Origin of the sequence: Psychroflexus sp. S27 (assembly GCF_002810405.1) — a bacterium.
GTDB lineage: Bacteria > Bacteroidota > Bacteroidia > Flavobacteriales > Flavobacteriaceae > Psychroflexus > Psychroflexus halocasei_A.
On sequence record NZ_NEXQ01000023.1, the window covers coordinates 1 to 57,671 of the forward strand.

Here is a 57,671-nt window from a genome sequence, read left to right on the forward strand (position 1 = left end):
CATATACTGTAAGTGCTGAAGAAGGGAGCTGTTCGGCTTCAGAAACGCTTATTGTAAATGTGTATGATGCCGATGTTTGTCCGCCAACTATGGAGCGTGTTTATGCTAACAGTCAAAGTTGGGGCTCTATTATAACTGGTGGGGTAAGTAATAGACCTAACGCGACAGATGGCAATCCAAAGACTTATTCTACGATAACAACAGGCCTTGGGCTTTTAGGGATTGGTACGACCTGGCAAAACCTGTTTTTTGAGGAAACAGTACCTGCGGGGACGCCAGTGACCATAAAACTTGGTAAAGAATATAGTGGTCTAGTTCTGGCAGGAGGATTATCTGTAGTGGGTATTGGAGAGAATGGTTTAGATATTGGTGTTATACAACCTGTTGATGGAGGTTTATTGGATTTATTAGTGGCAGATAATGTGGTGGAATATACCTTCGTGCCTTCTAATTTATCAGGAGCTCAAAATTACACAGGAATACGTATATCACAGGGCTCTTTAGTAGGAGTGGCACAAAACGCCAAAGTTTATGGAGCTTATTACGAGAAACCTGGAGTAGCAAATTGTGACCCTATTGATAATGAGACCAATCCAGATGTGTTAGATGTACTACATGGAGTTAAAGATTTAGGACTGGGAGTTGCTAGTGCAACAGCTTCTGTTTCCAATCCTTGGAATGCGGTAGATAACGACCTTGATACTTACGCTATGATGTCTAGAGGTGTTGCAGTGGCGAACCGTGCGTTTTTGAATGTAGTTTTCAAACAACAAGCCATGCCTGGAGATGAATTACATATCGTTACCGAAGTGCCAGGGAATCCAATATTGAGTTTAGAGCTAATTAAAGGATATAAAATTCAGCGATTTTTAGGAGATCAGCCTGTAGGACCTGAACTAGACAATAATTCTGGAGTATTGAGATTAAAGCTTTTGGGTCTCGGCTATGCCAATAAATATAAAATTATTGTGACACCTTATGACGAACCATACGATAGGGTAAAAATATCTTACGGAAGTGTAGTGGGTGTTTTGGGAGATTTCACAAAAATATATGATGTGAGCATAGTTCCAGAGATTGATATCCCAGAGTCGCCTACGGAACTTTGTTTGGGCGATAATCTAGTGTTGAATCCAACAGACATATGTACTATTTACGATGTTTATACAACCGAAACAGGTATGGATAAATGGCAGGTGGTGAACGAATTTGAATTCGAAATGCCAGAAGATTTGACCGCAGGCTTGCATACACTATACGTACAAGCCATCCGTAATGGTTGTCCTATAGGTGAAAGACAGGAGATTAAGGTGGAAATTAACGATATCCCTATTCTTGATGACATTAAAATAGATAACCAAACATTTGCTTTTGATACAACTATCGAAGTTTCCCCAGGTGATGTGGTAGAGGTAATCCCAACGATAGATTGGGGCGACTCAAATAAACAGGAGATAGTGTGGGAAATGGAAAATCCAGAAACACCTAGCGAATGGATAGCCATACCTTTCGCAGAAACGGAAGTAGATGGCACGATAAAGTTTACGATTCCAGATTTTGGAGAAGTAACGCTACCAGATAACACAGTTATAGATATTAGAAGCAAGGATATACCAATTCGATTGATTCTAGAATCCGATAAAGGATGTCAGACAATAGAAGAAGGAATGTTGCTTAGGATAGATGGCAAAAGCCAACTAATAGTTAACCCTAATATCACCAATAAACTAAAAAACTAAAACCCCGTCATTAATAAGATACTAAGACAAAAATATACCGCTATGAGAAATATAATTTTAACCATAACACTCGGATTATTTGGACTAAGTGCAATAGCACAAACTGGAATCGGAACTCCAGAGCCTAATGCTTCAGCACAATTACATATTGAAGCTACAGATAAAGGCGTCTTAATTCCAAATGTACGCCTAACTGCATTAGATGATGCTACAACTATAGCCGAGGGGAATGTAAATAGCTTATTAGTGTATAATACATCCAATTCAGGCGACCTTAATCCTGGTTACTATTATTGGCAAGACACCAAATGGCAACGTCTAATGCCACAAGGAGATATTTACTCGAATGTTAAGTACGATGGAACAAACTTCTTTTATATAAACGATTCAGGAAATGAGGTCCAAATAGATCTAGAAGAATTAGTACAAGACATAGAAACCAATACCTTTATTCGTAAAGTAGAAGCTGTGGTAGATGCTGATGGTAAAGTGACTTCCCCAACAGTTTATTATTACTTCTCAGAAGAAGCAATTAGAAATTGGTTAGCAGCAGATGCTGCTAATACCGATCCATCTACTATGCCTAACACCGATCCTGGAGTTGTAGAAATAGAGATAGCAAGCGATATAGCTGAGAATTTTGAGTTCATTCTAAACAAAACAATTACTTATGAAGGAGAGCAAAAAACGGTAGAAGAAATTATAAAAATGATTTCATCTGAAGTTGAAGGAAATGTGATTTATACCGAAGTTGGTGGAGAAATGGTTTTTCAATACTACAATGGAACAGAATATATAACAATTGATTTAGGCGATTTTGTAGTAAAAAATCAACTTACCTATGAAGTAAAAGGAGGCGACGATGTGAATGTAGCGAATGTAATAGATGAAAATCATACAACTTATACCGTAGAGGTAAAAGCAGCGATGCCAAAATTCTTTTATATGCCAACCATCTTGTTTGATACTTCGACGATACAAAATGGATTGACTGTTAACCTGCATCAAGAATATATCGATCAGTTTACTGCTGCAAATATTAAAAAGAATCCAAATGCGCCAGCTACAATACCACATTTGCCATCAGAAAATGACTTGCACTACTATGTAACCGATTTTGATGATAATGTTATAGATATTGTAGAGATAACAGATACAGGAATGTTAACATATAACGTTATAAATAACTCAGGACCATACTCATATGTTACTGTTGTGTTTGTTGTTAAATAAAGCATTGAGTTAGTATTAATTTTAAACACCTTTATATGCGCTATTTATATATTTTCATTTTACTTAGTAGTTATGCGATGGCCCAGAATGGCGATTTACATAATAAGGGCGAAATGTTTGTTTTTCCTAACACTATTATTAGTTTTAAATCTAATTTTATAAATACTAATCTAGGAGAGTTTTATAATGAAGGAGATGCATTTTTCTATGCAGACTTCATAAATAATGGTATTTACGATTTTACTAATAATTCTAGCTTAAATAGGTTTGTTGGAGATACAACACAAAATATTTTAGGGCAAAGCACAAGTTATTTTAATGATGTTTTATTCCAAAATACAAGTTCACAAAGCCCATTTAATTTATTAAGTGATATAAATGTTTATGGTCTTGTTGATTTTTATGACGGTATTGTAAATAACAATAACGGTGCCTTATTTTTATTTAGAGAGCAAGCAGAGCATACTAATACTTCTGACTATAGTCATGTTGAAGGTCCAGTTGATAAAATAGGAGATGCTGACTTTATTTTTCCAGTAGGAGATTTAGGATACTATCGCTATGCAGGTCTCTCATCCTTTGAATCATTAAACAGTTATCAAGTCGAATACTTCGCTGAAAATTCAGATGCTCTTTATTCACATGAATTTCGTTCTGAAAACTTAACTTTGATAAATAATACAGAATATTGGCGGATAGAGTCGACAGTCTCAGAAGATGTTATGCTGACTTTATCATGGAGAGAATCAGTTACTCAAGATGAAATTATAGAATCTCCCGAACAAAACGATATTCACATTGTTAGATGGGATACCGAGGAAAAAAAGTGGATAGATGAAGGAGGTGTTGTTTCTCTTGCTAATCAAACTGTTACAACAGCGATTAATAAACTTGGCGTATTTACTTTGGGGAAAATAGAAACAGAAGAAGAATTGCCTTGCGAAGTCATTGTTTACAATGCAGTTACACCTAATAATGATGGTGTTAATGATTTTTTTCGAATTGATAAAGTAAATAATAATTGTATAAAAGAATTAAATGTAAAAATATTTAATAGATGGGGTGTTAAAGTGTTTGAATCAAGTAACTATGGGGAAGGTGGTAATGTTTTTAGAGGGTTCTCCGAAGGTAGAGTAACACTAAATCAAGACAAACAATTACCTACAGGGACATACTTTTATGTTTTAGAGCATGATTACGATACTGATGATGGGGTCAAACATCATAAAGAAGCAGGCTATCTTTATCTTAATGGAAACTAAACTAATATTATGAAAAAAAATATATTATATATTTTAGGTTTTGTGATCATGTTGATGAGTTCAGCTTCGATTAAAGCACAACAAGACTCCCAATATACACAATACATGTATAACACTGTAAGCTTTAATCCAGCATATGCAGGAAATAGAGGCGCATTGTCAGCAACAGCGGCCTATCGAAATCAATGGCTTGGTGTGGAGGGAGCTCCTGAAACTTTAAATTTCTCAATCCATACGCCTATAAATCTAGAGCGATTGGGGGTAGGCTTAGGTTTTACTAATGACAAAATAGGGCCATCATCAGAAAGTACAGCAACAGCTGATATATCATACACGATTCCAATTAATAGGTATGATTTGAAATTGTCTTTTGGAGTTAAAGCAGGTCTAAATATACTTGATATCAATATGAACAAATTAAATATTTATGACCCTAGTGATGTGAATTTGGTTAATAAAACTCTCACTTCGCCAGTAGTTGGTGTAGGCCTATATCTACACACAACTAAATGGTATGTAGGTCTGTCAACTCCAAATATGCTTAATTCTGAACATTATGATGATATCAAAGTTTCAACAGCATCAGAAAAAATGCACATGTTTTTTACAGCGGGTTATGTTTTTGATTTAAATTCATCGTTTAAGTTTAAACCTGCAATACAAACTAAGGCAGTAATCGGAGCTCCTTTAAGCGTCGATGTTTCTGCTAACTTTCTGTATAATAACAGACTAACCTTGGGGGCAGCATATCGATGGGATGCTGCAGTTAGCTTTTTAACAGGTTTCCAAGTTAATGAAAATATAATGATAGGCTATTCTTATGATTATGATTTATCAGATTTTAGTAATTATAATGATGGTTCACATGAGATATTTATACGGTTTGAACTCGGAAATGGATTAAAAAATAAAGTTAATCCACGCTTCTTTTAATTTCACAATTTGATAAAATGGACAAAAATTTTTTTTACATAATCATTTTAGTAATATTCGCTAATTTAACAGCATTCTCACAAGAGCGTCAATTAGAAAAAGCTCAAGAAGCTTATGATAATTTTGGGTACCTTAATGCAAGAAACATTTATTTAAAAGTGGCTGAACGTGGCTATCAATCTCAAGAATTATTTACGAAAATTGCTAACTCTTATTATTTTAATGCTAAATATGATGAAGCCCTTTTTTGGTATGATAAAGTTCTCAAATTAGATGATTATGAGCTAAATTCTCAATTTCTATTATATTATGCTCAAAGCTTAAAAGCAACAGGAAATATAGAAAAAGCAGAAAAATATTATGATAAATTTGTTGATGTCTCAGGGAAATCTTTAAAGAATATTAAGCTTACTTCAGAAAGATACTTAGAACTAATAGAAAATAATTCTGGTCGCTATGATATAAAAAGTATTGAAGGTGTAAATACAGAAAATATTGAGTATGGAAAAACATATAGTGGCGGAAAATTGTTTTTTACATCTAACCGTTCTAATGGCTTATTTGATATACGTAAAAACACTTGGGATGGAATGCCTTTTTTAGACATATACCAAGTTGAGTTAAATGATGATAAAGAAGCGACTAGTAAACCAAAGAAATTACCTGGTGACGTCAATGGTAAATATCATGCATCTTCTCCTATTATTACTAAGGATGGTAAAACCATGTATTTTACTAAAAGCAACTTCAATCCTGTAAAGAAAGAGAGAGATGAAAACTTAAAAATTTATCGAGCAAATTTAATAGAGGGTAAATGGACTGATGTTGAAGACCTAACAATTAATGATGACAGTTATTCTACAGCACATCCTGCGTTAAATTCACATGAGGACATCTTGTATTTTTCGTCAAATATGCCTGGTGGCTATGGTCAATCTGATATATATAAAGTTAGCATTGATGAAAATGGAGTTTTGGGTGAGCCTGAAAATTTGGGGCCTAAAGTTAACACTCTAGGAAAAGAAACATTTCCTTTTATTTCTGATTCGAATGAACTTTATTTTTCGTCTGATGGTCATTTTGGTTTAGGTGGAATGGATATTTTTTATATAAATATTACAGAAAATGGATTAGAAAATTTGTTAAATGTCGGAAAGCCTATAAATTCTTATGCAGATGACTTTGCTTTTGGTATTCAAGATAGTTCTAAAAATGGTTTTTTTAGTAGTAATAGAAAATTAACTCTATATAATAACCAGAGCGAGACTCAACTCAATCAAACAAATGAATTTGTAAACGATAATATTTACAGTATAAAAGAGATAGACCCTATTAAGGATGTTTATAATGCAATTATTGAAGGTCATGTTACTGATGCTGAGACTGAAAAACCTATCTCAAACGCACTGATACAATTATATGAAGCAAATAATAGCTTGTATGATACGATATATACAGATAAAGAAGGTTATTACAAAGTAGAGATAAATTATTTTAAGGCTTATAGATTAAGAGCTTCTAAAGAGGATTATGACTCAGAAGAAGATGTTAGTGATGCAGAAAAAGAAAAACAAAAAATAGATTTTGAGCTGCACAAAAATAGATTGAAATTATCACCAGGGGTTGATATAGCTCATAGCTTAAATATTCAAAATATTCTTTTTGATTTTGATAAATATAAAATTAAAGATTCCGAAAAATTAAAATTAGAAAAGCTTCTAGTTGTTTTAGAGGAATATCCTGAAATGAAAATCAAAATACACTCGCACACAGATAGTAGAGGAAGTCATGCTTATAATCAAAAACTATCTCTAAAACGAGCTCAATCAACAAAAGAATATCTCATTGGTAAAGGTGTGAATCCTAGTCGTTTAAGTGTTAAGGGATATGGTGAAAATCAACTTGTGAATAAATGCTCTGACAATGTAATTTGTAGTGAAGAAGAGCATAAACAAAATAGAAGGTCAGAATTTATCATTGCAAAATAAAAACGTTATTAATGTTTTTGTGTAGTTTGAAAATCTAATTTGATGATACCACTCACAATATTCAAAAAAACGGTCAACTAGACCTGCAAATAAAATCCGCACTATAAGTTAAGCTGCATTTTTAATATTTGATTTTTGTTTCCAAAACTCTTGTATTGTAAGGTTTCCTATGGCAGAATGTCTCCGTTCTCTGTTATACCATATCTCGATATATTTGAACAGATCCATCTTCATTTGTGCCTTAGACACCTGGAATTGAAATATACTTGAATAAGTGTCGCTTCCACAACTGACTCAACTTTTAATCGCAGCTTATTGAAATTTTTAAAAAAGAAGGTTCAGAAGTTTATAGTCTTGACTTCAAAACCAATCCAACAAGAAACTAGGATTGAAACTTCAATAAGACAAACCATATTAGGGATTGAATTTATGTTAATTTTATATTCCCACAAGTGGAGATATGATGCTATTGGCTTTAATTAACTAAAAGATTTAATTGAAAACAAAGTTCGTTTAAATTTTTCGAGAGAATTAAGCTCAGAATATGTAAAGTCACGTTATATAGTGTTTTAAGAGTATTATCATGACACTCCAAAACTATCAAAAACCTATTTCTTAGAACCAAAAACCTTCTGCCAAACCACAATGAGTTTATGTTTAATTTTATTTGGATGAGATGCAGCCATGGCCAAACCCATCGTGCTAAGTAAAGCAATAAACGCAAGTGCGCCAAGTGCACCTCCATAACCATCAAAGGCATGATTTTTGGCGATGTAAATTGCGGTAAATAGACTTCCTGAAATGGCTAATAGTGTATAGTTTTCTAGTATTTTAGAAGATACCATCCCAATAAAAGTTGTTCCCACAAACACAATAGGTATGTGTTCTGTTAAATAGCTGTTCAGTAAATCCGGAAAGGTATAAAAAAATAAACCAATAACTAACGAGAGAAGAGCAGAAGCTTTAACGGCTCCAAGACGTAATTGCTCACTAACATAGTAGGTCAATGTGGCACCAAGAATTCCGGTGATGATGAGAATAACATAATTCATACCACTAACCAATAAATTAAAGATGCTATAATCACTCCGGCAAAAGCCATAGTGCCCAATTTTCCGCCAACGCCTATAAATAAATTTTTAGACATCATAAAAAACAAACCTGCTAATATTCCTGCAGCTAATACAAAACCTATAGAAGGAGAGGTTTCTACACTAGACATGCCAACAAAAGCACCACAATAAATACTAGCGGGTAGTTGTTTTAGGTAATTGGATTTTTTATTTAAATGTGGTGCAAATGCTGCTAATGTCCCTACAATTCCCATCGCTAAAATAGCACCTAAACCTAATGTTATATTTAGGAAATAACACAGTAAAGATCCAATTGGTACCCAAATAACTACTGATATTTTTTCGTATGCGTAATCTTCGTGATGTAAATCGAGATACCAATATCCAAAGACTATGGTGGCTAAAATGAATAATGCTACAATGACGATTACAGCATTGGTTTCATAATGTGAATTTACAATCATGGTGAGAAAGGTAATCTGCGTAAATAAAACAGTAGCGACCATTAAAAATCGAATGGCTTTATGTTTTCTCATTTTATAACGGATTGTGTTACAACGTTGGCTCTTTTTAGTATGTGCAAAGTTCTAAGAATAATCAGAAGCGACAAACCCTAATTCTTAAATTTAAAAGCTTTGTCGTTTGATTTTAAGATAGAATTCAATTATTGCACAAGTCAAAGAGGATACACATTAACCAATGATGATAAAAATAGAATTCAATCTTTCATCTAGTACGTCGAGCTAGTGCATGTCGGTGAATTATTTAAGCAAGGTTTAAATGATTTTGATGTTTTAAGACAAACAATCGCTCTAGAAGACAGCTCAAAATTTAAAGGTATTCATTTGATAAAACCAATCCAACAAGAAACTAGGATTGAAACATATTCAAGGGTTGTTTTGTGAGGATTTTTATAATCTTTAAAACCAATCCAATAAGAAACTAGGATTGAAAGAAAAGCAGCGACAAAGTTTAGTAAACAATTATTGAATGATGTTTTTGGAATGTTTCAGTTTTCTATTTATCGCAGTTCATACTCTTTAGATCAAAAAAATATTGCTAAAGAAAAGTCGCAGCCACGCAAATTACAGATAAATAATTACGGATGATTGAGCACTTTGATGAAAAAATATAGAACCAGAAACACTAGCTTGTCAATAAGAACTTTTATGAATCAAAATTCTTTAATCGGTTTAGGCTTGTCAGAAGCTTTATTAGCTCATTTTTAATTTCTGAAAGTTTAGTTAATTTTCAGATTATCAGTTTTTTTATGAAATTTATAGCGTGAAAAAATTTATAAGAAACTTTAATCTACAAGATAAATTTTTAAAAATATCGAGACTTAAAAGCCTCGATATTTTAAACTTCACACTCTTACAGAGATTATATCTTTTTCAGGAAGTTCTTTTCTAAAGCTTTCTTTGTTAAAACAATCCTTCTACAGATAAGTAACGCTCACCTGTATCATAATTAAAGCTAAGTACCTTCGCGTTTTTAGGAATCTCTGGAAGTAATTTTGCTACTGCAGCTAGAGAAGCTCCTGTAGAAACTCCGCCTAGCAAACCTTCTTTTAATGCTGCTTTTTTAGTATAATTAAAAGCCTCTTCCTTCTCTACGGTTAGCACCCCATCTATCAAAGAAGATTCATAAATGCTTGGTTCAAATCCTGCTCCTATTCCCTGTAATGGATGTGGTCCTGGTTCTCCACCAGACAAAACAGGAGATTGTGCTGGCTCTACAGCATAAACTTTTAGCGCAGGAAATTTTTCTTTCAAAACTTTTGCAACACCTGTAATATGTCCACCTGTTCCTACACCTGTAACAAGATAGTCTATTCCTTCTGGAAAATCTTCGATAAGCTCCATGGCAGTTGTTTGCATATGCGCTTTAACATTTATGCTGTTATCAAACTGTTTAGGAGACCATGCCTTAGGGTTTTCAGCGACCATCTCCATAGCTTTTTCTATAGCTCCTTTCATTCCTTTTTCTTTTGGAGTGAGCACAAATTCAGCGCCATAAACTTCCATTAATTGACGGCGTTCGACACTCATAGATTCTGGCATTACCAAAATGACTCTATAGCCTTTTACTGCACCTACCATTGCTAAGCCTATACCTGTGTTTCCTGATGTTGGTTCTATTATTAGGCCGTCTTTTTGTAAAGCTCCGCTTCTTTCTGCATCTTCAATCATAGCCAAAGCGATACGGTCTTTAATACTTCCGCCTGGATTGCTCTTTTCTGTTTTTATCCACACATTAGGGTGGGTTTTATAGATTCTTCTTAAGTTAACAACTGGGGTGTTCCCAATAAGTTCTAAAATGCTATTTGCTTTCATAATTATTTAGATTTAAATGTATTTATATGATAAAATTGATAGGTGGAGGAAATGCTTCATTATCTTTTACAATGACCTCGCTTTTATGATAGACGACAGTATAACTCGGTAACGAATTTGTAAGCCATACGTTTCCTCCTACAATGCTATGATCTCCTATTTCGGTTTCTCCGCCAAGAATGGTTGCATTGGCGTATATAGTGACATGCTTGCCGATGCTAGGATGTCGTTTTTGTTTTGCTAGGTTTTTGGCAACACTTAAAGCACCCAAGGTTACCCCTTGATATAATTTTACATCGTCTCCGATAATAGTGGTCTCACCTACAACAATACCTGTCCCATGGTCTATAAAAAACCTTTTTCCTATTTGTGCTCCTGGGTGAATGTCAATGCCTGTTTTTGAGTGTACGTACTCTGAAATTAACCGCGGTATCACAGGAATCTCTTGTTTCCAGAGCCAATGCGCTATCCTATGAAATGTAATGGCAAAAAAACCAGGATAAGAGAGTAGTATTTCACTACGGCTTTGCGCTGCTGGGTCAAAATTATAGATAACCTCCAAATCTTCCTCCAAAATATCATGAAGGCTTGGAAGCTTCTCAAAAAAACGATACGCCTCTTGTTTTGCTTGTTCCTTTTCTGTTACACTTGCTAAAATTTCAAACAGCTGTTTTTTTAGCTCTTCTTCTTCCTTTTTAAAGTTGGTATATGTGATATGGGTTTCATCTATGCCATAAAACCAATAGAAAAATTCTTCTATCCATTTTTCTGTATTCTGTTTTGCGGGTAAGCAGCACGACCACTTTTTATTTTTTTCGAAAATAGTTTTACTCATTTTTTCAGTATAAAAAAAGCCCTTCAATACTATAATTGAAGGGCTTTAATGATTTGATATTTTTAGAATTATGATCATAACAGTATTGCCCTATAAATAGGGAAGCAACAAGTCTGTTTTAACGATAATGTTTTCATTATGAAGTGATTTTACAATGCAAATATAGAATTTGTTTTATACGGGAATACTAAAAATTAGAATTTTAAAACAATTATAACAAATAAATCATGTAGCTTGTTAACTACTGAGTTTTTTACTCCTTGTGTCAAAGGTAATTCTGTTGCATAGTTGACCTTCAAAATCAATCCAACAAAAACGAAAGTAGATACTAGACCCAAGACCACTGATATTTTTACTTTTCTTAAGAATATTAATGTTTTAGTTCACTAACTTCAAGAAATTATTTTTTTAAAAAAACATTATGCCTGATTCTAACCAATCTAAAGAGAAGAGTTTTGTCAGAAAAGTCTGGATTACCGGATTTATTTTAGCCTTAATTGCAACAATCTTATTACTCATTGAAGCCACTTTCAACATTTTTGTACTTGTGTTAGCAGGCGCACTCTTGTCTTCATTCTTCAGAGGAATCAGTCATTTGATCAAGAAGAAAACAGCCTGGCGAACAAGTGTCACTTTGAGTATTTCCGTATTTGGTTCTTTATTAATTATGGGAGGAATCATTTACTTTGCAGGCTCAACAGTTGTTTCTCAAACTTCTAAAATGGAAGAAAAACTTCCTGAAGTGATTGAGAAAGTCAAAGACGAAATTGATGATACTGATCTAGGTCAACAAGTAATTGCACAAGCAAAACGCATAAAATCCTCAGATGAGTTGATGACTTTTATATCTAAATTTTTTAAAACAACATTTGGTGGCTTAGGTGATATTTATATCATTTTGATGATAGGTGCATTCTTCACAGTTGCACCTAGTCCATATATCAACGGTATCATACAGATTGTTCCTCCCAAACATAGAGAAAATACAAAAGATTTGATGAAGCGCCTTGGCAGCGGATTAAGAAAGTGGCTTGCAGGGAAACTTTTCGCAATGCTTGCGGTTTTTGTTTTAACTGCGATTGGTTTGATCATTTTGGACATTCCGTTGTGGTTAACTTTAGCGATTATTGCGGGTTTACTCAACTTTATACCAAACTTTGGGCCTTTAGCCGCGATGATTCCAGCAGTTCTTATCGCGTTGTCTGAAAGTCCAAGCATGGCGCTCATCGTTGCTGGCTTGTATATGGCTATCCAGCTTTTTGAAAGCAGTATTATTACGCCAAAAACACAACAAAAACTGATCAGTATTCCGCCTGCATTAATTATTATTGCTCAAATTTTTATAGGATCTTTAACTGGTATTTGGGGTGTCATTTTTGCAACACCATTGGTTTTAATCATCATTATCCTTGTGCAAGAACTTTATGTAAAACCAATGAATGAAAGAGCGAAAAGCACATCAACAACCTAATGGAATTCACTTCATATTGGTTTTAAGCTGAGTTTGATAATGCATTTCATAAATGCAATTTTAAATTGTCAGATGCTTTAATAAAATCTCAATATCTTTGTGTTATGGATAAACTTTCTTTAACTGAAGGGCTTGATTTTCGGAAGCACATACGTAAAATCATCCACGTTGATATGGATGCATTTTATGCTTCAGTTGAAGCTTTAGATCATCCTGAATTGCGTTATTTACCCATTGCCGTTGGTGGAAGCTCAAAGCGTGGCGTCGTGGCTGCCGCAAGTTATGAAGCCAGAAAGTTTGGTGTAAAAAGTGCAATGAGCGGCCGATTAGCTGCAAGGCTCTGTCCTGATCTTATTTTTGTTAAACCGCGCTTTGAACGCTATAGAGAAATATCTCAGCAAATACGTCAGATTTTCTTTGAATATACAGATTTGGTTGAGCCACTTTCACTTGATGAGGCATACCTTGATGTAACTTCCAATAAAAAGGAATTGGATAGCGGAACTATCTTAGCTAAAGGAATTAGACAGAAGATTAAAGAAAAAACAGGTTTAAATGCTTCTGCAGGCATTTCAATTAATAAATTTTTAGCCAAAATTGCCAGTGATATCAATAAACCTAATGGCCAAAAAACAATTCCACCTGATGAGGTTTTAGATTTTATTAAAAAATTAGATGTCAAGAAGTTTCATGGCGTTGGTAAGGTAACACAAGAAAAAATGTACCAAGTAGGTATCTTTACTGGTGAAGATTTGCACCAAAGAAGTTTAGAAGAATTGACTTCTCTTTTCGGAAAATCTGGCTTGCATTATTATCGTGTTGTCCGAGGGGTGCACCTCAGTGCTGTAACGACTGATCGCATGCGAAAATCTCTAGGAGCTGAACGTACTTTTAATGAAAATATTTCTTCAGAAATATACATGATTGAACGCCTTGAGCATATCGCAGAAGAAATACATAAAAGATTAAAGCGTCATCAATTAGCCGGAAAAACAATTACCTTAAAAATAAAATACAGTGATTTTAAAGTGCAAACGAGAAGCAAAACACTGCATTATTTCATCTCTTCAAAAGATCTGATTTTAGAAGAAGCTAAGCAATTACTCTATCAAGAGCCTATGAAAGATTCTGTGAGATTGCTTGGTATTAGCCTTACTAATTTTAATATTAATTCGCCTCAAAAGAAAATAAAAGCCTCTCAATTGCGACTTCCTTTTTAGTGATTTTAGCGTTTTAAATTGGGTTTTTAGCTTATTTTTATCGTTTTATCAGCTTTAGCGAAATTTTTATTTCTTTTACCTTTGCGCTCATGAGTCAAAATCCTATTTTTTCGAGTTTTTCTAAGTCTACCGATGTTACTGAGTTTCTAAATGTTTTTCAAAAAGAGACATCTCAAAATTCAAAATTTAAAGTAGAGTCGCTTGTTGGCTCAGCGGTTTCTCTTTTTATTGCTTCAGTTTTTCAAGAGAGCGATGCACCTTTTTTATTGATTTTTAATGATAAAGAGGAAGCAGCTTATCACCTTAACGATCTTGAAGCGCTTTTGGGTGGAAAAGATGTTTTGTTTTACCCAAGTAGTTATCGACGACCTTATCAAATTGAAGAGACGGATAATGCAAATGTTTTACTCAGAGCTGAGGTGCTAAATCGCATTAATTCACGCCAGAAACCATCGATCATTGTGACTTATCCTGAAGCGCTTTTTGAAAAAGTGGTCACAAAGTCTGAACTCAATAAAAGCATTTTAAAAATAAAAATTGATGATGAACTTTCGATTGATTTTGTGAATGAAGTTTTGTTTGAATATAAATTTAAACGTGTTGACTTTGTCACTGAACCCGGCGAATTTTCTGTGAGAGGTGGTATTATTGATGTCTTTTCCTTCAGTCACGATGAACCTTATAGAATTGAGTTTTTTGGTGACGATGTTGAGAGTATTCGTAGTTTCGATGTTGAAACACAGTTGTCAACAGCTCAGCATAAGAAGATCTCCATCATGCCAAATGTTGAGATTAAAGGTTTGGATGAAAAAAGACAGAGTTTCCTTAATTATATTTCGAACCATTCTAAAGTTTTCATCAAAAATACAGACTTGCTTTACGCAAAACTCGATGATCTTTTTAAGAAATCAGAAAAAGCTTTTTCGGCTTTAACTTCAGAAGTTAAACATGCTGAACCAGCTGAATTATTTTGTAATGCTTCAATTTTTAAGGAGCAATTATTAGATTATGCTGTTGTTGAATTAGCAGGGCAAGCGAGTTTTAAAAACTCTGAAATCTTTCATTTTAATACAAAACCACAGCCTTCATTTAATAAAAAATTTGATTTATTAGTTGAAGATTTAAATGCGCATGCTAAAGCTGGTTTTACCAATTATATCTGTTGCTCAACACAGCAACAAAGCAAAAGGTTTAAAGATATTTTATCAGAAATAGATGCTGACTTAAAGTATCAAACCAAAGTGATTCCTCTACATGATGGTTTTATTGATGAAAGCAGCAAGATTTTGTGTTATACAGATCATCAGGTTTTTGATAGGTATCATAAGTTTCATTTAAAGAATGGCTATGCTAAAAAGCAGGCTTTAACTTTAAAAGAGTTAACCAGTCTTGAAGTTGGTGATTATGTCACACATATCGATCATGGAATAGGGCAGTTTGGAGGTTTGCAGAAAATTGATGTTGAAGGAAAAACCCAAGAAGCAATTAAACTGGTTTATGGCGATAGAGATATTTTATATTTAAGTATTCATTCGCTTCATAAAATTTCAAAATACAACGGGAAGGACGGCAAAATGCCGAAAATCTATAAGCTAGGAAGTAAAGCTTGGAAAAGTCTGAAAAAGAAAACCAAAACAAAAGTCAAGAAAATTGCTTTTGATTTGATTCAGCTTTATGCGAAACGTAGAGTGCAAGAAGGTTTTCAATACGGGCCAGATTCATATTTACAACATGAGTTAGAAGCTTCATTTATTTATGAAGATACACCAGATCAGGAATCAGCAACGGCTGATGTCAAGAAAGATATGGAAGGTTTACAACCGATGGATAGATTGGTTTGTGGTGATGTTGGTTTTGGAAAAACAGAAGTTGCTATCCGTGCTGCTTTTAAGGCTGTTGATAATGGAAAACAAGTGGCTATTCTGGTGCCAACAACAATACTAGCATTCCAGCACCACAAAACTTTTGCTGAGCGTTTACAAGATTTGCCTGTCACTGTTGACTATCTCAACCGTTTCCGAACTGCAAAAGAGCGAACTCGCGTATTAGAAGAATTGAGTAACGGCCAAATTGATATTGTTATCGGAACACATCAATTGGTGAATAAATCAGTTCAGTTTAAAGATTTAGGTTTGCTTATTATTGATGAGGAACAAAAATTTGGTGTTTCTGTCAAAGATAAATTAAAAACCATTAAAGAAAATGTTGATACATTAACCTTAACAGCGACGCCAATTCCAAGGACTTTGCAATTTAGTTTGATGGCTGCGCGAGATTTGTCAACAATTAAAACACCGCCTCCAAACCGTTACCCAATTGAAACACAAGTGGTGCGTTTTAGTGAAGAAACCATTCGTGATGCGGTTGCTTATGAAATACAACGTGGCGGGCAAGTTTTCTTTATCAATAATCGTATTGAAAATATTAAAGAAGTGGCTGGCTTAATTCAGCGTTTAGTGCCTGATGCAAAAATTGGGATAGGTCACGGTCAAATGGAAGGTAAGAAGTTAGAAAAACTCATGTTATCATTTATGAATAATGAGTTTGACGTCTTGGTGGCGACAACCATTATAGAGAGCGGATTGGATGTCACCAACGCCAACACAATTTTGATTAATGATGCTAATAATTTTGGACTTTCTGATTTACACCAGATGCGCGGACGTGTGGGGCGAAGCAACAAAAAAGCGTTTTGTTATTTAATCACACCGCCACCTTCAGTGATGACGCCAGATGCACGAAAACGTATCACAGCTTTAGAGCAGTTTTCTGAATTAGGAAGTGGATTTAATATCGCCATGAAAGATTTAGAAATACGTGGCGCAGGAGATTTATTAGGTGGTGAACAAAGTGGTTTTATTTCTGATATTGGTTTTGATACTTATCAGAAAATCCTCAACGAAGCCATTGAGGAGCTCAAAGAAAATGAGTTTAAAGATCTTTATGAAGATGAAATTAAGGATGAGAATCGCGTTTTTGTTAAAGATGCACAGATCGACACCGACTTTGAAATTCTTTTCCCTGATGATTATATCAATTCAGTGAAAGAGCGGTTAAGCCTTTATACTAAACTGAATGAGTTAAGCAGTGAAGACGATCTCAAATCTTTTGAAGATGAATTGATAGATCGTTTTGGAGATTTACCTGTACAAACCCAAGATTTATTAGATTCTGTGCGATTAAAATGGATTGCTGCAAGTATGGGCTTAGAGAAATTGGTCCTGAAGAAAGAGCAAATGATAGGTTATTTTATCGCAGATCAGCAGTCAGATTTTTATCAAACAAAGAGATTCAGAGAAGTTTTACAATATGTGCAATCTCAGCCAAATCATTTTGCCTTAAAGGAAAAGGAAACACGACAAGGTTTACGCTTATTGCTTAAAAGCATGAATGTGAAAGATGTCAAAAGAGCTTATGCACTTCTGAAGCCTCTTAAAAAAGAAGCCGTTGAAGCGCAATAATTAATATTTATTTTTTGAATTTAGCAGATCTTAAGATGGCTTCAATTTCAATCATTTGATTTCGTTTTGAAGCAGAAGGTTTAAAAACAAAACCTTCTAAAATTAAGAATTTGTCTTCAAGTTCGACAGCGTAAGTGAGAAATGGTCCACCCATAAAAAAGCCTTTCACTTCCCATGTGCCTTTGATTTCATAAGCGAAGTGACCATCGATTTTTGTTTCAAATAAATAAGGCGCATAAGCTTTTTCTGTTGACATATGGCTAGATTCTGTTGGACCAGGAATATATTTTTGACCGATTGAATCTCGCATTTTGATTATATTTTCAAGAATAGAATCATTTGCTTTGATTGTTTCTTTAGGAACTTCATAAGCGAGAACTTCCATGCCGCCATGTTTGATATCTTTTCGCAGCCAAATAAAGTTGTCCTCTGTTTTAGCATAACGATAGGCAGTCGGTAAATCCATTGTGATACCAAATTCTTTTTGAATAGTTGAGGCATCTAAACTTGATTTCTTGATTCGTCTTTGGCGTTCTTTGATTTCAGTTTGCTGGAATTCTTTAATAATTTTCGGGCTATTTTCTTCAAGTAATTTTTTAAAATCACTTTTCTTTTGCGCACTGATCACATAACCGATTTGTGGCTTAGCAAAACTATCAACCACTTTCGTAAGCATTGGTTTTTCTGTTTGTTCTACTTTGATAAACAATCTGTTTTTACGTGCAAAACCTGTGAAAATACTTGGTGGAATTTGCTTTAATGTAAAATGTGGTTCTTGTTGAGGTAAGCCTTTGTAGTCTGCAGCAAAGTAATCACGAATCAATTCACCTAATTCGCCATTCCAGTTGTCATTATCAATAATCACTGAAAGCTGATTGATGTTTCCTGAGGAGTCTGAAACATAGCGTTTACTTGGTTTATCATCACCGCATGAACTTAGCGTCAATCCTAAAAAAAGGATACTTAGTATAAAAAATCGAGGCATTATTGTTGTTTTTGTTGAATCATCCAAAATCGTTCCAAAGTGTCGATAAATAAAGGAAAGTTTAGCTTTTAACGTCAAAAGCATCACGCAAAGCATTTCCGATCAGCATAAAAGCCATCACGAGGCTCATAATACCCAATCCAGGGATAATAGCAAGGTAAGCTTTGCCAACAATAATATAGCTGTAATGGTTTTTAATCATCGCTCCCCAACTTGGGATAGGAGGTTGAGCGCCAATTCCTAAGAAACTCAAGCCACTTTCTATAAGGATAGCTGCTGCAAAATTTGCTGCTGAAATAACAATAACGGGTGCAATAGCATTGGGTAATATATGCTTCATCATAATACTTCGATCAGGAATGCCAAGCGTTTTGGCTGCGGTGACATATTGCTCGTTTTTAATACTGATAAACTGACCGCGCACAACACGTGCAACTTCAATCCACATGGTTAAACCAACGGCGATAAAAACTTGCCAAAAGCCTTTGCCTAAAACCAACGTAATAGCGATAACCAGAAGCAGAGTAGGGATGGACCAAGTCACGTTGATAAGCCACATGATGGCCTGATCTATTTTTCCACCAAAATAGCCAGCGATTGCTCCTAATGCAATTCCGATGACTAATGAAATGAAAACGGCCACAAACCCGATGGAAAGTGAGATACGAATTCCGATAATCATTCGACTGAGCAGATCTCGCCCATATTTATCCGTTCCTAAGGTAAATGTTTTAGAACTGATGTATTTTTCATCTTTCGACTTTAAATCTTTAAGCGCAACGTGTTTATCAAAGTCAGTTTGCTCAACAGCATAATCATTATAATACAATGTATCATTTTTGACTTCTGAATGCTGAACTGGTGTGAATTGATTCACTTTAGTTTTTCCAGATAAAAACCATAATGTGCTTTCTTCAGTTAAGGATTTTTTATAAAAACCATCAACTTTAAAACCTGGTGGTTTTGAATGAATACTCAAAGCCATTTGGTTTGCATTTTTAGAATTATCAGGCGAGATCACATAAGCAAATAAAGCCACCAAAATGCAAAAGATCACATAGAAAAAACTGAAAACGCCCCAGGTGTTTTTTTTAAACTTCTGGAGCGCTAAATATGTTTGTGAGTTTTTTGAAAACAAGGTTAAAGCTTTAGTTTTTGCGTGCTTTTAAACTGTAGCCTGCTTTGTCTTTTGTTTTTAATTGACTTAAGACTGTGACAGCTTCCTCGATGTAAACATCGTGGGTTAAATTTTCAAACCAACGTTCGCGTTTTTCAGCTAGAGTTGTATCTGTTTTGAAGGTTTTAGCTTCACTTGCAATTGCATTAAATGTCAAGTTGTTTTGATAATCAGAAATCGCTTCAAACTTTTTAGACATTTCTTCTAAAGCTTTTTCATCTTCCTGATACTTCATGTAATTTAGGCTGTAAGCCTTTTCATCACGCTGTGTTCTGATCCACTGCGCGTTTTCGTCAATCAATTTGATTGTTTCCTGCTCTAATAAACGTTTTGAAGATTCTTTAATCACTTCTTGTAAGTTAGAATAACCATTCCATTTTTTATAATCAGCAGGTTCTATTTTGTCCCAAGGCATTGGATTGTCATAATCTCTTTCGCCTAAATCAACATAAGAATAGCGATCAGGAACGGCAACATCACTTGCAACACCTTTCAATTGAGTTGAGCCACCATTAATTCTGTAGAATTTCTGCGTTGTAATTTTAAGTGCACCCATATCGCCTAAAGAACTACTTCTCATCCATCTGTTGAGGTCAACAACGTTTTGTACAGTTCCTTTTCCATAAGTTTGCTTACTTCCGATAATCACAGCTCTTTCATAATCTTGCATAGCAGCTGCTAAAATTTCTGAAGCTGAAGCCGAAAGTTCATTAACGAGAATCACTAAAGGTTTTTCCCAAATAATTTTTTTGTCTTTATCTTTTAAAACATCAACATCATTTTGTTTGTCGCGCACTTGAACAACTGGTCCGTTTTCTATAAAAAATCCTGCGATATCAACAACTGTAGAAAGAGATCCGCCACCATTATTTCTTAAGTCAATAATGAGACCTTCAGTATTTTCTTTCTGTAAAAATTCAATTTGCTTTTTAATATCAGATGCTGCATTTCTTTGTTTGTAATCATTAACATCAAAATAGAATTTCGGCAAGTTGATGATACCGTATTTACGTCCATCTTTATTAGTCGTTGCCGACTTTGCGTAAGTTTCTTCAATTTCAACAACATCTCTGATGATTTGGATGTTTTGTAAACTTCCATCAACCTTTTTAACGGTTAAAGTGACCACAGTTTCCTTTGGGCCTTTGATTAAATCAACAGCATCTTCGAGTCGCATTCCTGTAATAGTCACAGCTTGATCTTCATCTTCTTGTTTAACTTTCTGGATAACATCACCGACCTCAAGTTGTCCGTTTTTCCATGCAGGACCACCAGAAATCACTTCTAAAATTTTTACTTCATCACGTTGCTTTTGCAAACGTGCTCCAATACCTTCTAATTTACCAGACATCGAGATGTCGAAACGTTCTTTATCTTGTGGTGCAAGGTAATTTGTGTGAGGATCAAACTGACTAACAATTGAGTTGACATAAATTGAAAACCAATCTTTACGTTCAAGCTCAGACATTGTTGAAAAGTAATTTTCCATAGATTTACGCGTGATATCACGCGCTTCAATCTCAAGGGAATCTTTGCTTTTCATTGTGTAGCCTTCCTCGTTTTCAACTTTGTTTTCTTCATCTTTAATCAAATCTGCATAAGTTGCAAGTGTTGAAAACTTCAGTTGATCTCTCCAGCGTTCTTTCAATTCTTTATTTGAAGATTGATAATCGATATTGTCATAATCAGTTGAAATCGTTTCTGTTTTAGTAAAATCAAAAGGCTGACTCAAGATGTCTTTATAAAAAGTTTCAGCAGTTTGCATTTGTTCTGTTAAGGACTGATGCGCATGATTGAAAAAATCTATATTTTTTTCATTGATGGCATCATCGATTTCTGTTTCATATTCCTGTAATTCAGAAATTTGTCCTTTAGTAAAATATCTCTTCATCGGGTCTATAGATTTAATAAAATCTTTATAAACAGCCGCTGAAAATTCATCATCGATATCTTTCATATCATAGTGCCCTTGGGAAACTACGAATGAAATGAGTTCAATTAGAACTTGATCTTTATCAGAATCAGCATCGAATTTCTTAGTCGTAAAACTGCATGATGTGACCGATAGTATAGTGATAACAAAAAGTACGATTAAATTTTTTTTCATAATAATTTTTTGAAATTGACTCTGGTAATAAAAACAAATGTATGTTTTTAAAATAAAATACGCCTCAATTTTAATATTTAGCTTTCATAATGTTAACAACCTCTTTTGAAGATACTAAAATTTGCGCTTATGTGAATGAGAAAGTTTAAATTTGGGCTTCTAATAAAATTTTATGAGCAGAAAACCTTTAATTTTGGTAACGAACGATGACGGAATTACTGCGCCAGGAATTCGTCATTTGATTCAAATAATGAATACAATTGGTGATGTGGTTGTTGTTGCGCCAGATCGTCCACAAAGCGGAATGGGACACGCCATTACCTTAAGTGAAAATTTATATTGTGATCCTGTTGTGATTGATCAATATTCTGATATTGAGGAATATAGTTGTTCAGGAACACCTGTTGATTGTGTGAAGATTGGTACGCAACAAATCCTTGTTCGTCAACCAGATCTGCTTGTCAGTGGTATTAACCATGGCTCAAACGCTTCTATAAATGTGATTTATTCAGGGACCATGAGTGCTGCTGTTGAAGCTGGGATAGAGGGCATACCTGCAATTGGCTTTTCTTTATTGGATTACAGTATGGAAGCCGATTTTAAACCGAGTACTAAGTTTGTGAAGCGTATAGCTATGGAGGTTCTTGAAAAAGGTTTACCGCCAAGAACAGTTTTAAATGTTAATATTCCGATTGCTAAAAAAAGTAGCGATATCAAAGGCATTAAAATTTGTCGTCAAGCACAGGCTAAATGGCAAGAACAATTTGATAAACGCTCCAACCCACAAGGTCGCGATTATTACTGGCTTTCAGGTGAATTTGTTAATCAAGATAATGGCGAAAACACCGATGTTGAGGCTTTAGAAAATAATTATGTTTCTGTTGTGCCTATTCAGTTTGATTTGACAGCGCATACTGCTTTAGAAGAACTTAAAAAATGGGATTTAGATGCGTAAGAAACACATGCTTATTGGTTTTTTAGTTGGCTTGCTCGCAAACTTGGCGGGTCTGTATTTATACGTTTTCTTTTTTACAAATTATGAAATTGAAGATGCTTTGGTAATTAGTTATGAAGACGGTTTTATAGGCAAACTCATCGCTTTAGGCGCTATACTTAATTTTTTACCTTTTTTTGTTTTTATAAAAAAGAAAGAAGATCACAAAGCACAAGGGGTTTTGATGGCCACCATTTTGAGTGCTTTCACCATATTAATAATTAAATTGATTTAAATGTATTTAAAAGATTTTGAAGTCAGATGGAGTGATATTGATGCGAACCGTCATTTGGCAAATTCTGCTTATCAGAATATGATGAGCCATGCAAGAATGGATTTCTTGACAGAAAATGGATTTACGCATCAATCATTAATTAAACATAACCTTGGACCTGTTGTTTTTTATGAACATGTTTATTACTTTAAAGAAGTGATGCCAGATGATTCATTAAAAGTGAGCACTGCCTTGAAAGGTTTATCTGATGATGGTCGCTTTTTTCAGTTTGAACATAACTTTTATAACCAAAATGGTAAAAATTGTGCTCGTGCAATCATGCTTGGTTCATGGATTAACATGAAGTCGAGAAGTATAACAACTTTGCCTGAAAACATGTTGAACATGATTTCCGAAATGGAAAAAACAGATGATTTTACGAAGTTAACTAAAGAAGATACAAGAAAGTATCAGCAACGGCCTGTTGATTTAGAAACTGCCTAAGCTTTCAGTCTTATAATATTAATAATCAGACGAGTTGAAATATTTTTTCAGCTCGTCTTTTGTTTTTTTAGCATTGCCAATAAAAATATGATCTCCGTCTATAAAAACTGGACGCTTCAGTAAAGTGTAATGCTCAGCAATCAGTTCTTTAAGTTCCTCTTCTGAAAGTGATTTATTTTTGAGGTTTAGTTCCTTATAAATTCTAGCTCTTTTGTTGAGAAGATCTTCATAAGATGCTGTGAAGTTTCTTAAATGTGAAAGATCATCTAAAGAAATAGGCTCTTTCTTTAAATCTTGAATAAGCATATCTTCAGGAAGATCGAGATCATTCATAATGCGTTTACACGTGTCACAAGTTGATAAATAAAATACTTTTTTCATGGGAAAGAGAGTTATTCAGCTTCTTGTTTTTTCTGACGACGACTTCTATAAACAGCATAAAAAACACCGCCAACAAGTAAATATGGGAAAGCCATTAAATAAACGATTCCGTTATTAATGCCTTTAGCAGCGCTTTGATCTGTGTCAGATTCTAAAACGGCACGACACATTGAGCATTGTGCGTCAGCTACATTAACAAAGAGTAATAGTAAAATGACGCTAAAGATTATTTTTAAAAAATTCGTTTTCATCATTTTTAAATTTTTAATAATATGGATACATAAAAAGATAAACCAAGACTCCAGTGATAGCAACATAAAGCCAAATAGGAAATGTCCAGCGAGCTATTTTTTTATGTTTTTCAAAGTTACCACTTATCGCACGATATATTGTAAACAAAACCAATGGAACAATAATCGCCGACAAGATGATATGTGTTATTAAGATAAAGAAATAAATTCCTTTTAGCAAACCTTCGCCACCATAAGGAACCGGATCATTACTGATTTTTGAAATAACATAGCTTACTAAGAAGACAACTGAAAGTGCAAATGCCGTCATCATAAAGAACTGATGTTGCTTTCTTTTTTGTTTTAAAATCATGCGATAGCCGATGATTAAAAGAAGCGCAGTCAATGCATTAATAATTGCATGGAAAAAAGGAAATGTACCAACATCGACGCCCAATAAATTTGAACGTTCAGGAAGGTACATCAACACAAGTACAATAATAGGAACTAAGATAGACAACGTGATAATTGTCGGAACCGCGTACTTGTCAAACTTTGAAATGTTTGTTTTCATTCTAAAAGTGATTTGATGTCTTTGATAAGAATATCAATTTGTGGTTCTTCACCTTCTAAAGGGTTTTGTTCGTCATGCGGAACTGATCCTCTGTAGAAAATAATTGGATTGCCAAATTGGTCATGTCTAGAGCGAATATATCCTTCTTGATCGACAAGTGCGAAGTATCCAGAATGTTCAAAACCGCCTGGCGCATTTTCATCTTCAGCAGCGTAAATATTAAAGCCTTTATTGGATAAATTGTAAATTTCATTTTGATCACCAGTGAGTAAATGCCAGTTGGCATGTTTGATTTTATACTCTTCCGCATATTCTTTGAGAATTTCCGGTGTGTCAAATTCAGGATTTATGGTGATTGAAGCAATCCCAAAATCCATGTTACCATAAAATTCGTTTTGAACTTCAACAAGATTAGATGTCATCACAGGGCAGATTGAAGGGCAGTTAACAAAGAAAAACTCGATGACATAAACTTTGTCTTTATAATCCGCATTCGTTATTGTCTCTTTGTCTTGATTGATAAGTTCAAAATTTGGAACTTTCTTTTTTTCTCCATTTACAATGATATAGCCCAACTCCTCACTTTCATTTCTTGAGTTGTATTCGTTAACAACCCAAATTCCGAAAATGAGTACAACGAGCGATATGCCAACGTAAGAATACTTTTTCATTTGATTAATCTTCTTTTTGTTCTTCTTTATATTTTTTTAATTCGAGTCTATATTCAGCTAAAAGCACTTTGACATCATCGTTAAGTTTGTCATTCACTTCTGCAATATTACTCATGTCATAGGCGTATTTTAAGCCTTCATCTTCATCTTTCAAGCGACCTCTTAGGTTGATGTTTTTATCAATGATAAAGCAATGATCTGAAGAAAGTTTATCGCTTAATTCAATTTCACTTCCAAGTTTTTCAAAAACTGATTTGATTTCTGTATCAGTCAGACTGACGAATTTCCAGAATTTTGCATCAGATGAAGTCGAATTGATTTCATACTTAAATTGATCGATGTATTTTTCTTGATCTGAGCTGATGACAGTGACAACCTGAAAATCTTTAAACTCATGATTTTTATCGTAGATTTTCTCCTTCATATTAAAGGCGTAAACCTTTGTTGTTTCAAAATCGTGGCCAAAGAAAGTTAATAAAGTTATTTTATCCTTTAAGTTGACAGAATCAGATTTGATTGTGTTTGAAATATCAAGATCTTTTTTAAGTATAGGAAGTCGTGCAAATTCATTAACAGCACTTGAGAAAAACATGTAAGCTGTAATAGGAAGCACAAAAAGTATGATCAGAACAATTTTCTTTTTGTCCATTATAAATTTTTTACAAAAATAGAAAAGACGGTTGATATCAACCGCCTTTTCTATGAGTTTTTAACCTTTATTTAGATTTAGAAGTCCCAAGTTACGAAACCATTCTCGAAGACATCATAAATATAATATCCTTCAATTAATAGAATCGCGATAAGGTATGAGATTAAAAATACGCCCGTCCAAACAACAGATCTTCTTAACCCTGACGTTTCATGCTCCATGTGCATAAATGCCCATGTAATATAGTATGCTTTAAAAACTGTGAGGATAATAAAAATCCAGTTAAGCAAGTGCATATTGATAATATCAGTATTTACTAAAAAGTCTGGTTTTATAATACCTAAAACAACCTCTACAATCGTTAAGACAGAAAGGATGACAAATACTTGCCAAATTCTCTTGATAGCTCCAGAGCTTTTCTTTTTATTTTCAGTAGTCGTAGTTTCTGCTGACATGATAATTAATTTATAATATTAAACGAGGTAGAAGAATGTAAAGACAAAGACCCAAACTAAGTCGACAAAGTGCCAGTAGAGTCCTACTTTTTCTACCATTTCATAAGAACCTCTTTTTTCGTAAGTTCCAACCAATACATTAAAGAATGTGACAATGAGTAGCATAATACCAATTGAAACGTGGAAACCGTGAAAGCCTGTAATGAAGAAAAAGAAATCTGCAAACAGAGGTGGTCCGTATTCATTGCGTGTCAGGTTTGCGCCTTCAACAACTCTTACGGCTCTTTCGCTTAGGTATTTTTCTGCCTCAGCACGGTCAAGTATTGTTTTTTCGCCGTTTTCGTTAATCTGCATTGTTCTGATAGAAATATCAGTATGATCAGTGAAACCAGCTTTGATTTCATCTAAAGTGTAACTTGGTTGGTCATTACCAGAAGCATACCAAATTCCGTTACTTCCTTCATGTACAGCCTCACTTCTCTCAGAAGCTTTTGCAAAATCTGCAATGGCTATTTGATGTCCATCACTGTTAACAAACTGTAATATTTGACCAGATTTTGTTTCAATAGCTCCGTAAGTTCCACTGATAAAGTTTTTCCATTCCCAAGCTTGTGAGCCTAAGAAAATTAAACCACCTAATATGGTTAATGCCATATAAGTCGTTACTTTTTTCTTGTTCATGTGGTGTCCAGCATCAACGGCTAAAACCATTGTAACAGAAGAGAAAATAAGTATAAACGTCATTAATGCGACATAATACATCGGCGCATCAACACCGTGTAAGAAAGGGAAGTGATTAAACACTTCATCGGCAATTGGCCATTCTTCAATAAATTTGAAACGAGACAAACCGTAACCAGATAAGAAGCCTGTAAAGGTTAATGCATCTGAGAGGATGAAAAACCACATCATCAACTTTCCATAGCTTGCTTTTAAAGGAGGTGTGCCGCCACCCCAAGCCTTACCTTCAGTTCCTGTTTGTGCAACAGTAGTAGATTCCATATAATAAGATGTTTGTTGTCTGCAAAAATAGACAAAAATCTATTTATTTAAAGAAATATAAAAACAAAAAGAGATATATCCACAAAATGTCCACAAAATGCCAAAAAGTTAAGCCTAGACTGAAGCCTAACATGTTTCCTTTTGAGTACTTCTTTCTAAAATGATTATAAATTACAACCAGCAGAACAATTAAGCCTGCAAAGAGGTGAACCAAGTGTGTGACAATAATGATATAAACAAATGAAACGCGAACATTACTAGCGCCACCTGTAAAACGGAAACCATCTTTGATGATTTCATCAAATCCCATAAATTGCATAATCACAAACAAGCTTCCCAATATGAAAGTTGCGATCATTAAGATGTTTGCTGCCTGTCTATTGCCGTTTAAAATTTGTTTTTTTGCAAAGTGAAATGTAAAACTACTGATGACAATTGCAATTGTACTGTATAAAAACACAGAAGGTAAATCATAATCTGTTAACCAATCTGGGCGAGTTTTACTAACCACATAAGAGCTTGTTAAGCCTGCAAACATCATCACCATACTGATGATGCCAAACCAAAGCATCATTTTTCTCGCACGAGCTTTACTTGTATTATCTATACCCATAGTCTAATATATTTATCTAAAACGTAAACAATTTGAATAAAAGAAATGTATGAAACACTCGCTAGCATCAATGCTTTTGCAGCTTTTGTTTCACGTGTTTTATAAAGTTGAATAGCTCTGTAAAGCATAAAAATGCCTAAAGCTAAAATTATTATTGCTGAAATAGGAGAAATCATAAAGTCTCCAGTAATTTGAAGAACAGGAATTAACGAAGCGATAATTGTCCAGATTGTGTAAAGAATAATCTGGATAGCCGTTCCTTTATCACGTTTCCCTGTTGGAAGCATAAAGAAGCCACCTTTTTTATAATCATCATATAGCCACCAGCCTAAAGCCCAGAAATGAGGGAATTGCCAAAAAAACTGAATCATAAATAAAATTCCTGGTTCTATGCCAAACTCTCCGCTTGCTGCAACCCAACCTAACATAAATGGTATTGCGCCTGGTAGGGCTCCTGCAAAAACTGATAATGGCGTTAAGGTCTTTAATGGTGTGTAAACACTTGTGTAAAGAAATATTGATATGGCACCAAACATCGCCGTAATCGGATTGATGATGAATAGGAGGTAAACACCTAAAATCGTCATAACTGAGGCGAGTATAAATGCATTTTGCTTTGAAACTCTCCCAGATGGAATAGGTCGATTTTGTGTTCGTTGCATTTTAGCATCTAAATCTTTTTCAATAATTTGATTGAAAGTATTAGACGCACCAACCATAGCGTAGCCTCCAATAGCTAGCAATAGGATGTGGAAATAATCAATATGTTCAACGCCAAGCAGATAACCTGCAATGGATGAAAAAACAACGCTTAATGCAAGTCTGACTTTTGTGAGCGATTTAAAATCATCAAAAATGCTTGGAGTCGTATAATTTTCAGCTGTGGATTTAGACAACTTTTTGTATTTTTGTGCAAAGATACAGCGAAAAAAACAGATTTTGAACTTTGACGAAAGTTAATATTATCTGATGTTCAAAGTAGAATGCTGATGATGTTGTTTAGTAATTATAATACCAATTGAACAAGTCTGTTCTAAACCCAAAATTAAACCAAGTTGTGTTGTCTTCAAACACCGTTGCGGTTGTTTCTTCTGGTTTAAAACTTCTATGAATAATGCGTGTGTAAAGCTTAAGGTTTGTTTTTGGATTGATTAAGTAGCCAACTTCAAGTTCACCAAACAATTGTTTGACTTTATTGCCGTACCCAATTTTAATGTTATTATCCTTAATTCTGTCACGCTCATTTCCATAAATATTACCTCCATAAAAAGGATCAAGATCATCGTTTTTTTCTAAACCTCTTGTCCCTGCAATGAATTTTGCATGACCAAACCAACGGTCTTTTCGATATCTTGCAATTGCAATAAACTCTCTAAAATTAGCGCCCCATTGATGGGCTAATGATTGACCATTATGGCCGTAGTTTAAAACGCCTGTGTAATGAGAATAAGTGTAAGGCCTAACTTCATTATACTCAAGTTGTAAATTTAAATCTTTGACTTTAAAGGCGTCAAAGTATTTAACTCCGAGTTGGAAACCTAGTTTATTTCTCCAGCTATTTTGTCCTCCAAAAATATCACTTGTCGCAAACTCGTCAATTATTAACTGACCATAAGAATTAATGTTATCAGTCCATTTATACTTATAACTTAGACCTATTAAAGCGTTTCCGCCTTTAGATCCTGTTGAAAATTCAATCATGTGATAAAATATGACAGGATTGATGTAGTTGAAATCAAAGCCTCTGTCATTATCATTTTGCCAAATAACAGATTCAAACAGTCCGATATTTAACCTTTTTGTAATGTTGTAACTGAGATGGTGTGTCGCCATGTATTTTGTTCGGTATGATCCATTATCAGTGACCTCATCTCTTGTATCTCTCAATGATCTCCAAGTATTTGTGTATTTAAGTTTCCAAATATTTGTTTCTATTTTAAAATATGGATGAATACTGGCATTATCACTTATGAAAAGTGATCTATGTCCGTCACCTATAAAATTTTGACCATGACCTAATTGAAGTTTGAAATACTTGCTAGGTTTATAACTGATATAGCCTTCAGCGATTGGATAATCGTAAGCGTTTTCATTAAATCTTTTAGCGATCCCTCTTGAAGGAATGGTTGCTGGGTTTCCGCCAACAGGTTTTATCGATTCGGCATAAGCATTGTAATAGTCAGCAAATCTTGCTTGACTTTCGTAAATTGCTGTAAAGAAATTAAATTTCTTGCCTAATTGTCCTTGTATGTATGCAGCTCTTGTGTTATTATAAGTATAGCTCTCATCAGATTCTGTGTCTTTTCCTAATTGAAGATCTGCGGCAATATTAAAAGTTAACCAATAATCTTCTCCTTTAATTGTGACTAAATCTTCGTTAAAAAACTTTTTACCGAGCCATGTTTTTTTGTCAAACCTTAAATCATTGACTTCTTTTTCAAAATTATAATAAGGTTCGATGTCTTTGTAAGAATAAGGTTTTGATGATGTATGCGTGTTTGTGCCAATTCGGTTTAATTCTTTATCAAAACGATTATAAACCTCATGAGATAAAGGGATATTGAGATAACTGTTGAATTGGTCGTCATTAAACTGTTGATTTTTCAGTTGATCATATTCTTCTTGAAGTGGATTTTTTTTCTTTTCCTCTAAAATTTTAGTCTCATTTATATTAATCTCCTCCGTATTATAAATTGGAATAGAAAGAGGAATCGTGAATCTAATAAAACGCGCTTCACCGTTATAAGTTGCAGGTTTTATTTTTGGTAATGAGTCAAAGCTTTTTTGTATTTCACTCTTGATTTTTTGATCTATCGCGTTGATGTAAATCACATTAAACTTTCCAATTGTATCAACTTCAAATAAAACTCTGGCAACACTTTCAGATTCATCCAAAGAATCTGGATGATTATAGCTTTCTGCAAGATGATTAATAAGTTGACTTTTAAAACAATTATTCTGTTGTTCTGAGTTTTTACATTCTTCAAAAACAGGGTAAGTTTCTAATTCAGATTGTGCCTTAACAGTAAAACTTAATAACAAAAATAAAATCAGGAAGGAGTGAGACTTCATAAAATTGAACGATTAGGTGGCAAAGATAGCAAAAAGCTAATTTTAGCAGTTATTTGCGAGTTGAATTTATGATGCATAAAAAAAGCTCGAATCAACTGATTCGAGCTTTAATATTTTTATAATATAAGAGTTTAATCTCTAATTTGGAAAGTAATAGGAAGCGAGTAAAGAACACCTACTTTTTGACCTCGTTGCTCACCAGGTTTCATTTTAGGTAATTTATTAATAACACGCTCACCTTCTCGTTGTAATCTTGGGTGAGGGTTACGCGCTCTTACATCAACAATTTCACCAGATTTACTGATTTTAAATTGTACGTAAACTCTATTAACTCCACTTAAACCTAAGTCTTCACCAAGGCCAGTGTCGAATTCTTTACCAACAAACTCAGAAATCTTTTTACTCATACATTTCTTGCGTTCTTCATTGGTCGTGTATTTCTCACAGCCAGGGAAAATCGGTACATTTTCAATAACAGCAAAAGATACATCTCCGATTTCTTCTTCAACCTCTTCAACTTCTTCAACCTCAACAATTTCGTCTTGGTCAGTATCTGTTGATTCAATCACGACCTCTTCAACATCTTCTTCGTTGTCAACAACCTCAATAACTTCGGGTGCTGGCGGCGGCGGTGGTGGTGGTGGCGGAGGTGGGGCTTTAATATCAGTAATAGGGACATCTTCTTCTTCAAGCATGTCCAAATTAACTTTACCTGTGTCGATTTGCTCTTTATCGTATGTTTTCCATTCGATAAGGAACAAAGTTAACCCAAGCATAAGCGCAAGACCAATTTGAAAAAAAAGAAAGCTCTTTTTATTCAAATCTTTTTTTGGATTCTTTTTAGGTTCCATAATTAATTTTTAAAGATTACTAAAGTATAAATTTTCAAAAGACTATCAATGACTTTACTTATTAATTTTTAAAAATTGTAACAAAGCACTTGTAATAACAAGACCGATAAATGATCCTAAAGTATTTGCTAGAATGTCAAAATAATCAAAAGTTCTATAGGTAGTCAAGCTCTCTTGAAGGACTTCAATAACAATGCCAAAAAGTATTGTTAAAAAAAATATACCGCTAAAATCTTTTAACGATATATTTTTTTCTTTGTAATTTCTATAATGCAGTGCCACACTAAAGCTCAATGAGGCATAGGCAATGAGATGATAAAGTTTATCTGCTGATTTGACTTTTAGCTTAGGTAAATCACTAATATTAATAAGTGATAGAGCAGGAATTGCACTTGCTATCAGAATCAACAAGCATAGACTTAGCCACTTATTCGATATGAGCTTTGTAAGCTGCTGCATCGATAAGGTCATTAAGTTGTTCAGTATCTTTTATTTTAGCCTTAATCATCCAACCTTTGCCATAAGGATCTTCGTTGACTAATTCTGGTTCATCTTCAAGCTCTTCATTGAATTCAATGATTTCGCCATCAAATGGTAAAAATAAGTCAGAAACAGTTTTAACAGCTTCTACAGTTCCAAATACTTCTTCTTTATCAAGCTCTTCGTCTACTGTTTCAACTTCTACATAGACAATGTCACCTAGTTCGCTTTGAGCGAAATCCGTTATGCCTATTGTTGCTACGTCACCTTCAATCTTGACCCATTCGTGGTCTTTTGTGTATTTTAAATCTTCAGGTAATTTCATCTTTATATTTGTTTAATTATTAGTTTCCAAAGTTGTATCTCAATGTAAATCCACTTCTAATCGTTGTTTGTGGATAAATTGTGGAGATCGCATTTTTCGAAAAGATATGATCATAAAAGAAAATCGCAGTTAAGTTTTTGGTGAAAGCATATTCTGCTTCAAAATCTATTGACCAAATGTCTTGTCCTGCAGTCGTTCTGTTATTTACAACATCTAATGATCTGATGATTGTTTCATTTTTTCTTAAAGATAGATTTGCGTTTAATTTTAAATCACTGCTTAAAACGCGTCTGTTACCTTCAAATTGAGTTACAATCTTCAAATCTTTGATGCGATAACCAACCCCAAAGATATACTCTTCCCCTAACATTTCTGTTAAAAGGCTGTTATTAAAACTCAATGATAAAGCTCTGTCTTTTCGATATTCAGCTAAAATACTAACTGAGTTTTTCATTTCAAAATCGACCTTTAATAAAGGTGTAAATTCTTCTATTAAGTTGATGTTTGAAATGATGTATTCACTGTTGAAATTTCCTTTTTGATTTTTATTAAATTGCCCGTAAGGATCAATTCTGTTAAAGTTCAAGTTACTTTGAAATTGATTGATCGTGTAAGATGATGAGTAAGCATGTTGTAATGAAAACCTAGTAAACCTTTCTTTGAACCAGTTCAGACGCATTAAGCCTGAGTATTTCAAATTCCAATTTGGTAGAGGCGTATCTCTAAAAGCTCCAAGTTTTACACTTCCTGCGTCTTTTCCAGTATATGCAGCAAGGAACGCAGGTAACAACACATCTTGACTTGAGCGCCCAAAGCCTTTTGGATAACCGTTTTCGTCAATATTTGATGGATCATTGATATTGATGCCAGCATTTGAAGCTAAACGATTTGCAATGACAAGTCTATTACTTCTAAAATCTTCAAAAGTTTGTGATTGATCTCTTGAGCTTTCTTTAAAAGCTGTCTTGATCATATTTGTAGAAATGTTGAAGTTACCAAACGTATTTGGCGTTACAGATCTATACTCACCTGTCAGTTGATCAATATTGTAATTTTCCGCATAGGTATCAGAATACATACGGTTTGCAGTTAAGTCTAATGTTAATCCTGGTAAAAGTTTGATGCCTGCCTGTATATCTAACTGTGTGTTTTTTGTTCGTGTATATTCCTCATTAAAGTCTTGATACATTGTTAGCCAGCCTTTGCGTGCAGCGCGTTCTCTGATGTCGCTTTGCCCACCAAATGTGAAAGCTGCAGAAGGTTTTAAAGTTCCTCCAAAACCTATGCTGTTAAGGTAACCTGGTAAAAAGATTCCTTTTGTGTTTGAGTAATTAACTTGCACGCGGTCAAGTGCTGTTACAATTCCTATTAAGGTATTTAATGCTTTGTCACCTGTTGATAATTCACTTGAGTTTCCTGAAGGCGCTTCTTCTTTTTGTAGCGTTTGAGCTGCAAGATCAGAGCCGCCTCTTCTTCTGTTCATTTGCTGTCTTGCATTGTTGGCCTGGCTATTTGCTCGTTTCTTAGTTAAGCCGATGTAGTTATAAAATCTGCTCATCGTCAAGTTTGCATTGATGTTGTGCTGAGCAGAGTTTTGAACGGTGTTTCCTAAATCTGGAATGTCTTCAAGATTTCTTAAAACTTCAGATCCTTTTTCCCACATAAAATCTCCTGAATATGAATACTGCGCTTTTAAGAAGCTTAAAAAAGGAAGTTTTTCTAAAGGTAAAGTGTAATTAACTTGTAAACGCTGATAATGTCTGTTTGGTTCGCCGAAGTTGATAAAATCATCCCAAATGCCAACTGAATTATCTTGATTGTTATTTTCGTCAATATAATTTCTAACAATTCTATTTGTTGAAGAATTGAAATTAAAATTTAAAGCATCAGTTAATTTATGTTCAATACTGTATTCCCAGTCATAGAAATAATTACGCTGATATAATTTTGGCGTCCCTATGCTTCCTGGAGGCAAGTTGAGATTTCTCAATTTCATTTCGTTATACTGCCTGTTAAAAGTTGAGCTTGCAGAAAGTGATGTTGGTAATAAATTGATATTGAAATCTGTTAATAAATCAAAATACGGACTTTTTAATAATTCAATATTTTTAAAAGGCTCAACTTTATATGGTTCAACTTGATATTCGTAAGTTAAGCCAACATTCAGGGATTGATCTTTTGATTTTTCTATTTCAAAATCTCTATGATCAATTTGATTATAAGTTCCTGAGAAAGCAAAGTTTTCAATATCGTAAGGCATTGGCGTACTTTCTTCTTGACCAACTCTATCCTTCCTTAAGCCAATAACACTTACACTTTGGCGGCGTGTATATGTTTCCGCACGTTCTTTGATTTGGTCTCTGGTTTCACTGTCTGGTGCTGTGTCTAGAATATTATCAAGTTCTAGATCATCATAAACTGGATCATATTTAGGTGTGATTAATTCTTCACCTCGACTGTATGAAAACGGAATACGAACACCCCAATCTTGAGGAAGAAGTTGACCAACATTAATACCTGTTACAACATCATATTGTTGCATATCTTCTTGACTACGTTGGTTTGGACCATCTTCGATACCGCCAAAGCCTGACGTACTTCTTCGACCAGTTGCTGAAATGTTAGCAAAGTCAGCAAAATTGGTGTCCATATTCGCAACAGCAGCCCAGCCACCTTCATTTTTTAAACCAGATAAGCGCATTTCATTAAACCAAACTTTACCTGAAATATTTTGATTAGAACTGTTTGTTAAACCTAACATCATCACTCTGACATTACCAAAACTCGGATTTCCTTTAATACCAATTCGCATTTCGCCTGGTAAGCTACTTGGCGCCGGAGATAGTTCTTCAGTGAAATAATTCAGGTCAAGGCTACTATAATTATCATCATTAAGGACTAATGACTTTATACGTTGTAAAACGTCTAAACTCAGTTCTAAATCATTTTCGGCTGGCCAAACGCCTCTTGGCGTTAAATCACCTGGCGAGCTCACTTTTAAAGGAACTTCAATTTGATAATAATTATCTGTGAAATCGATTCCCATCCTGATGAAAGCGACCATTTCATCATCTTGTAATTGCGGGTTTGGAGCAGGATATGATTCAGCATGTAAAAACATTTCAAGCTTTTTGTACTGACGCATATCAATTTGATAATTCTTGTATACACCTCGAGAATCCTTAGTCTCTAAGTTTTTGACATTTAAAGAAATTGACTTTTCATCTTCTCTAACTGTTGTGTTGTTGTTGACTAATTCTTCACGGTAAACACCAGGAGGAGTCACATAAGATGAAGTTGTTTCTTCAGAAACAGATTCTGAGCTAAATTGTGTTGTTGTACTTGTTTCTGGATCATTACCATCAGGTCTGATAGGTTGGTTGTAGGTTAAATAATCACCTCTCACCAAGTCCAAACTACCAAATCTTAAAATTGTCTGTTCTTCAAAATCTGTCATAAACAAACGCATAAAACGGATTGATCTTAAATCAGATATGCCGCCGACTGAATATTTGGAATCAGTTTTTAATGGGACTCTAAATTGTACCCAACGGACTGGCATTTGGTTCCCATTTTCTAAAGTTACATTGGTTTCTCTAACGTCGGTAATATAATCACGATCAATGCCTGCACTTGAGCTTGTATTGTTTTGAACACTCATGTTAGGATAAATAGGAACTTCATATTCGAAATAGCTATCTATCGTGTTCATCGTGTTGTCTCTGTTAACATCTTCTACATCAGGGAAAGATGAATTTCCTCTGTTGTTTTCAGAAACATCAACAGGATTGTTGCCTTCCAAGCCGTTATATTTCGCATAGCGATCGAGGATGCCACCTTCAGAATTAAGGTAGTAGATATAATCATCATTTGAAGGATCTTCAAAACCTGCAAAAGCGGGGAATTTTTCAGCTTCTTGGGCGTTATTCAGTCCATCTAAACCAACATCTTGATTGGCTCTTTGTTGTCCTTCAGTGTCAAAGGCGTAAACCAAAGATTGATTACTTGGAACTTTACCAAAGTTGGTTGTTAAGGTGTTTGATAAGCCACCGTCTTCTGGTAAGCCATTTTCAAATTGCTTGCGACCATCTTTTAAAATATCTTCAGAAATACTACCAAAGTTAAGAACAACTTTACCGCCATTATTTGTGACATTATCATCATAAATAAACGGATCCATTACCCAAAACTCAACAAATTCAACATTAGCGCGTTCAAAATCTGTTGTTTGTAAACCCCGCATAATTCCACCGAAATTCTGCTTGGCATTCGGCAATTGGTTATCGTTAGCAGCAGCTGGATTGTAATTATACATCCCGCGCTCATTTGGATCGTAAGATAAATCCAAAGAGTAAATTGTTTGAATTTGACCAGGCACTAAATCTGTGTTTGGGAATAGTTCATTGATCAAAATTCGTCTTGAGTAATATTGTGATAAATCTTGATCCGTTAGTCCGCTTGGTCTTTGAGAGCTGTAGAAAATCGGATCAATAGTGTACCAATTTAATTTTGCTCTGTAATTGTTGATGCTAATATCATCATTGACATCGTAAGTGCCGTTAACATCATTTGGACCTCTAAATCCAACAGGAATACTTGATAAACTCCATGAATCTGGATTAAGTACTGAAATTGAAGTTTGAGATCCTTCGAAATCGTCGATATATGAAGTTGCTTCTCCTCCAAATTCACTTGCTTTTGGTGAGCCAGGTTTGAGGTAAGCAAATTCTCCTCTAAAAGAAAATCTAGACTCAACATCTGTATCAATGTTAGGAAGCTTATTAACAAGCCTAGTAAAGAAAGGAACTTCAGTGTCGTATTTTAAATTAAATCCGTAGATGGAGTTGTTTATCGCTTCTGAATTATAATCTGATTTTTGAGTGATTGGTTTTTCACTTAAATTTAAAAATGTTGCGCCAAATTGTAAATCATCACTAAATCTGTGTTGAACGTCAATTCCTGTAAATCTTTTTGTTTGTCTTCCAAAGACAGCATTGTTTTCAGTTGAAATATTAATAGGTGTGTTGGAAGCGAGTAAGGCTTCATCAAGAATATTCACACGGCTCAACTCGTAATCAACAGTATAATCAACACCTTCTTGTAATTCTCTTCCGCCCGCAGTCACTTTAACAGAACCTCGCGGAACGTTAAATGAACCGATCGGGATGCCGTTAGCACCTGAGGATTTATAACGTCCTTTTAATTGGAATTTATTTTTATCAGTGCCTTCTTGTTTTGCTTGTGTTTTAGTTGTTTTATATAAACTTCTAAAAACATATTTCTTTTGGTTGTCGTTATAAGTCACAGGATCGCTATAATCTTCACTTCCTGTGTTTGGTGAATTGTCTAACTTTTCAAAAAGATATTCACCAAAAGGTTCAACTTGTGTAAATTTAATTAAGCCTTTATCTGGATCAATCGTAATTCCTGGTACGAAATCAAAAAAACCATCACCTCCACTAATTGGGTCATTGTTAGCATTTAATCGATCTAACTGAAAGACCTTTAATAAATTTTCATCTTCAACATCAGATGGCAAAGGAACAGATGAGTTTGGCGCAGCTTCAATAAAGTTAACCGGTTCAGGATCTTTGTATAAAATATTAAACCTAAAGCCATCTTCTTCTAATTGATTTGTCCCTAAATAATAAAAGTTTTTCATCATCAAATCCCAAACAGGTTCGTTCACATTTGTAATTGGACTTTTAAGAAGCTTAACAACTAAATTTTGATTTTGAGCGATTTGTTCACCAGGAACATTAGGATTTTCAGTGGTTTCAGTTGCATCTGGTCCGCCATTTGCAAACTCACCAACTTGAAAAACTTTACCATCTGTTGTTTTATATTCAAAAGCGATACCTAAAATCTCGTCGTTTGATAAACGTTGGTTTAAAGAAATATAACCGAGTTGAGGGTAAAGCGTGTATTCATTTTGTCTTAATTCTCTTGCGTTTTCTAAAACAGCATAGTCACGACCTTCGGAAACAGCAGAATTAGCAGCACCAAAACCTTGGTTGACAGTTGAAATATCTCGAATGGCATCCGTTAAAATAGAGTTTCCAGAACTAATGCCAAAAGGGTTAAAATCGTTATTTGTGTTATGCGGTCTTGCGTTTGGATTATTGATGAAGTTAGGAACAGGGGGAGCGGTTTGATTTCCTTGGTTATCGATAAATAAACCTAATTTTTCAGGGTCTGATTCTCCAACATCTTGCAAAGCGACAATGCTTCTGGCATTCGAATAATCATTTGAATTGTTTGATCTATTTGTCACCCAAACCTGAACTCTTGTGATTTGAAATTTACTGTTGACAAATGGATAATTTTTCAAAGCATCATCATATTGATCACGGAAGTATTGTGATAAGAAGAAGTGTCTATTCTCATCATAATCTAAAATGAATTTATCAAAATCTCTAACCGTTGCACCGCCTTCGACTTGAACGCTTTGACGCTCCGAGTTAAGCTCAGAGAAAACACCAGTAATTGTTGTTTTACCAAACTGAAGTTCTGTTTTTACACCAAACAAACTTTGAGCACCTTCAATCAAAGAACTATTAATTGGCATATTAACGTTACCAACTTCAATTTTACGAACGATATCATCTTCTGTTGGAGTGTATTCAAGTTTGATTTGGTTTTGAAAATCAAAAGTTGATTCTGTGTCGTATTCCGCGTTTACAGTCAATCGTTCACCAACAAAGGCTTGAAGCCCAACGCTGATGCGTTGATCAAAATCAAAAGTGACATTGCTTTGATTTCTAGGCGATATAGAAGGGTTGTCTTGTTTTGAATAAAGAATTCCTAAATCAATTGCGACAGAACCTCTTGGGATTACCTCAATTCTGTTACCTCCAAAGACACTTTGAAAGAAAGAATTATTGACATAAAAAATCGGAATTAAATTCTTCTGATTTTCTTCATTTCTACCGCTAGCGGCATCAGACTTTTGTTTGAAGTAAGCTTTGAGCTGCTGCTCCATGATTAAATCATGGTATTCTTCACGCGTTAAAACCAGCGGATATTTAATACTGACTTCGCCTATTTTTTCGGTGTAAATATATTTGTCTAAAATTGGATCGTATTTGTATTTTTTTGCAATACTTGATGGATCATCCATAAAGATCTGTCCAAAACTATAACCTGTTTTGGTGCTGTCTTGTTCCGTTTGACCAAAAGTTTCTGTTGTACCAAAGAGTAAACATGTAAATACGATGCAGAAAGCTGAAAATTTATGACTTAGCAGTGACTCCAAATGAACTATAGTTTTTTCAAGGCGGTTTTAATAATATTCTCTAAAGTAACAGAAGGCTCATCAGCAATAATTTTGCTGACAATCTTTTCAGATTTCTTTCTATTATATCCAAGAGTTTCTAAAGCAGATAACGCTTCTTTCTTATGTGTATTGTTTGAATTTGGGATTTTTTTAACATCGTCAGACAAGTCCATTTTATCTTTGAGATCAATGATCACACGCTGAGCTGTTTTTTTACCAATTCCTTTAACGCTTTGTATTGTATCTGCGTCTTCGCTCGTGATGGCGTCAATCACTTGAGAAGGTGATAGGGATGATAGCATCACCCGAGCTGTGCTTGTTCCTATACCTGAAACACTAATAAGTTTTCGAAAAACTTCACGTTCTTCTTTATCTATGAAGCCATATAAAGTATGCGCATCTTCTTTAACATGAAGATGCGTATATACTTTAATATGTTCTTCGCTTTTTATTTGAGAAAAAGTATGTAGCGAAACATTGATTTCATACCCAATTCCTTGGCAATCAATAACAATGTTTGTCGGATTTTTCTCTATTAATTTTCCTACAATTTGGGTAATCATTTTAAGATGATTTTAAGAAGCCCAAATGTAATAAAATAAATCTATCTTAAATTTATTCGTTCGTTTTCTTTTTCTCTTTAAGTTGGGCGTCAACAACACCTACAGCCGACATATTAACCATTTCATCAACACTTGCTCCGAGTTGGAAAATATGAGCTGGTTTTTTCAGTCCCATCAAAATTGGACCAATTGAGTCTGTATTGTTGAGTTCCTTAATTAACTTATACGTACCATTTGCAGCATCCAAATTAGGATAAATCAAAGTGTTGACTTTCATGTTTTTAAGTTTAGAGAAAGGAAATTTTTCGTTTCTCATCTTTCTGTTAAGAGCAAAGTCAACTTGTAATTCGCCATCTACAATAATCTCAGGATTATTTTTATGCAAAATCGAAATGGCTTCTTTTACTTTACTTGCATTTGGATCTGTTGATGAGCCAAAGTTTGAATAAGATGCCATAGCGATAATCGGTTCAATACCAAACATCTTAACAGCCATTGAAGTCATGATTGAAATATTGGCAAGTTCTTCAGCAGTTGGGTCGATATTGATAGATGTATCACTGATAAAGATTGGGCCTTTTGCTGTGTTTAAAACATTGGTTGCTGCAACTTTTTTGACACCTTTTTCTTTTCCGATAATTTGTAATATAGGTTTTAAAACAGAAGGATAAGCTCTTGAATAACCAGAAAGCATTACATCAGCGTCACCTTTTTCAAGCATAACGGTTGCAAAATAATTTCTTTCTCTTAAAAGTTTTGTTGCATCGTAATAAGTGATGCCTTTTCTAGCTTTTTTGTTCCATAAAAACTCAGCGTATTCATCTCTTGTTTTTTTCTGACTGTCATCTTTAGGGTCGATAATTTCAATGTTGTCAGCTTCAAAATCAATCTCTTTCATCAGTTCGATAATGACATCCTTACGACCTAATAAAATTGGGATGCCAATGCCTTCATCATGAACAATTTGGGCAGCTTTTAAAACATCAAGGTGGTCAGCTTCAGCGTAAACAATGCGTTTAGGATTCCTTTTTGCCGTTGTCATTAACAAACGGGTAATTTTATCTTCGCTTCCCATACGATCGTTTAACTCATCTTCATAAGCTTGCCAATCAGTAATAGGGATTTTTGCAACACCAGATTCAATTGCAGCTTTTGCAACTGCTGGTGGGATTTTAGCGATTAATCTTGGGTCAAATGGCTTCGGAATAATATAATCTCTTCCGAAATTTAAACGTGTTTCAGAGTAAGCAATATTGACTTGTTCTGGCACAGGTTCTTTAGCTAAATCTGCCAAAGCACGAACAGCAGCCATTTTCATTTCCTCATTAATTTTACTTGCTCTCACATCTAAGGCACCTCTGAACAAGAAAGGAAATCCAAGAACGTTATTAACTTGGTTTGGAAAGTCTGTTCGGCCTGTAGCCATAATCAAATCTTTTCTTGTTTTTATAGCAAGATCATAATCGATTTCTGGATTAGGGTTTGCCATTGCAAAAACAATAGGATTGTCCGACATGCTTAAAAGCATTTCTGGCGAGACAATATCAGCAATGGAGAGACCAACAAATACGTCGGCATCCTTCATCGCATCTTCAATGGTATGAATGTTTCTGCCAGTTGCGAAATATTCCTTTTCAGGTGTTAAATGATCTCTGTCTTTTCTAATGACTCCTTTGCTGTCAAGCATGACAATGTTTTCAGACTTTGCACCAAAGGATTTGTATAGCTTTGTACAAGAGACCGCTGCTGCACCAGCTCCGCTCACAACGATTCTAACATCTTCCATTTTTTTGCCTGCAATTTCAACAGCATTAATCAGTGCAGCAGCTGAGATAATTGCAGTTCCATGTTGGTCGTCATGCATCACAGGAATGTCCAACTCATCTTTTAATCTTTTCTCGATTTCAAAAGCTTCAGGTGCTTTGATATCTTCTAGATTAATACCTCCAAAAGTATTAGCAATGTTCTTGACTGTTTCAATAAAAGTTTCAGGATCTTTTGCATCAACTTCAATGTCAAAGACATCAATATCTGCAAAAATTTTAAACAAAAGTCCTTTGCCTTCCATCACAGGTTTTGAAGCTTCAGGACCGATGTCACCGAGACCTAAAACAGCAGTACCGTTTGAGATTACTGCCACAAGGTTACTTTTGTTTGTATATTTATAGGCGTTGTTTTTGTCTTTTTCTATTTCTTTACAAGGCTCTGCAACTCCTGGAGAATAAGCGAGACCAAGGTCGCGCTGTGTAGCATATTTTTTAGTAGGTATAACTTCAATCTTGCCAGGTTTAGGTTTTGCGTGATAAACTAATGCTTCACGTCTTTTGCTTTCTTTGCTCATAATTTAGAATAATTAACTGAAAATTTCAGTTTTTTCGACTTACAAAAATACAATATAATTCTTTCTAATGTAATTGGAATTAGTGAGATGTTCAGTCTTTTAAGATATAATTAATATTACGTTTAAGACCTTCATATTTTGTTCTTTTAACAGCAGATTTTCTGAAAATCTCATTGAAGACGTCTTTGGTAATTTCTGTCCAATCCTCTTTGTCATAAGTTAAAAGATCAGGATGAGGATTGAAGAGAGGTTCATTGTGTGGTTTGCTAAAACGATTCCAAGGGCAAACGTCTTGACAGATGTCACAACCAAACATCCAATCTTCAAATTTGTTTTTAAAGTCTGACGGGATTTCTTCTTTTAACTCAATCGTTAAGTATGATATGCATTTACTTCCGTCAACTTGATATGGTGTGATTGCTTGTGTTGGGCATGCATCAATACATTTTGTGCATGAGCCGCAATGGTCAGTGACTGGCGTATCGTAAGCGAGAGGTAAATCGATAACTAACTCTGATATAAAGTAGAACGAACCTCTTTGTTTAGTGAGTAGATTTGAGTGTTTTCCAATCCAACCCAATCCGCTTTTGGCTGCCCAAGCTTTTTCAAGAACAGGAGCAGAATCAACAAACACACGTCCGTTAATTTCTCCTATTTCTTCGTTTAATTCTTCCATCATCAATCTCAGTTTCTTTTTGATGACATGATGGTAATCTTGTCCGTAAGCATATTTGCTCACTTTAAATGTGTTTTCTTTTTGTTTTTCTTCAGGGAAATAATTGCAGAGAAGGGAGACGACACTTTTTGCACCCTCAACGAGTTTGGAAGGATCAAGACGTTTATCGAAATGATTTTCCATATACTGCATTTTGCCATTGGCATTTTCGTTTAACCAATTTTCTAATCGAGGCGCTTCTTGTTCTAAAAATTCTGCTTTACTGATACCACATGAGATAAAACCATATTTTTCGGCTTTCTCTTTAATGAGTTGGCTATGTTTTTCAGTATTTGAATTCATCCAGAAAATTTAAAATAAACCACTTTGTTGTGTCGGCTTGTTTTTATTTAAGTGTTTATAAGCTAATTCAGTCACTTCTCTACCGCGTGGCGTTCGGTTGATGAATCCTTTTTGTATCAAAAAGGGTTCGTAAACTTCTTCAATAGTTTCTGCATTTTCACCAACAGCTGTTGAGACTGTTCCTAAACCAACAGGGCCACCTTTAAATTTATCAATAATGGTATTTAATATTTTATTGTCCATGTCATCTAGACCATGCGCATCAACGTTGAGCGCCTTCAGACTATATTTTGATATTTCTAAATCAATATTTCCGTTTCCTTTTATCTGAGCAAAATCTCTGACTCTTCTTAATAAAGAGTTCGCAATACGAGGTGTGCCGCGGCTTCTACCTGCAATTTCGATGGCCGCTTGCTGAGAGATTTTAACATCAAGGATGCGTGCACTTCTAATTACAATATCGCTTAATAATTCTGTGCTATAATATTCTAGACGGTTTGAAATTCCAAAACGCGCACGCATTGGAGAGGTGAGGAGTCCAGAACGTGTTGTTGCGCCAATGAGTGTAAAAGGGTTCAGATTAATTTCTACACTTCTTGCATTAGGACCTGACTCAATCATGATATCGATTTTGTAATCTTCCATGGCAGAGTAGAGGTATTCCTCGACAACCGAACTTAAACGGTGTATTTCATCAATGAATAAAACATCTCTTTCTTCTAGATTTGTTAATAAACCTGCTAAATCTCCAGGTTTGTCGATGACTGGTCCAGATGTGATTTTGATATTGGCATCCAACTCTTTGGCGAGAATATGAGCTAAAGTTGTTTTTCCAAGGCCAGGAGGTCCATGAAACAAAGTATGATCAAGCGCTTCGCCTCTCAAGTTTGCAGCTTTGACAAAGACTTGTAAATTTTCTAAAACATGAGATTGCCCAGCAAAGTCATCAAAACTTAAGGGTCTTAAAGCTCTTTCGTATTCAAACTCTTCTGAGTTAAAGTGATCGGCTTCTGGATTAAGGTTTTCATTCATAAAAACAAAGATAGCGAAAAAGAGTTTCGTGTAAAAGCATTCATAAAAAAGCGGGATAACCTAAAAGGAAATCCCGCTGAAATATATTAGTTGAGAAGATTTAGCTTAATGCATTGTTTCTTCTTCATTATCACGAATAGGTACGTTTTGAGGAACGAAATCTTGTCCAGCAATGACGTAGTCTTTTTCATCTTTATCCATTTTGGAGTAATCGTAAGGCCATCTGTAAACCACTGGCAATTCTCCTGGCCAGTTACCATGAAGGTGCTCTACTGGAGTTGTCCACTCAAGTGTTGTTGCATTCCAAGGGTTTTGAGTTGCTTTTTTACCGTAAAAAATTGAGTAAAAGAAGTTCCAAAGGAAAACAACTTGTACTGCTGCAGCGATAATTGCAAAGATCGTAATTAAGACGTTTACATCAGCTAAATCGTCAAAATATGGAAAAGCTGTGTTAGAGTAATAACGACGTGGAAGACCTGCTAAACCAACAAAGTGCATAGGGAAGAATACTCCATAAGCGCCAATGGCTGTGATCCAAAAGTGAACATAACCTAAGTTTTTGTTCATCATACGACCAAACATCTTTGGGAACCAATGATAAACACCAGCAAGTAAGCCATAAATAGCTGAAATACCCATCACCAAGTGGAAGTGAGCAACCACGAAATACGTATCATGAACGTTAATATCTAAAGTACTATCACCTAGGATAATTCCTGTTAAACCTCCAGTAATAAAAGTAGAAACAAAGCCAATTGAGAATAACATGGCTGGGTTCATCTGCAGATTTCCCTTCCATAAAGTTGTAATCCAGTTAAAAGCTTTAACTGCTGAAGGAATAGCAATTAATAATGTTGTAAATGTAAATACAGAACCTAAAAATGGATTCATTCCTGAAACGAACATATGGTGTCCCCAAACAATTGTTGATAAGAAAGCAATTGCTAAGATTGAAGCGATCATAGCTCTATAACCAAAAATTGGTTTTCTGGCATTTGTCGCCATGATTTCAGAGACAAGTCCCATGGCTGGTAGAATCACGATGTAAACTTCAGGGTGACCTAAGAACCAAAATAAGTGTTCAAACAAAACTGGTGAACCTCCTTGGTGAGCTAAAACTTCACCTTGGATATAAATATCACTTAAGAAGAATGAAGTTCCAAAACTTCTATCCATAATCAACAATAAAGCTGCTGATAAAAGAACAGGGAAAGAAACTAAACCAATGATAGCAGTGACAAAAAGAGCCCAGACTGTCAATGGTAAGCGTGTCATAGACATTCCTTTAGTTCTTAAGTTTAAAACAGTAACAATGTAGTTAAGACCTGCAATAATTTGTGAAGCGATAAAGAACGCCATTGAAATTAACCACAACGTCATACCCATTCCTGAACCACCAATAGCCTGTGGTAAAGCACTCAACGGTGGATAAATTGTCCATCCTGCGGATGCTGGACCAGCTTCAACGAATAGTGAGCTCAACATGATTGCACAAGAGATAAAAAACAACCAGTATGATACCATGTTAAGGAATCCTGATGCCATATCTCGTGCACCGATTTGCAACGGTATCAAGAGGTTACTGAAAGTACCGCTCAAACCAGCTGTTAGTACGAAGAAAACCATGATTGTACCATGAATTGTTACCAATGCGAGATACATACTTGGGTCCATTACTCCATCTTTAGAAAACTTACCTAATAAGGCATCAAAAATCCAAAAAGATTCTCCTGGCCATGCTAGTTGAATTCTAAAAAGTACTGACATCATGATCCCGATGATCCCCATAATCAGACCTGTAATAAGGTACTGTTTAGAGATCATTTTATGATCATAACTAAAAATATATTTTTCAATAAACGTTTGTTTGTGCTCATGATGTTCTTCATGCGCACCGCCATTTTCATTATGTTGTAAAACTACTGACATATTTTAGGATTATTTTTTAGCAGTTAATTCTTGAAATGTTTGTTGTTCACTCATCCATGCATCAAAGTCTTCTTCTTCTTCAACAACGATTTTCATCTGCATGTTATAGTGTGATGCTCCACAAATTTTATTACATAGTAGAAAGTAATCAAATTCGTATTCTTCAAGAGCCATGTCGCCTTGAGCTTCTAACTCAATACTATTCTCCTCTCTAATTTCATTTATTGTTTGAACTTTGTCAACCATATAATCAGTTTGACGCATTTCTTCAGTTGTTAATGTTGGTGTAAAACCAAACTGAGTGATCATACCTGGAACAACGTTCATTTGAGCTCTAAAATGAGGGAAGTAAGCTGAGTGAAGAACATCTTGAGATCTAAATTTGAAGATGACAGGTCTTCCTTTAGGAAGGTGTAGTTCATTAACTATAACATCATCCTCAGTATAAGGATCACTTTCGTCAAGGCCAAGTTGATTAACACCTTCAATAAATCGGACGTTAGCTTTTCCTAAAGTTTTATCATCACCTGCATATCTCGCTCTCCAGTCGAACTGGTAAGCATAGATTTCAACAACAAGCGTATCATCTGTTTCCTCTAAATTCATGATATCGTTCCAGCTGAATAATCCATAAATAATTAATCCTGCTAACGCAATAACTGGAATAATTGTCCAGATGAATTCTAACTTATCATTATCTGCATAGAATAATGCTTTTCTACCTTTTTTACCGTGATATTTATAAGCAAACCAATGAAGTAGGAACTGCGTAATCATTTGTACGAAAATCAGTAATCCCATTGATATAAGCATCAATTGGTCGAATGTGTGACCGTGTTCAGATGCTGAATCAGGTAATAATAATTTACCATATTCCCAGAATGAATAAAACATCAATCCGTAAAGGAAAACAGTAAAGGCGAGCATTAATTGAGCTTGGTTCTTATTGTCTTTGTTATCTGCTATTTCAGTATCATTACTGTCTGAGGGTTTTGACAATTTGACAATTTTGGATAATTGCCAAAAGGTAATCCCTAAGAGTGCGATAACTATGATTATAAGTAATGTCGTCATTTGTTATTAATTTAATTCTTTGTTTTTTTAGTAATGGTAATTTTTACTTTCTTTAAGGAATGGATTGTTTTTAGGCAATAAATTGACTTTTCCAAGCGCATTAAAGACCACAAATATAAACAATCCTGCGATTAATAAAACAGAACTTATTTCTGGAATACCAATCGACCATGATTCACCAACTGTTCCTGGCGCAATCATCACATAAAAGTTAAGATAATGGCCAACTAAAATTGTTATACCACTAAAGACGATGATCCAGTTGATTCGTTTGAAATCAGAGTTCATCAATATCAACAATGGGAATAAGAAGTTGATAGCAACCATACCAAAGAATGGTATTTTATAATCTTGAATTCTTGCTGCGTAATAAACAATCTCTTCAGGAATATTTGAATACCAAATCAATAGAAATTGAGAGAACCATAAGTAAGTCCAGAAAATAGACATACCAAACATGAATTTAGCTAGATCATGAATATGACTGTCATTAACAAACTCCATGTAGCCTAATTTCTTTAGGTAAATTGTAATTAAAGCAATAGCTGTAATACCTGCAACAAACATACTTGCAAATACATACCATCCGAATAAAGTACTGAACCAGTGTGTGTCAATACTCATAATCCAATCCCAAGACATCATAGATTCAGTCACAATGAAGAAAATCAAGAATATCGCTGATAGCTTGAAGTTCTTCTTGTGTAATCTAATATCAGGATTGTTGTCTAATTTTCTTGAGTTGTTGATAATCACTCTAGAAAGTAAAATCCATCCACCGATATAAATCAAAGCTCTGATAAAAAAGAAAGGAATATTTAAATAGCCAGTTTTAGCCGATATAATTGAATCATTCGCAACAATCTCAGGATCCATCCATATAAAAAGATGATTCATGTTTAACGCTGAGAATATAAAAATAACAATTAGTATTACAGCACCAGGGAGCATGTAATGAGAAACCCCTTCCATAACTCGGAATAGAACTGGTGACCAACCTGCTTGTGAAGCGTGCTGAATTGCATAAAATGCAAATGCACCCAAGGCAAGTAGGAAGAAAAACAAGCTTGACGTATAAATTGCTGTCCAAGGTTTGTTTTTCAGTTGTGTTAATACGTGCTCTGCGTGAGAATCGTGATCATCAACATGATCTGCATTTGCTGCATTAGCAGTATTTGCTTCATCGCCATGATGATCATTAGCTAGCATTTCCTTAACTTCTTCTACTGAAGAAGGAGTATCCACAAAGCTATAAATTAAACCAACTGCACCTACAATCATTAAAATTATAGCAGTGAGTTGTACGTTTTTTGACATCTTATACATAACTATCTATCTTGATGTTTCTAAATTATTGTTCGTTTTCAAATGGAGGTTGCTCTACACCGTCTAAATCGCCTTTAAGCTTCATAACATACATGTTAACTTGCCACATTTCTTTCTGGCTTAGTTGTGATGCGTAAGAACCCATAGTGTTAAGACCATATTTGGTGACATGGTAAACACTTCCTTCTGTTATAGCTCGACCTTGATCATCAAAAGCAGGAACACCTAATATTTTTTCATTTTTGACTAGGATGCCTTTTCCATCACCTGCACCATGACATACAGCACAGTAAATATTGAAAAGCTCTGTACCTTTTTGCATATTATCTTCAGTATACGCAATCGGGTTTCTAAGTTCAGCTTTTGCTGCATCGTAACCATCTAAATTATCCTCGTATTCATAAGGCATCCAACCTCTAGAGATTGATCCTTCTACAGGTAGCTTTGCTTCTTGTCCCTCATAGAAAATTTCATATTCTCCATAAGTTTCATAAGCATCTGAATACATCATGTTCGGGAAATACTGCGCGCCTTTTCCATCTTCATCAGCACATGAAAAAATAGTAAAAGCAAACATTGCTAGTAATATGAAGTTAAACTTATTCATCTCTAGTTATCTTTTAATTTTATTTCTGTAGCTCCCGAATTATAAACTAAATCAGTAAGCTCTTTATGATTCTTTTCGTTAACTGAAATTTCCATTAGAAATCGGTCATCAGTTGTTCTTAAGTCTGGATTTTCAGCTTTTTTAAACGGCCATAATTTACTTCTCATATAAAAAGTAATAACCATTAAGTGAGCAGCAAAAAACACTGTCAATTCGAACATAATTGGAACAAATGATGGCATATTTTCAATAAAACTGAAACTTGGTTTACCACCAATGTTTTGAGGCCAATCTTCAATCATGATAAAATTCATCATAGCCGTTGCCACAACAAGTCCAACAATACCATATAAGAAGGCTGTGATGGCTAACCTTGTTTCTTTTAAACCCATTGCTTTATCTAATCCATGAACAGGGAATGGGGTGTAGACTTCTTCAATATGATATTTATTAGCGCGGACAGATTTAACTGCTTCCATCAAAATATCATCGTCTGTATAAATTGCTTGTAATACTTTTGACGCCATTTTCTATTTATTAAATTCGTTAGTAAAGTCTGGCTTAGCCTCTTGCTTATAAGGATCATGCAATGGAGCATCGTCACCTTTTTCAGCTCTAATCCTTTTGTATTTCTCACCTGAAGATTTCAGGATTGATTTTAATTCTGCTTGTGCAATCACAGGGAAAGTACGTGCATATAATAAGAATAAAACAAAGAAGAAACCAATTGTTCCAACAAATATTCCGATATCAACGTAAGTTGGAGAGAACATTGTCCATGCAGATGGCATATAATCTCTATGTAATGATGTTGCGATAATTACAAATCTTTCAAACCACATCCCGATATTAACAATAATTGAAATAAAGAATGAGAACATGATGCTTCTTCTGAGCTTAGGGAACCACATGAATTGTGGAGAGATAACATTACAAGTCATCATCGCCCAATATGCCCACCAGTACGGACCTGTTGCTCTGTTTAAGAAAGCAAATTGCTCGTATTCAACACCTGAATACCAAGCCATAAACAACTCTGTAATATAAGCTACACCAACGATAGAACCCGTAATCATAATAACGATATTCATCAATTCTATATGCTGATGCGTGATATATGCTTCTAAATTTGACACCTTTCTCATTGTAATAAGTAAAGTATTTACCATTGCGAATCCAGAGAAAATAGCTCCTGCAACGAAGTAAGGAGGGAAGATTGTCGTATGCCAACCTGGTATAACAGATGTTGCGAAGTCAAAAGATACAATTGTATGTACAGAAAGTACTAATGGTGTTGCTAAACCTGCTAAGACTAAGTTTACTTCTTCAAAACGTTGCCAATCTTTAGCTCTTCCTGACCAACCAAATGAAAGGATTCCGTAAATTCTTTTCTGGAATGGCTTTACTGCTCTATCACGAATCATCGCAAAGTCAGGTAATAAACCTGTCCACCAGAAAACAAGTGATACCGATAAATAGGTTGAAATTGCAAATACATCCCAAAGTAATGGTGAGTTAAAGTTTACCCATAATGAACCAAATTGGTTTGGTATAGGAAGTACCCAATATGCCAACCATGGTCGACCCATGTGTATAATAGGGAATAAACCAGCTTGCACAACAGCAAAAATCGTCATTGCTTCTGCTGATCTGTTAATGGACATTCTCCACTTTTGTCTGAATAATAAAAGTACTGCTGAGATGAGGGTTCCTGCGTGACCAATACCAACCCACCAAACGAAGTTAGTAATATCCCAAGCCCAACCAATTGTTTTGTTTAATCCCCAAGTTCCAATACCTGTAGATACGGTGTAAATAATACATCCAAGTCCCCATAAAAAGGCAATTAGAGATATTGAAAATACTATCCACCAAGATTTGTTAGCCTTACCCTCAACTGGTCTCACAACATCAAGTGTGACATCATGGTATGATTTATCTCCAGTAATTAAGGGTTTTCTTATAGGCGCTTCGTAATGAGACATAATACGCTATTGATTTATTTCTTATTTATTAAGCTTCTGTTGTGTTTCTAACTTTAGTTTGATACATCACATTTGGTTTTGTACCTAAGTACTCAAGTAAGTGATACATTCTATCGTCATCTCTTTTTTCGACAACTTTACTTTCCTTATCATTCACATCACCAAACACCATTGCACCTTTGTCACAAGCTGCAGAACAAGCTGTTTGGAATTCACCATCCTCTATTTCTCTACCATCTCGTTTTGCATCCAAAATAGTTTTCTGAGTCATTTGAATACATAGAGAACATTTCTCCATGACACCTCTTGATCTTACTGTGACATCTGGGTTTAAAACCATACGTCCTAAATCGTTGTTCATATGGTAGTCAAACTCATCGTTTTGACTATACTGGAACCAGTTAAACCTTCTGACTTTGTAAGGACAGTTGTTTGCACAATATCTTGTACCAACACATCTATTGTAAGTCATATGGTTTTGACCTTGACGGCTATGAGCTGTCGCAGCTACTGGGCAAACTGTTTCACAAGGCGCGTGATTACAGTGTTGACACATCACTGGCTGGAAAATTACTTGAACATCAGTTTCTGATGGCTCTTCTAATTCAGCAAATTTGCTCAAAGATTCACTTAAACCAGAAATATTGTCTTTCTTTTCATAATCTCCTTGTAAAGAATCTTCTGAAGAATAATATCGGTCAATTCTTAACCAGTGCATATCTCTACTCTTACGGACTTCATGTTTTCCAACTACAGGAACGTTATTTTCACTATGACATGCAATCACACAAGCTCCACAACCTGTACACGAGTTGAGGTCGATAGAAAGATTAAAATGATGACCGATTTCACGATCAAATTCTTGCCATAAGTCAACATCTGGTGATGTTACTTTTGTTGGTTTATGATTTAATGAAACTTCTGGTACTTTATTCCATGCGTCTTTATCACTTGTGTTGAAAATTTCAAGTGTTGTTTCTTTAACGATATCACGACGACCCATCATTGTGTGGTGTAACTGAACACATGCAAATTCATGAACTCCAGTTCCTTTTGAAAGCGATACATTTTGATGTGTATCAAAATCTTTATATAATTTAAAGGCGTTGTGACCAACTTGCATTTCTTCTTGAATAGATTCTGTTTTACCATAACCTAAAGCCAAGCCTATTGAACCTGGAGCTTGTCCTGGTTGAATAAATGCTGGGATATTTTCAAGAGTCATCTCACCTAAAGTCAGGTTTACATAATCACCATTTAATGCACCATCAGCTACATTGTAATTCTGAAGACCTAAGCTTTCAGCATCGCTTTTCGCGATAGTGATATAGTTATCCCAAGATGTTCTTGTAATTGGATCTGGCATTTCTTGCAACCATGGGTTGTTAGATTGTTGACCATCTCCGATTGATGTTTTTGTATATAATGTTAATTCAAGATTGTCGCCTGAATTAGACATTAATTGTCTTGCTGCTGAATTCGCATTGAATGCAGAAGACATTGTTTCTCCTTCAGTTTCTCCTGTATTAACTTCACCTTCATATGTGAAAGCACCATCATGTAGACTTTGATTCCAAGATAATCCACCAAAACTTTGATTAAATGTTTCTTTTATAAAACCATAGTAATCTGTTGAATCACTAACAATGTTTAAAAGACATTCTTCAAATTGACGTGTGTCAAAAAGAGGTTGAATTGTTGGTTGAACTAAGCTGAATGTATTTTTAGTTAACTGAACATCTCCCCAAGATTCTAGGTAGTGAGGTGTTGAAGCAACATATTTTGCTTGCGTTGCAGTTTCATCTAACTTCATGCTGAATGCAACTGTTGCATCAACATTTTGCATTGCTTCTGTAAATTCTTCAGCATTTGGTAAACTGTAAACTGGGTTTACACCAGCTGTCATTAAGACACCAACTTGACCTGACTGCATTTCTTCAATTAATCTATCAACTTTGGAATTCTCACCTTGGCGAATCATTCTTGCGTTGTTAGTATCGATGATTGTGCTTGATAAAGCTGCATTGATTTCAAGAGCCATGCGTTGCGCGCCCTCATCTTGAATGCCAGTGACGAAAACTGATTTTGAACCGCCTTTCTTCAGCGATTTTACAGCTGAATCAACAGCTTTTTGTGTTTTTGCATCTAATTCAGTAGAACCAGCATTTGAAACAATCTGGTTATAAATTTCAACTAAAACTTGCTTCTGAACAGAAGGCTTAGCAGCAATACGTTTATCAGCGTTTCCACCAGATAATGTCATATTTGCTTCAAATTGGATGTGACGTGACATCTTACCATTCTTAGGCTCACGACCTTTTGAATAGCTTGCATCAAATCCGCCACCTTGCCAATCTCCTAAGAAATCAGCACCAACACTTACGATTGTTTCAGCTTTTCCGAAATCATAATTTGGAAGTGCTTTATAACCATATTTCCCTTGAAAAGCTTTTAATGCAGCTTCTTCAGAAACAGAATCATATACAATATGTTCAGTGTTAGGATATTTTTCTTTAAATTGTTTGATCAATCGATCTGTTGAAGGACTTGCAAAAGTCTGCGTCAATAGAACAATTTTCTTAGTTGATGCCAAATTAAGTTCAATACCTACTTTTTCATCAAACTCAGACCAAGTTGCATCTCTACCTTCAATCTGAGGGTTTTGAAGACGCTTAATATCATATAAATCTAAAACAGAAGCATGAACTCTTGCTTTACCTGCTGTGAAATCTTTTGCACTTGTATTATTGTTAATTTTAATCGGTCTCCCTTCTCTTGTTTTTACAAGCACACTCGCAAAATCAAATCCGTTTGCAATTGTTGTTGCATAGTAATCTGCAACCCCAGGAACTAACCTGTCTGGTTGAACAACGTAGGGGATAGACTTGACAACTGGCCCTTCACAAGCTGCAAGTGAAGCAGCGGCAGTACTAAAGCCAACATATTTTAAGAAATCTCGACGTGTAGTTTTAGAACTCTCTAATTTTTCTTTATTACCTAAGAATTCATCGGTAGGAATATGCTCTACAAACTCGTTGTTTTCAAGTGACTGCACTTCAGGATTGTTTTCATCCAGCTGAGCCTCACTTTTCCAATATTTTTTTTCTGATGACATATCTCGATTCAAATTTTCTTCATTATTATTAATAGTGACACTTACCACATTCGATTCCGCCCATTTGAGCTGCAGTAACTTTTTCTACACCATATTTTTTAGCAAGTTCTTCGTGTATTTTCTCGTAATAAGCATTGCCTTCCATTTTTACATTTGTCTCTCTATGACAATTGATACACCAACCCATTGTTAGTGGAGCGTCTTGATACATAATCTCCATTTCTTCAACTGGACCGTGACATGTCTGACATTCAATTTGTCCAACACTGACGTGCTGAGAATGGTTAAAGTAGGCAAAGTCAGGTAGGTTGTGAATTCTTACCCATTTCACAGGTTTTGTTTCTCCTGTGTAAGATTGTGTTGAAGGATCCCAACCAACTGCATCGTATAGTTTTTGGATTTCTCCATCATAAAATTCTTTAGAATATTCCTCAGTTGCAGTTTCCTCTGCAACTTCACCAATCTGCTGGTGACAGTTCATACAAGTATTCAAAGATGGAATACCTGAGTGTTTAGATTTTCTTGCAGATGAGTGACAATATTTACATTCAATTTGGTTATCGCCTGCGTGAATTCTGTGTGAGTAATGAATAGGTTGAATTGGTTCATAACCTTGGTCAATACCAACATTCATTAAAGCACCGTAGCCAAACCACGTCACGACTAAAAGCATAACACTAACAGTCACAATAATCAGGAATTGATTTTCTGCAAATGCAACCCAAATAGGCTTACCTTTTTCTTTTTTCTCTTCAACCTCAACACCATTAACCTCCGCAAATTTGCGTAAAGTTTTATTGACCAAGTAAAGAATTACTGCAAGCATCAATAAAACGAATGCTAATACGCCAATAATGACTTCATTAGAAATACCAGATCCGCCACCGCCCTCTGCAACTGCAGCACCAGCATCAGCTTCCTTCTTTTTTGGTTCTGGTTTTGGTTGTTCTACATATGCTAGAATGTCGTCAATGTCTTCATTGCTTAACTGAGGGAAAGCATTCATAGAAACTTTGTTCCATTCATTGTAAACAGCAACAGCTTCAGAATCTCCTGAGGCAATTAATTCTTGACTGTTCTTAATCCATTTGTAAAGCCATTCCATATCACGACGTTCAGTTACGCCATGTAAAGCAGGGCCCACACCGTCCTTGTAAGGTTTGTGACATGCAGCACATAAAGAATTGAATAAATCCTTTCCGGCTACCGGGTCAGCTCCGGGAATCGCCGATTCAGTGCTTCCTGCAGATGCTTCATCTTCCTGAGCATAAGTGCTTGAAAGTGAAAAGATAAGAATGGATAGTAAAAAATACTTTAAAATTCCTTGATTTAAGGTCACCTTTCTCATAGTGTTGTAATTAACTATTTTTGTTAAGCTTGTAAGTTGTAATATTCTGTTAATTTAACAAGCCAGAATTGTTCACAAAAGTAATACTTAACAATGATTTTCTGAATAGACTCATTTGTTAAATGCTAATTTATAACGCTTCTAAATAGATTGTGACGCAAATATATTATTTTAGCTGAAAATTTTTCCATGAAATATCTTTTTTGTTTTCTCTTCATTTATTCATCATTTACCGTTTTTTCTCAGTCAGAAATCAAAGGTGAAAATGCAAGGCTTGTACAAGAACTTAGTTCAACCAAAAGTAAGCTAGAGTCGAGATTTCAGCTGAAATCAGTTTATAAAATACAAGTGTTTTCAGGAAGTATTCAACAAGCCAAAAAAGTCAAAAACGACTATGATCAGTTAGCGCTAGATTTTAGCTCAATGATTTTTTATGAGTCTCCAAATTACAAGGTTTGGATTGGAAGTTTCCGAACTAAACTAGATGCTGATAGAGCTTTTCTTGAATTAAAAAATGACTTTCCTCATGCTTTTGTGTTTCAACCAGGTCGCTAACTTTATTTAATTAACACTTCTTTTACTATCGTTAAAATGTTGTCCAATACGGCTATTTTATTTTTTTATCAGAATCCTAAATTCGAAAAGAAAAATCTGGGCGTAAAAAGGCAGCAATTTTTTCATTATCAAAACAATCGAATTCTAAAAGAATTAAAGAAGTCTGGATTTGAATTTTTCTGTTATGATGAATCCAAACAAAGAGGACAAACTTTTGCAGAGCGCTACCTCAATGCTATTGATGATGTTTTTAAATTAGGTTACAAACAAGTCATTTCTATAGGGAATGATTCACCACATTTAAATAGTCATCACTTAAATCAAGCGGCTCATGACCTACAAAAAAAAGACATGTGTTTTGGCCCTTCCTATGATGGCGGTTTTTATCTGTGGGGATTAACGCGTTCCTGCTTTGATAAAGATGTATTCTCTCAATTAAACTGGCAGTCTTCAATAGTTCTTGATGAAATCACCAATCTTGCTGTTACTAATCAACAAAGCTATTCTTTTCTAGAAAAGTTGATTGACATTGATAACCAAGCCGATGTTGATTTAATTCTTAAAAGTGAAAAGAAGTTGTCAAAGTTGATCACCTTTCTGCTATCTGCAATGTTAAGTGTCAATCGGCTAGCTCAGGATTTTCACAACTCTTGTTTGTTAAAATGCA

Annotated in this window: 46 protein-coding genes and 1 pseudogene (1 of these 47 running past the window's edge); 13 read left to right on the forward strand and 34 right to left on the reverse strand. The window is 34.8% G+C overall.

Annotated elements, in window-relative coordinates:
- The 5 genes and pseudogenes from CAP47_RS12375 to CAP47_RS06420 form a co-directional block, all read left to right on the forward strand.
- A pseudogene (locus CAP47_RS12375) lies at positions 1-1,739 on the forward strand (hypothetical protein); the annotation flags it as partial.
- A 246-nt stretch (positions 1,740-1,985) separates the two neighbouring features.
- Complete coding sequence (locus tag CAP47_RS06405; protein WP_153043501.1) at positions 1,986-2,972, forward strand: hypothetical protein; 987 nt, start codon at positions 1,986-1,988, stop codon at positions 2,970-2,972.
- 35 nt (positions 2,973-3,007) lie between these two features.
- Positions 3,008-4,234 carry a gliding motility-associated C-terminal domain-containing protein gene (locus tag CAP47_RS06410; protein WP_100775884.1) on the forward strand — a complete coding sequence of 409 codons (1,227 nt, stop codon included), beginning with the start codon at positions 3,008-3,010 and terminating at the stop codon, positions 4,232-4,234.
- Between the two features lie 9 nt (positions 4,235-4,243).
- Positions 4,244-5,167 carry a type IX secretion system membrane protein PorP/SprF gene (locus tag CAP47_RS06415; RefSeq protein WP_100775885.1) on the forward strand — a complete coding sequence of 308 codons (924 nt, stop codon included), beginning with the start codon at positions 4,244-4,246 and terminating at the stop codon, positions 5,165-5,167.
- 17 nt (positions 5,168-5,184) lie between these two features.
- Positions 5,185-7,155 (forward strand): OmpA family protein, encoded by a 1,971-nt coding sequence (locus CAP47_RS06420; RefSeq protein ID WP_100775886.1) that lies wholly within the window; start codon positions 5,185-5,187, stop codon positions 7,153-7,155.
- 108 nt (positions 7,156-7,263) lie between these two features.
- On the opposite strand, the gene CAP47_RS12645 is transcribed toward CAP47_RS06420, so the two are convergent.
- From CAP47_RS12645 to epsC, 5 genes are all read right to left on the reverse strand, one after another.
- Complete coding sequence (locus tag CAP47_RS12645) at positions 7,264-7,389, reverse strand: hypothetical protein (protein ID WP_410523964.1); 126 nt, start codon at positions 7,387-7,389, stop codon at positions 7,264-7,266.
- A 374-nt stretch (positions 7,390-7,763) separates the two neighbouring features.
- Positions 7,764-8,207: a hypothetical protein gene (locus CAP47_RS06425; protein WP_100775887.1), complete on the reverse strand. Its 444-nt coding sequence runs from the start codon at positions 8,205-8,207 to the stop codon at positions 7,764-7,766.
- Positions 8,204-8,764, reverse strand: coding sequence for a hypothetical protein (locus CAP47_RS06430; protein WP_100775888.1), 561 nt, complete (start codon positions 8,762-8,764; stop codon positions 8,204-8,206). Before CAP47_RS06430 ends, CAP47_RS06425 begins: the two co-directional genes overlap by 4 nt.
- Positions 8,765-9,652: 888 nt before the next feature.
- A complete protein-coding gene (gene cysK / locus CAP47_RS06435) occupies positions 9,653-10,564 on the reverse strand; it encodes a cysteine synthase A (RefSeq protein WP_100775889.1) in 912 nt (303 codons plus the stop codon).
- Positions 10,565-10,586: 22 nt separating this feature from the next.
- Entirely contained in the window at positions 10,587-11,399 is an 813-nt protein-coding gene (gene epsC / locus CAP47_RS06440) for a serine O-acetyltransferase EpsC (protein ID WP_100775890.1), read from the reverse strand.
- A 421-nt stretch (positions 11,400-11,820) separates the two neighbouring features.
- Between epsC and CAP47_RS06445 the strand changes: the two genes are divergently transcribed.
- From CAP47_RS06445 to mfd, 3 genes are all read left to right on the forward strand, one after another.
- Positions 11,821-12,870, forward strand: a complete 1,050-nt coding sequence (locus CAP47_RS06445; RefSeq protein WP_100775891.1) for an AI-2E family transporter — start codon at positions 11,821-11,823, stop codon at positions 12,868-12,870.
- A gap of 104 nt (positions 12,871-12,974) precedes the next feature.
- Positions 12,975-14,090: a DNA polymerase IV gene (gene dinB, locus CAP47_RS06450; RefSeq protein ID WP_100775892.1), complete on the forward strand. Its 1,116-nt coding sequence runs from the start codon at positions 12,975-12,977 to the stop codon at positions 14,088-14,090.
- Between the two features lie 89 nt (positions 14,091-14,179).
- Positions 14,180-17,551, forward strand: coding sequence for a transcription-repair coupling factor (gene mfd / locus CAP47_RS06455; protein ID WP_100775893.1), 3,372 nt, complete (start codon positions 14,180-14,182; stop codon positions 17,549-17,551).
- A gap of 7 nt (positions 17,552-17,558) precedes the next feature.
- Here mfd and CAP47_RS06460 read toward each other — a convergent pair whose 3' ends face one another.
- The 3 genes from CAP47_RS06460 to CAP47_RS06470 form a co-directional block, all read right to left on the reverse strand.
- Entirely contained in the window at positions 17,559-18,536 is a 978-nt protein-coding gene (locus CAP47_RS06460) for a DUF4837 family protein (RefSeq protein ID WP_100776099.1), read from the reverse strand.
- Between the two features lie 61 nt (positions 18,537-18,597).
- Entirely contained in the window at positions 18,598-19,674 is a 1,077-nt protein-coding gene (locus tag CAP47_RS06465; protein ID WP_100775894.1) for an ABC transporter permease, read from the reverse strand.
- A 10-nt stretch (positions 19,675-19,684) separates the two neighbouring features.
- Positions 19,685-21,820, reverse strand: a complete 2,136-nt coding sequence (locus CAP47_RS06470; protein ID WP_100775895.1) for a carboxy terminal-processing peptidase — start codon at positions 21,818-21,820, stop codon at positions 19,685-19,687.
- A gap of 172 nt (positions 21,821-21,992) precedes the next feature.
- On the opposite strand from CAP47_RS06470, the gene surE reads away from it, so the two are divergent.
- Genes surE through CAP47_RS06485 form a run of 3 tightly spaced genes read left to right on the forward strand, consistent with a single transcriptional unit; the run spans position 21,993 to position 23,532 of the window.
- Positions 21,993-22,775, forward strand: coding sequence for a 5'/3'-nucleotidase SurE (gene surE / locus CAP47_RS06475; protein WP_100775896.1), 783 nt, complete (start codon positions 21,993-21,995; stop codon positions 22,773-22,775).
- Positions 22,768-23,049 carry a hypothetical protein gene (locus tag CAP47_RS06480; protein ID WP_100775897.1) on the forward strand — a complete coding sequence of 94 codons (282 nt, stop codon included), beginning with the start codon at positions 22,768-22,770 and terminating at the stop codon, positions 23,047-23,049. The genes surE and CAP47_RS06480 overlap by 8 nt, the downstream gene beginning before the upstream one ends.
- A complete protein-coding gene (locus CAP47_RS06485) occupies positions 23,050-23,532 on the forward strand; it encodes an acyl-CoA thioesterase (protein WP_100775898.1) in 483 nt (160 codons plus the stop codon). It abuts the gene before it with no gap.
- Between the two features lie 18 nt (positions 23,533-23,550).
- On the opposite strand, the gene CAP47_RS06490 is transcribed toward CAP47_RS06485, so the two are convergent.
- The 26 genes from CAP47_RS06490 to CAP47_RS06615 all read right to left on the reverse strand — a co-directional run bounded on the left by CAP47_RS06490 (position 23,551) and on the right by CAP47_RS06615 (position 56,449).
- Positions 23,551-23,913: an arsenate reductase family protein gene (locus CAP47_RS06490; RefSeq protein ID WP_100775899.1), complete on the reverse strand. Its 363-nt coding sequence runs from the start codon at positions 23,911-23,913 to the stop codon at positions 23,551-23,553.
- Between the two features lie 11 nt (positions 23,914-23,924).
- Positions 23,925-24,164: a hypothetical protein gene (locus tag CAP47_RS06495; RefSeq protein ID WP_100776100.1), complete on the reverse strand. Its 240-nt coding sequence runs from the start codon at positions 24,162-24,164 to the stop codon at positions 23,925-23,927.
- Between the two features lie 13 nt (positions 24,165-24,177).
- Positions 24,178-24,717, reverse strand: coding sequence for a DUF420 domain-containing protein (locus tag CAP47_RS06500; RefSeq protein ID WP_100775900.1), 540 nt, complete (start codon positions 24,715-24,717; stop codon positions 24,178-24,180).
- On the reverse strand, positions 24,714-25,388 hold the full coding sequence (locus CAP47_RS06505; RefSeq protein ID WP_100775901.1) for an SCO family protein: 675 nt from the start codon (positions 25,386-25,388) through the stop codon (positions 24,714-24,716). The genes CAP47_RS06500 and CAP47_RS06505 overlap by 4 nt, the downstream gene beginning before the upstream one ends.
- Positions 25,389-25,392: 4 nt before the next feature.
- Positions 25,393-26,037, reverse strand: coding sequence for a hypothetical protein (locus CAP47_RS06510; protein WP_100775902.1), 645 nt, complete (start codon positions 26,035-26,037; stop codon positions 25,393-25,395).
- Positions 26,038-26,114: 77 nt separating this feature from the next.
- Positions 26,115-26,492: a cytochrome C oxidase subunit IV family protein gene (locus tag CAP47_RS06515; RefSeq protein WP_100775903.1), complete on the reverse strand. Its 378-nt coding sequence runs from the start codon at positions 26,490-26,492 to the stop codon at positions 26,115-26,117.
- 18 nt (positions 26,493-26,510) lie between these two features.
- Positions 26,511-27,494 (reverse strand): cytochrome c oxidase subunit 3, encoded by a 984-nt coding sequence (locus CAP47_RS06520; RefSeq protein ID WP_100775904.1) that lies wholly within the window; start codon positions 27,492-27,494, stop codon positions 26,511-26,513.
- Positions 27,495-27,537: 43 nt separating this feature from the next.
- Complete coding sequence (locus CAP47_RS06525; protein WP_100775905.1) at positions 27,538-28,107, reverse strand: heme-copper oxidase subunit III; 570 nt, start codon at positions 28,105-28,107, stop codon at positions 27,538-27,540.
- Positions 28,098-29,003, reverse strand: a complete 906-nt coding sequence (gene cyoE / locus CAP47_RS06530) for a heme o synthase (RefSeq protein ID WP_100775906.1) — start codon at positions 29,001-29,003, stop codon at positions 28,098-28,100. The genes CAP47_RS06525 and cyoE overlap by 10 nt, the downstream gene beginning before the upstream one ends.
- Before the next feature lie 103 nt (positions 29,004-29,106).
- A complete protein-coding gene (locus CAP47_RS06535; protein WP_100775907.1) occupies positions 29,107-31,179 on the reverse strand; it encodes a gliding motility protein RemB in 2,073 nt (690 codons plus the stop codon).
- Positions 31,180-31,310: 131 nt separating this feature from the next.
- Positions 31,311-32,030, reverse strand: coding sequence for an energy transducer TonB (locus CAP47_RS06540; protein WP_100775908.1), 720 nt, complete (start codon positions 32,028-32,030; stop codon positions 31,311-31,313).
- 54 nt (positions 32,031-32,084) lie between these two features.
- Positions 32,085-32,438, reverse strand: coding sequence for a VanZ family protein (locus CAP47_RS06545; protein WP_238140982.1), 354 nt, complete (start codon positions 32,436-32,438; stop codon positions 32,085-32,087).
- Between the two features lie 19 nt (positions 32,439-32,457).
- The gene (gene gcvH / locus CAP47_RS06550) at positions 32,458-32,835 is read right to left on the reverse strand and encodes a glycine cleavage system protein GcvH (protein ID WP_093244787.1); all 378 of its coding nucleotides are present in this window, start codon (positions 32,833-32,835) and stop codon (positions 32,458-32,460) included.
- A 19-nt stretch (positions 32,836-32,854) separates the two neighbouring features.
- Positions 32,855-40,090, reverse strand: coding sequence for a cell surface protein SprA (gene sprA, locus CAP47_RS06555; protein WP_238140984.1), 7,236 nt, complete (start codon positions 40,088-40,090; stop codon positions 32,855-32,857).
- Between the two features lie 5 nt (positions 40,091-40,095).
- Positions 40,096-40,674, reverse strand: coding sequence for a Holliday junction branch migration protein RuvA (gene ruvA / locus CAP47_RS06560; protein ID WP_100775911.1), 579 nt, complete (start codon positions 40,672-40,674; stop codon positions 40,096-40,098).
- 52 nt (positions 40,675-40,726) lie between these two features.
- A complete protein-coding gene (locus CAP47_RS06565) occupies positions 40,727-43,015 on the reverse strand; it encodes an NADP-dependent malic enzyme (RefSeq protein ID WP_100775912.1) in 2,289 nt (762 codons plus the stop codon).
- A 91-nt stretch (positions 43,016-43,106) separates the two neighbouring features.
- Complete coding sequence (gene queG / locus CAP47_RS06570) at positions 43,107-44,033, reverse strand: tRNA epoxyqueuosine(34) reductase QueG (protein ID WP_100775913.1); 927 nt, start codon at positions 44,031-44,033, stop codon at positions 43,107-43,109.
- 9 nt (positions 44,034-44,042) lie between these two features.
- On the reverse strand, positions 44,043-45,065 hold the full coding sequence (gene ruvB / locus CAP47_RS06575) for a Holliday junction branch migration DNA helicase RuvB (RefSeq protein ID WP_100775914.1): 1,023 nt from the start codon (positions 45,063-45,065) through the stop codon (positions 44,043-44,045).
- 105 nt (positions 45,066-45,170) lie between these two features.
- Positions 45,171-46,994 carry a cbb3-type cytochrome c oxidase subunit I gene (locus tag CAP47_RS06580; protein ID WP_100775915.1) on the reverse strand — a complete coding sequence of 608 codons (1,824 nt, stop codon included), beginning with the start codon at positions 46,992-46,994 and terminating at the stop codon, positions 45,171-45,173.
- A gap of 9 nt (positions 46,995-47,003) precedes the next feature.
- Positions 47,004-48,068: a cytochrome c oxidase subunit II gene (locus tag CAP47_RS06585; RefSeq protein WP_100775916.1), complete on the reverse strand. Its 1,065-nt coding sequence runs from the start codon at positions 48,066-48,068 to the stop codon at positions 47,004-47,006.
- A gap of 27 nt (positions 48,069-48,095) precedes the next feature.
- Entirely contained in the window at positions 48,096-49,394 is a 1,299-nt protein-coding gene (locus CAP47_RS06590) for a quinol:cytochrome C oxidoreductase (RefSeq protein WP_100775917.1), read from the reverse strand.
- A 25-nt stretch (positions 49,395-49,419) separates the two neighbouring features.
- Positions 49,420-50,001 (reverse strand): c-type cytochrome, encoded by a 582-nt coding sequence (locus CAP47_RS06595; RefSeq protein ID WP_093244828.1) that lies wholly within the window; start codon positions 49,999-50,001, stop codon positions 49,420-49,422.
- A 2-nt stretch (positions 50,002-50,003) separates the two neighbouring features.
- Positions 50,004-50,528: a DUF3341 domain-containing protein gene (locus tag CAP47_RS06600; protein ID WP_093244833.1), complete on the reverse strand. Its 525-nt coding sequence runs from the start codon at positions 50,526-50,528 to the stop codon at positions 50,004-50,006.
- A gap of 3 nt (positions 50,529-50,531) precedes the next feature.
- Positions 50,532-51,986, reverse strand: a complete 1,455-nt coding sequence (gene nrfD, locus CAP47_RS06605) for an NrfD/PsrC family molybdoenzyme membrane anchor subunit (protein ID WP_100775918.1) — start codon at positions 51,984-51,986, stop codon at positions 50,532-50,534.
- A 28-nt stretch (positions 51,987-52,014) separates the two neighbouring features.
- The gene (locus tag CAP47_RS06610; RefSeq protein ID WP_100775919.1) at positions 52,015-55,101 is read right to left on the reverse strand and encodes a TAT-variant-translocated molybdopterin oxidoreductase; all 3,087 of its coding nucleotides are present in this window, start codon (positions 55,099-55,101) and stop codon (positions 52,015-52,017) included.
- A 28-nt stretch (positions 55,102-55,129) separates the two neighbouring features.
- Positions 55,130-56,449 carry a c-type cytochrome gene (locus tag CAP47_RS06615; RefSeq protein WP_100775920.1) on the reverse strand — a complete coding sequence of 440 codons (1,320 nt, stop codon included), beginning with the start codon at positions 56,447-56,449 and terminating at the stop codon, positions 55,130-55,132.
- Positions 56,450-56,638: 189 nt separating this feature from the next.
- Here CAP47_RS06615 and CAP47_RS06620 point away from each other — a divergent pair, with 189 nt between their 5' ends.
- A complete protein-coding gene (locus CAP47_RS06620; protein ID WP_093244852.1) occupies positions 56,639-57,004 on the forward strand; it encodes a hypothetical protein in 366 nt (121 codons plus the stop codon).
- Between the two features lie 36 nt (positions 57,005-57,040).
- A protein-coding gene (locus CAP47_RS06625) for a DUF2064 domain-containing protein (protein ID WP_100775921.1) crosses the window boundary here: on the forward strand, positions 57,041-57,671 show its 5' portion. It continues 50 nt past the right edge of the window; 631 of the gene's 681 nt are visible here — the first part of the coding sequence; the start codon lies at positions 57,041-57,043; the stop codon falls past the right edge of the window.

Bases quoted from the DNA above. Each gene is read 5' to 3' on its own strand.
- CAP47_RS06410 (WP_100775884.1), top strand. From the start codon at position 3,008: ATGCGCTATTTATATATTTTCATTTTACTTAGTAGTTATGCGATGGCC.
- CAP47_RS06415 (WP_100775885.1), top strand. From the start codon at position 4,244: ATGAAAAAAAATATATTATATATTTTAGGTTTTGTGATCATGTTGATG.
- CAP47_RS06420 (WP_100775886.1), top strand. From the start codon at position 5,185: ATGGACAAAAATTTTTTTTACATAATCATTTTAGTAATATTCGCTAAT.
- CAP47_RS12645 (WP_410523964.1), bottom strand. From the start codon at position 7,389: ATGAAGATGGATCTGTTCAAATATATCGAGATATGGTATAACAGAGAA.
- CAP47_RS06425 (WP_100775887.1), bottom strand. From the start codon at position 8,207: ATGAATTATGTTATTCTCATCATCACCGGAATTCTTGGTGCCACATTG.
- CAP47_RS06430 (WP_100775888.1), bottom strand. From the start codon at position 8,764: ATGAGAAAACATAAAGCCATTCGATTTTTAATGGTCGCTACTGTTTTA.
- cysK (WP_100775889.1), bottom strand. From the start codon at position 10,564: ATGAAAGCAAATAGCATTTTAGAACTTATTGGGAACACCCCAGTTGTT.
- epsC (WP_100775890.1), bottom strand. From the start codon at position 11,399: ATGAGTAAAACTATTTTCGAAAAAAATAAAAAGTGGTCGTGCTGCTTA.
- CAP47_RS06445 (WP_100775891.1), top strand. From the start codon at position 11,821: ATGCCTGATTCTAACCAATCTAAAGAGAAGAGTTTTGTCAGAAAAGTC.
- dinB (WP_100775892.1), top strand. From the start codon at position 12,975: ATGGATAAACTTTCTTTAACTGAAGGGCTTGATTTTCGGAAGCACATA.
- mfd (WP_100775893.1), top strand. From the start codon at position 14,180: ATGAGTCAAAATCCTATTTTTTCGAGTTTTTCTAAGTCTACCGATGTT.
- CAP47_RS06460 (WP_100776099.1), bottom strand. From the start codon at position 18,536: ATGCCTCGATTTTTTATACTAAGTATCCTTTTTTTAGGATTGACGCTA.
- CAP47_RS06470 (WP_100775895.1), bottom strand. From the start codon at position 21,820: ATGAAAAAAAATTTAATCGTACTTTTTGTTATCACTATACTATCGGTC.
- surE (WP_100775896.1), top strand. From the start codon at position 21,993: ATGAGCAGAAAACCTTTAATTTTGGTAACGAACGATGACGGAATTACT.
- CAP47_RS06480 (WP_100775897.1), top strand. From the start codon at position 22,768: ATGCGTAAGAAACACATGCTTATTGGTTTTTTAGTTGGCTTGCTCGCA.
- CAP47_RS06485 (WP_100775898.1), top strand. From the start codon at position 23,050: ATGTATTTAAAAGATTTTGAAGTCAGATGGAGTGATATTGATGCGAAC.
- CAP47_RS06490 (WP_100775899.1), bottom strand. From the start codon at position 23,913: ATGAAAAAAGTATTTTATTTATCAACTTGTGACACGTGTAAACGCATT.
- CAP47_RS06495 (WP_100776100.1), bottom strand. From the start codon at position 24,164: ATGAAAACGAATTTTTTAAAAATAATCTTTAGCGTCATTTTACTATTA.
- CAP47_RS06500 (WP_100775900.1), bottom strand. From the start codon at position 24,717: ATGAAAACAAACATTTCAAAGTTTGACAAGTACGCGGTTCCGACAATT.
- CAP47_RS06505 (WP_100775901.1), bottom strand. From the start codon at position 25,388: ATGAAAAAGTATTCTTACGTTGGCATATCGCTCGTTGTACTCATTTTC.
- CAP47_RS06510 (WP_100775902.1), bottom strand. From the start codon at position 26,037: ATGGACAAAAAGAAAATTGTTCTGATCATACTTTTTGTGCTTCCTATT.
- CAP47_RS06515 (WP_100775903.1), bottom strand. From the start codon at position 26,492: ATGTCAGCAGAAACTACGACTACTGAAAATAAAAAGAAAAGCTCTGGA.
- CAP47_RS06520 (WP_100775904.1), bottom strand. From the start codon at position 27,494: ATGGAATCTACTACTGTTGCACAAACAGGAACTGAAGGTAAGGCTTGG.
- CAP47_RS06525 (WP_100775905.1), bottom strand. From the start codon at position 28,107: ATGGGTATAGATAATACAAGTAAAGCTCGTGCGAGAAAAATGATGCTT.
- CAP47_RS06535 (WP_100775907.1), bottom strand. From the start codon at position 31,179: ATGAAGTCTCACTCCTTCCTGATTTTATTTTTGTTATTAAGTTTTACT.
- CAP47_RS06540 (WP_100775908.1), bottom strand. From the start codon at position 32,030: ATGGAACCTAAAAAGAATCCAAAAAAAGATTTGAATAAAAAGAGCTTT.
- gcvH (WP_093244787.1), bottom strand. From the start codon at position 32,835: ATGAAATTACCTGAAGATTTAAAATACACAAAAGACCACGAATGGGTC.
- ruvA (WP_100775911.1), bottom strand. From the start codon at position 40,674: ATGATTACCCAAATTGTAGGAAAATTAATAGAGAAAAATCCGACAAAC.
- CAP47_RS06565 (WP_100775912.1), bottom strand. From the start codon at position 43,015: ATGAGCAAAGAAAGCAAAAGACGTGAAGCATTAGTTTATCACGCAAAA.
- queG (WP_100775913.1), bottom strand. From the start codon at position 44,033: ATGAATTCAAATACTGAAAAACATAGCCAACTCATTAAAGAGAAAGCC.
- ruvB (WP_100775914.1), bottom strand. From the start codon at position 45,065: ATGAATGAAAACCTTAATCCAGAAGCCGATCACTTTAACTCAGAAGAG.
- CAP47_RS06580 (WP_100775915.1), bottom strand. From the start codon at position 46,994: ATGTCAGTAGTTTTACAACATAATGAAAATGGCGGTGCGCATGAAGAA.
- CAP47_RS06585 (WP_100775916.1), bottom strand. From the start codon at position 48,068: ATGACGACATTACTTATAATCATAGTTATCGCACTCTTAGGGATTACC.
- CAP47_RS06590 (WP_100775917.1), bottom strand. From the start codon at position 49,394: ATGTATAAGATGTCAAAAAACGTACAACTCACTGCTATAATTTTAATG.
- CAP47_RS06595 (WP_093244828.1), bottom strand. From the start codon at position 50,001: ATGAATAAGTTTAACTTCATATTACTAGCAATGTTTGCTTTTACTATT.
- CAP47_RS06600 (WP_093244833.1), bottom strand. From the start codon at position 50,528: ATGGCGTCAAAAGTATTACAAGCAATTTATACAGACGATGATATTTTG.
- nrfD (WP_100775918.1), bottom strand. From the start codon at position 51,986: ATGTCTCATTACGAAGCGCCTATAAGAAAACCCTTAATTACTGGAGAT.
- CAP47_RS06610 (WP_100775919.1), bottom strand. From the start codon at position 55,101: ATGTCATCAGAAAAAAAATATTGGAAAAGTGAGGCTCAGCTGGATGAA.
- CAP47_RS06615 (WP_100775920.1), bottom strand. From the start codon at position 56,449: ATGAGAAAGGTGACCTTAAATCAAGGAATTTTAAAGTATTTTTTACTA.
- CAP47_RS06620 (WP_093244852.1), top strand. From the start codon at position 56,639: ATGAAATATCTTTTTTGTTTTCTCTTCATTTATTCATCATTTACCGTT.